Below are 42,714 nucleotides of genomic sequence, written 5' to 3'. Positions count from 1 at the left end.
GGCAGCCGCCACGCCGCCGTCGGCACCGGCAGCCGCAACGCCGCCGACGGCACCGGCTGCGGCCGTGGCGCCAACCTCGGTTCCGGTGGGCCAGAAGGCGATCTTCTATGAGGAGCGCACCAGCACCGCGCAGGGTTCAGCCGAACCCGGCAGCATCGTCTGGTCGCTGGTGCAGGAATCGCCAGGCGGCGACCTGCCGCCCGAGCCGGCGATCCGTGCCGAGGCGACTATTCCCGGCAAGGACATCCAGTTGCGCATGACCATCCGTCGCAACACCGACCAGACCCTGCCGGCCAGCCATATCATCGAGATGATCTTCCTGACCCCCGATGGGTTCGAAGGCGGCGGCGTCGACAACATATTGCGCGTTGCCATGAAGAGTTCGGAACAGGACGCCGGCAGCCCGCTGATCGGCATCCCGGCCAAGATCGCCGACGGCTTCTTCCTCGTCGCGCTCAACGACACCAAGGCCGACGAGGACGCCAACATGACCCTGTTGCGCGGCCAGGACTGGATCGACGTGCCGGTCGTCTACAAGACCGGACGGCGGGCACTGCTGACCATGGAAAAGGGCATTCCCGGCGAGAAGGTGTTCGACGAGGCTATCAAGGCCTGGCAGGCCAAGACGGCGGGCTGAGGCCAGGTCCGTCTCTGTTCAGAAGCCTTGGAACAGCATGTCGAGTGCAACAACGATCTCGTCATGATGCCGGGAAAGATTTCCTTCGACGTCCGGCAATTCGGAGGCCGTCAAGGCTGAGATGAACTGTGTGACCATCACATGGTCTTTGCCGTCGATGGCGAAGGTCGGGTTTAGTCGGCGGCCCGGAACCGGAGCCATATTGGGCGGCATCAACGGAATGACGACTCTCGTGGTCAGCCTGTCAAGAAGGTCGGACTGAACATCGAGAAGATAACCGTTGCCGTCGATATTCCGATAAAGATCGTAACGTGCCATCAAAACAGTCGATATTTGGCCAATGGCAGTCCGTTGCGCTCCACGTAGGCGTTGGAGCTTTCAATCGCTTCCGTGTTCTCTTCTTGCCAACGGCGCGTTTTTTCCGCTGCAATTGCCTGGGCGATACCTGCCTCGGCAGCACGGGAGATGTTGATGCCCAGCGCCTTGGCGTCTTTGAGCAGCTGGGAGTCTATGGACGTGTTGACGGACTTTCGTTGAGATTTCTGGGTCGAGTGCAGCATAGAAATTGCTCCCCTTATGCGCATAATATGTGCGCATGAAGGAACATGCAATCTTCACCCTTCCATCTCCTCGCGCAGCATCTCGAGTTCCAGCCATTCTTCCTCGAGCACGGCCAACGTCGCACGCTCCTTGTCGAGGGCGGCGATCGTCTTCTGGAACGAGGCCGGGTCGCGTTCGTAATAGGCCGGGTCGGCGATGTTATTCTCCAGCCGCGAGATCGACGCGGTCACTGCCTCGATCTTCTTTGGTAGGGACTCCAGCGCGAACTTCTGCTTGAACGACAATTTCTTCGCCGGCCCTTTTGGCGCCGCCGGATCGCTTTTGCCCGGTGTCGGCGCATCGCCGGCTTCCGCCTTGGCGCGCGCCTTGCGGTCGTCAAGCCTGGTGCCGCCTCGCTGCGCCAGCATGTCGGAATAGCCGCCGGCATATTCGACCCAGCGGCCGCCGCCATCCGGCGCGATCACGCTGGTCACGGTGCGGTCGAGGAAATCGCGGTCGTGGCTGACCAGTATGACGGTGCCGGCAAAGCCGGCGACCAGTTCCTGCAGCAGTTCCAGCGTCTCCATGTCGAGATCGTTGGTCGGCTCATCGAGAACCAGAAGATTTGCAGGCCGTGCCAGCACGCGTGCCAGGATCAGCCGCGCCCGTTCGCCGCCGGACAGCTCGCGCACTGGTGTGCGGGCCTGTTCCGGCTTGAACAGGAAATCCTTCATATAAGACACGACGTGGCGCTGCTCGCCATTGATGACGAGGTTCTCGCCGCGCCCGTCGGTGAGATATTGCGCCAGCGTCTCTTGCGGGTCGACCGCCTCGCGCTTCTGGTCGAGCGTGGCGATCTCCAGATTGGTGCCGAGCCGGACCGAGCCAGCGTCCGGCGCCAATTCGCCGGTCAGCATCTTCAGAAGTGTCGTTTTGCCGGCGCCGTTCGGCCCGACAAGGCCGACGCGGTCGCCGCGCTGGATGCGGGTCGAGAAGCCCTTGACGACGGTAAGGTCGCCAAAGCTCTTCTCGATGTTCTTGGCCTCGATCACCAGCTTGCCGGATTCGGCGGCGTCGCTTGCCACCATTGTCGCGGTGCCTTCGGCGCCGCGATGGCCGCGAAAACGCTGGCGCATGGTCTGCAACTCGCCGAGGCGCCGCATGTTGCGCTTGCGCCGCGCCGTCACGCCGTAGCGCAGCCAGTGTTCCTCGCGCACGATCTGGCGGCCGAGCTTGTGCTGCTCGCGCTCTTCCTCTTCCAGTACTAGGTCGCGCCATTCCTCGAAATGACCAAAGCCCTTGTCCAGCCTGCGCGTCTGGCCGCGATCGAGCCAGACTGTGGCGCGCGACACGCGCTCGAGGAAGCGGCGATCATGGGAGATGACGATGAGCGCGGAGGAAGTCCGGATGAGCTCTTCCTCCAGCCATTCAATGACAGATAAATCAAGATGGTTAGTCGGCTCATCAAGAAGCAGGATGTCGGGCTCAGGCGCCATGACGCGGGCAAGCGCGGCGCGCCTGGCCTCTCCGCCGGACAGGTCGCCAGGCCGTTCTTCGCCCGACAGGCCGAGATGCTCCATCAGATAGCTGGCGCGGTAGGGATCGTCGGCGGGCCCGAGCCCGGCCTCGACATAGGCGCGCACGGTGGCAAAGCCGTCCATGTCGGGCATTTGCGGCAGATAACGCACCGTCGCCGAAGGCTGGCGGAACACCTCGCCGTCCTGTGGCTCGATCAGGCCGGCGGCGATCTTGAGCAGCGTCGACTTGCCGGATCCGTTACGGCCGACCAGCGCAATCTTGTCGCCGGCCGAAGCGGTCAAGGCGGCGCCGTCGAGCAGTGGCGCGCCGCCAAAGGTCAGTCTTATCCCGTCGAGATTGAGAAGAGGCGGGGCCATGTCAGCTTTCGGGCAATGGATAGGGATGGGCGAGCAGCAGCGCGCGGCCATGGCCGAGCGCGATGTCGAGGCGGCCCCCGGTCTTGCCGAACTTGACCTCGTTGGAAATGGTCAGTGACGAACCGAATGCCACCTCAACCTTGTCGAGCGGCCATTTGGCGCCCGTGACGGTCAGGCCGGAGAGTTCGGAGAAGCCGAGAATCGAGAGCAGCGTGCCGTCGGCATAATCGAAGCCGGCCCTACCGGGCAGCAAGGGAACACCTTCCTGGGCGCCGCTGGTCAGACACACATCCATTCCGGCCTCGGCCAGCCGCAGGCCAAGCGCCAGATGCAGGAAGGCGTGGTCGGCGCGCTTGCCGCCGAATGCGCCCGCCAGCACAAGGCGGGTCGCCCCGCGCTCCAGTGCGGCCGCGATCGCCAGTTCTCCGTCGGTCTTGTCCTTTTCCGCCGGGAAGGTTTGCCGCGGCACGGCGGCGAGGTCGGCGGGCAGATCAGCCGGAACCGAGTCGAAATCACCCACCCACAGTTCCGGCACGAGGCCCAGCATCCGCGCATGGCCAATGCCGGCGTCGGCGGCGATGACGCGCGAGCCTTCGACCTGGCGGTCGAGCCGAGGCGTGCGGATGAGATCGCCGCCAAGCAGGATGGTGAATATGCTCATATCCCGTCGCCTTACCAGCCCGGCACCGGAAACGGAAGGCGGCAAAGTCCCACTTGCGCGGGTCATCGGCCCGGCCTATGTGTCGAAACGCTCTAACGGGGTGCCGGACGCGAATTTCGCGGGCCGGCTGAGAGGCAGTCTCGCCAACCCGCTGAACCTGATCCGGTTTGTACCGGCGGAGGGATTAGACGTTTCGGACACTCCGACGCCTCAATTCCTTTCAACGCAAACGAAGGAGGCGCCGATGCGCACGCTTTTATATTCTCTGATCGCCGCCACGGCAGTGACCCTGTCCGGGCCGGCCTTGGCCAAGGACAAGCTCACCGTCTACACCTATGAGAGCTTCACCGCCGACTGGGGTCCCGGTCCCGTGGTGAAGAAGGAATTCGAGGCAGAATGCGGCTGCGATCTCGAGTTCGTCTCGGTCGCCGATGGCGTGGCGCTGCTCAACCGCGTCAAGCTGGAAGGCGCTTCGACCAAGGCCGACATCGTGCTCGGTCTCGACACCAATCTCACCGCCGATGCCAAGGCCTCGGGCCTGTTCGCGCCACATGGCGCAGTGACGGACGTCAACGTGCCGGGTGGCTGGAGCGACGGTACTTTTGTTCCCTTCGACTATGGCTACTTCGCCGTCGTCTACGATACCCAGAAGCTGAAGTCCCCGCCGAAAAGCCTGAAGGATTTGGTGGAGGGTAGCGCCGACGACAAGATCGTCATCCAGGACCCGCGCACATCGACGCCCGGTCTCGGACTGCTGTTGTGGGTGAAGGCGGTCTATGGCGACAAGGCGCCCGAGGCCTGGGCCAAGCTCAAGACCAAGGTGCTGACCGTGACGCCGGGCTGGAGCGAGGCCTATGGCCTGTTCACCAAGGGCGAGGCGCCGATGGTGCTGTCCTACACCACCTCGCCAGCCTACCACATGGTCGCCGAGAACACCGAGCGCTATCAGGCGGCGTCGTTCGAGGAAGGCGAATATCTGCAGATCGAGGTCGCGGGCATCACCATGACCGGCGCCAAGAATCCGCTGGCGGAAAAGTTCATGGCCTTCATGACCGGACCGAAATTCCAGGAAGCCATTCCCGAGACCAACTGGATGTTCCCGGCCGGCAAGACCGACAAGCCGCTCAACCCCGCCTTCGACAAACTGGTCAAGCCGACCAAAACCTTGCTGTTCAGCCCGGAGGAGGTGGCGGCCAACCGCAAGGCTTGGGTCGATGAATGGCTGGCGGTGATGAGCAAGTAGCTTTTGTGGGCTAATCTCGTGACATGACCGCTCTACGGCGACGCTCCCTAAGCTTCACCCAATCGTTGATGGTGCGGCGTGCAAACCCGCTCTGATACCCGCATCACAGCCGGCATCATAGGGCTCGCCGCCATCGCCATTTTGATCGGCGGCGCGTTTGCGGGGCTGCTTGTGGAAGGTGCTCGCGATTTTTCCGGCGCTTGGGCCGCGTTCGATCCCTACCTGTTCCGGGTCGTGCGGTTCACGCTCTTGCAAGCGGCCCTGTCGACGCTGCTCTCGGTCGGGCCGGCCCTGTTCGTGGCGCGGGCGCTGTCGCGGCATCCACGGTTTTTCGGCCGTGCCTTCATCTTGCAGCTCTTCGCTGTGCCGCTGGCGCTGCCGGCGATAGTCGCGGCGCTCGGCATCCTGGCGCTTTATGGCCGCGCCGGCTATTTCGCGGGCCTGTTCAACTGGGTTGGCGGCCAGGGTTGGCCGGGCATCTATGGCCTGTCCGGCATTCTCGTCGCGCATGTCTTCTTCAATCTGCCGCTGGCCACACGTCTGCTCCTCGAGGCGCTGCAGACCATTCCCTCCGACCAATGGCGGCTGGCGAGCCAGCTCGGCATGGGGGCGCGGCCGGCATTCCGGCTGATCGAGTGGCCGACGCTGCGTGCTGCGCTGCCCGGTGTCGCCGGACTTGTCTTCATGCTGTGCATCACATCCTTCACCATCGTGCTGACGCTCGGCGGCGGGCCGGGCGCGACGACGCTCGAAGTCGGCATCTATCAGGCATTGCGCTTCGATTTCGATCCCGCGAGGGCTGTTGCGCTGACACTGCTGCAGATCGCCTTGACCTTCATCGTGGTGCTGACGTTGACCCGGCTCGGAGCCGACGTCGTCGGCGACGCCAACCTGCCGGTCGCGCCGCGCCGCTACCTCTCCGTCAACAGGACTGAAGCTTGGCTGAACGCGACGCTCATCGTGTTGGCCTTGCTCTTCGTCGCCGGGCCGATGGTGGCGACCGTGGCGGCCGGACTTGGCGCCGACCTCGGCCGGCTTGCCGGCGAGGCCAGTGTCCGTCAGGCGACGCTGACCAGTGCTGTACTCGCTTTCCTATCGGCATTGCTTTCGGTGATGCTTTCGCTGGCATTGACCATGGCGCGCAGGGCGCTGGCGTCGAACCGCCGCTTCGGGGCAAGGACACTGCTCGAAGAGGCCACCGATACCGGCGCTGGGTTCGTCCTGGTCGTGCCGCCGATCGTCGTCGGCGCCGGCTGGTTCCTGTTGCTGCGCCATGTCGGCGATGTCTTTGCCATCGCCCCGCTCATGGTCGTCACCGTCAACGCTGTCATGGCGATGCCTTTTGCGCTGCGCGCCATCCGTCCCGCCTATGATGCGGCAAGCGAGCGGCACGAGCGGCTCTGTGCGCAGCTCGGAATTTCCGGCTGGTCAAGACTGTGGTTGGTCGACTGGCCGACGTTGCGGCGCCCGCTGGCCACCGCTTTTGCCTTCGCCATGGCACTGTCGCTCGGCGATCTCGGCGTCATCGCCCTGTTCGGCAGTGATTCCGTGCAGACCTTGCCCTACCTTCTCCTGGCGCGCATGGGCAGCTACCGAACCGAGGACGCCGCCGGCTTGGCGCTGCTGCTCGGCCTTGTCTGCCTGGGATCGGTGCTGGCGGCGGACCGGCTGGGAAAGGAGACGGCCAGCAATGTCTGACGAGGCGGGTGGCGGCAAAGGGGTTTCGGTGCGGCTGGACAAGGTTTCGTTCAGCTATGGCGAGGCGTTGTTCGCCTTCGATGCCGAGTTCACGGCGGGGCAAATCACCGCCATCATGGGACCGAGCGGCTCCGGAAAGTCGACGTTGCTCAATCTGGTGGCCGGGTTCGAGCCGCCGCGATCCGGCCGCGTGCTGATCGGCGGGGCCGATGTCAGCACCGCGCCACCGGCGACGCGGCCGGTGTCGATGGTTTTTCAGGAAAACAACCTTTTCGCGCATCTTTCCGTCGAGCAGAATGTCGGGCTCGGCCGTTCGCCATCGTTGCGGCTAGCCGAAGCCGACCGCGCTGCGATCACCGATGCGCTTGCGCGCACCGGCCTTGCCGGCAAGGAGAAGCGGCTGCCGCGCGAACTTTCCGGCGGTGAGCGCCAGCGCGTCGCCCTGGCTCGCGTGCTGGTGCGTGACCGCCCGGTGTTGCTGCTCGACGAGCCTTTCGCTTCGCTTGGGCCCGCCTTGCGAGACGATATGCTCGACCTCGTTGCCGGCCTGCATGCCGAGCGTGGCATGACGGTACTGTTCGTCACGCATCAGCCGCAAGATGCCCGCCGCATCGCTCGGAGGCTGGTGTTTCTCGAGAACGGCGCCGTCGCCGCTATCGGCACGGCAGATGATTTCTTTGCCGGGGCTGGTCCGGAGGCATTCCGGCGCTATATCGGAGCCGGTGGCGGGGGTGCTTTATCACGAGATATTGCCCGGAAGCGGACATAATTTACGCTCAAACCGGCCCGACGCGATGTGGCGCTTGCTTGCCATGACTGGAGTAGTGTGGCTAGGTCCGCCCGATACCGGTCCGGCACAGGCCGTGATTTGCCTACAGCTTCCGCCGCATGCTTCGAGGGGCGCGTGACGGATACTGTAGCAGTTTTGTTTTGCGCATGTGGTCATGCGCAGGGACCTGAAAGGAAGCCGTTCTGGCGATCGGCGTTGACAGGCTACGAATGAACCCGCTGGCGCGCTTTATGGCGCTGGCCGGCTTTGCCGTGGCGCTGGCAAGCTGCCAGATGTTCACGCCTCCGGAAGTGCAGGAATCAGGCTTCCAGCCATCCGACAAGCCGATCACGGTCGACAATGTCGCCGCCAACAACAAGCTCGCGGAACTCGCCAAGGCGCAGCATCCGCGCATCCTGGCGACCTATGGCGGCGAATATTCAGATCCCAAGCTCGAACGCATGGTGGCCAAGGTGGTCGGCAATTTGACCGTGGTGTCGGCGAACCCGACCCAGACCTACCGCATCACCATCCTCAATTCGCCCAACGTCAACGCCTTCGCGCTGCCGGGCGGCTATCTCTACATAACGCGCGGCCTCTTGGCGCTGGCCAATGACTCGTCCGAGCTCGCCGCCGTCATCGCGCATGAGATGGGCCACGTCACCGCCAATCATGGGCTGCAGCGCCAGCAGCTGGAGGCCGAGGAAGGTCTGGCGACCAAGGTCGTTTCCGATGTGCTTGGCGACAGCCCGACCGCCAAGGCTGCACTTATCCGCGGCAAGCTCAGGCTGGCGCAGTTCTCGCGCAACCAGGAGCTTGAGGCTGACGCCATCGGTATCAAGTCGATCGGCGAAGCCGGCTACGATCCCTATGCCGCCGGCCGCTTCCTGCAGTCGATGTCGGCCTATACCGATTTCCGCTCGATCAGCGGCGCCACCGACGCCAGCCTCGACTTCCTGGCGACGCACCCCAACACGCCGCAACGCATCGATTTGGCACAGCGTCACGCCCGACAGTTCGGTGCGCCCGGCTTCGGTACACGCGACCGCGATTCCTTCCTCGCCGGCATAGACGGCCTGCTTTACGGCGACACGCCGGAAGAGGGCTATGTGCGCGGTGAAACCTTCCTGCATCCAGGCTTGGGCGTGTCGTTCACGGTGCCGGACGGTTTCATCATCGACAATTCGGCGGCGGCGGTGACGGCGACCGGCCCCGGCGATATAGCGATCCGCTTCGACGGTGTTTCGATAGACAAGAATCGCGCCCTGACCGACTATATCAGAAGCGGCTGGGTGGCCGGCCTCGACGACAGCACCGTCAAGCAGGAAACCATCAACGGCAATGAGGCGGCGACCGCGCATGCAGGCGCCGAAGGCTGGCAGTTCGATATCGCCGTGATCCGCGCCGGCGGTCAGGTCTACCGATTGCTGACGGCCGCCCCTTCGGCCAGCACCTCGCTTGAAACGGTGGCGCGCTCGGTCAGCGGCTCCTTCCGCATCCTCAGCCCCGCCGAGAAGGCGGCACTGAAACCACTGCATATTCGCGTGCTCACCGTGCAGCCGGGACAGACGATGGGGTCGCTTGCCGCGCAGATGGTTGGCGTCGACCGCAAGCTCGACCTGTTCCGCGTGCTCAATGCGCTGTCGCCGGGGGCCGCGGTTTCGGCCGGCGACAAGGTCAAGATCGTCACCGACAAATAAAAGCTCGAGCGGGAGATCAGGCGGCCGTCGCCATGAATTCCGGATTCTGCTTCACCAGGGCGACCTTGAGCTTTTCCATGGCGCGCGCCTCGATCTGGCGGACACGTTCCTTGGAGATGCCGAGCGTCTCGCCGAGCGCCTCTAGCGTGGCCCCCTCATCATTCAGCCGGCGTTCCTCGATGATCCTGAGTTCACGCGCGTTGAGCGCGTGAAGCGCTTCCTTGAGCCAGAGCGAGCGGCGCGCGACATCGATTTTGTCGCCGACAATTTCGTCGGGCAAGGGATCGTCCGAGACCAGAAAATCCATCCGCTCGGTGCCGCCCGCATCGTCGGCCAGCGGTACGTTCAGCGAAGAATCCGGAGCCGACAGCCGTGAATCCATCATCGCCACATCAGCCTCGGAGACACCAAGCGCAACCGACACCTCGCGGTAGAGATTTGTATTGGACAGCGGCTCGGCGCCGTTCGCCAGACGCGCACGCAAGCGTCTGAGATTGAAGAACAGGGCTTTTTGCGCCGAACTGGTGCCGCCGCGCACAATCGACCAGTTGCGCAGGATGTAGTCCTGCATCGAGGCGCGGATCCACCACGTCGCGTAGGTCGAGAACCGCACCTCGCGCTCCGGTTCAAAACGTGCGGCGGCCTCCAGCAGTCCGACATGGCCTTCCTGAACCAGATCGCCGAGCGGCAGCCCGTAGTGGCGGAATTTCGAGGCCATGGAAATAACCAGCCGCATGTGGGCAACCGTGATGCTGTGCAGCGCGTTCTGGTCGTTGTTTACTTTCCAGAGCAATGCCAGCCGATGCTCCTCCTCGCGCTCGAGATAGGGCGCCTTCATTGCCGCGCGGACCATGATCCGTCCTGCCGTGTCTTCCATCATAAGGCGCTCCGTGGCTCGGCGAGGCAACTTGGCAGACACCGGCTTGAAATGACGGCGGCGTGCCCTACAACAGCCAAAACTGTCATGCGCGGGAAAGGTTCCGCCGGTGCGGGCAGGGCGAGCGCTAGCGTCCGCGCAGTTGTCTGGAACTTCCGAGCTTGCGAGTAAATTCCTTCCGGAGAATTTGATTTCCGAGAGACGCTCTCTTTGAAATTTCATTCCTTATTTTTTCGATCGGCATCTGCCATTTTCCAGCCCTCACAGCATGCCGGGTTACCGGCCAAGGACGGGATCACAGAAAAATGAAATGGCTCAAATCACTCATCATCGCCGGAACGTTGCAGGCCCTGGCCATCGCATCGGCCCACGCCGGCGCCAATCTCGACCAGATCAAGCAGGCCGGAGTCATCAAGGTCGGCACGGAGGGCACCTACGCTCCGTTCACCTACCATGACGCTTCCGGTGCGCTGGTTGGCTTCGATGTCGAAATCGCCAAGGCGATCGCCGATAAGCTCGGCGTCAAGGCTGAGTTCCTCGAAGGCAAGTGGGACGGGCTGATCGCCGGCCTCGATGTCAACCGTTATGATGCCGTCATCAACGAAGTCGGCATCACCGACGCCCGCAAGGCCAAGTACGACTTTTCCGATCCCTATATCGCTTCCAAGGCAGTGCTGATCGTGCGCGGCGACAACACCGACATCAAGACCTTCGCCGACCTCAAGGGCAAGAAGGCGGCGCAGTCGCTGACATCCAATTTCGGCAAGCTGGCCGAAACCAATGGCGCCGAACTGGTCGGCACCGACGGCTTCGACCAGTCGATCCAGCTGCTTTTGACCGGCCGTGCGGACGCTACGATCAATGACAGCCTGTCGTTCCTCGACTTCAAGAAGCACAAGCCGGACGCCAACGTGAAGATCGCCGCCCAGGAAGAGAATGCCGATTACTCCGGCGTCATCGTTCGCAAGGGCGATCCGGAGCTGGTCGCTGCCATCAACAAGGCGCTGGCCGACATCAAGGCCGACGGCACCTACCAGAAGATCGCAGACACCTATTTCGGCCAGGACGTCTCGAAGTAGTTCACCAAGAAGGGCCGGCTGTCGCCCTGCCACGCATCCAGCGGCGAGCCGTCTTTGACGGCTCGCCGCTTTTGTCGTGATATGGCTGACGCATTCGCGCTTCGATGACGCCCTTCCATTCCGGAGGATATTTCGTGCCGCACTGGCTGCAACTGATGCTGGACTCGCTGCCTTCGCTGCTGTGGGCAGCGTTGATCTTTACGGTGCCGCTGACGCTGCTGTCCTTCGTGCTCGGCCTGACGGTGGGGCTGGGCGCGGCGCTAGGCCGGCTGTTCGGCCCGAAGCCGCTGGTGGCGCTCGTGCGCTTCTATGTCTGGATCTTCCGCGGCACGCCACTCCTGGTGCAGCTCTTCCTGATCTTCTACGGCCTGCCGTCGGTCGGCATCCTGCTTGACGCCTTCACCGCGGCGCTGATCGGCTTCACGCTAAACATCGGCGCCTACACGTCGGAAATCATCCGGGCAGCCATCGGCTCGGTGCCCAAGGGCCAGTGGGAGGCCGCCTATTCCATCGGGATGACCTGGGGCCAAGCGATGCGGCGCACCATTCTGCCGCAAGCCGGACGGGTGGCGGTGCCGCCGCTCTCCAACACCTTCATCTCGCTGGTCAAGGACACGTCGCTGGCCGCCGCCATCACCGTTCCGGAGATGTTCCAGGCGGCGCAACGCATCGTCGCCACCACCTACGAGCCGCTCATCCTCTATGTCGAGGCGGCGATCCTCTATCTGGCGATGAGTTCGGTGCTGTCGGCCTTGCAGACGCGGCTGGAGGAGCGGCTCAACCGCTATGGCGGCTTCCTGGAGGCACGCTCATGATCAGCCTCACCAACATCGAAAAGCGTTTCGGCGACAATCTCGTGCTGAAGGGGGTGACTGTCGCCATCGCCGAAGGCAGCGTCACCGCGCTTGTCGGCCCTTCCGGCGGGGGGAAAAGCACGCTGCTGCGCTGCATCAACCTGCTGGAGATCCCAACTTCGGGCACGGTGCGGATCGGCGACGAGACGCTTGAGTTCCGCCCGGGCGGCAAGGTCTCGGCGGCGGACATAAGGCGTCTGCGCCTGCAGACCGGCATGGTGTTCCAGAATTTCCAGTTGTTTCCGCATCGCACCGCCATCGAAAATGTCATGGAAGGCTTGGTTACGGTGCTCAAATGGTCGCCGCAGAAGGCGCATGAGCGGGCACTCGCGCTGCTGGAGAAGGTCGGCATGGTGCATAAGGCGGATGCCTGGCCGGCGACGCTGTCGGGCGGCCAGCAGCAGCGCGTGGCGATCGCCCGTGCGCTGGCGCCGTCGCCGAAGGTGCTGCTGTGCGACGAACCGACTTCGGCGCTCGACCCGGAGCTGGCGCAGGAGGTGGTCGATGTGCTGGGTCAGCTCGCCAGCGAGGGAACGACCATGGTGATGGCGACGCATGATTTGCGCCTGGCCTCCAAGATCGCCCAGGAGGCGGTGTTCCTCGACGCCGGCACCATCGTCGAGCAGGGGCCATCCGCCAAGCTGTTCGGCAATCCGGAGCGCGAACGCACCAAGCGGTTCATCGCCACGCTGAAGCAGGAGGCGGCGGAGAAGGACGGAGGCGCATAGGCGCGACAATCGCGGCCTTCCCCAAATACAAAAAACCCGGCGCGAGGCCGGGTTTTCGTCAACTTGAGTGCGAAAAAGCTCAGGCAGCTTCTTCCTGCTCGGCTTCCTCATTGTCGGCCTTGGCGCCACGCTTAGGGCCTTTGTTGAGGTTGACCTCGATCAGGCGTACGGCTTCGGTTTCCGACATGCGGTTGACGGCCGCGATCTCGCGGGCCATGCGGTCGAGTGCCGCCTCGTAGAGCTGGCGTTCGGAATAGGACTGCTCCGGCTGGTTATCGGCGCGATAGAGGTCGCGCACGACCTCCGAAATCGAGATCAGGTCGCCCGAATTGATCTTGGCATCATATTCCTGGGCACGGCGCGACCACATGGTGCGCTTGACGCGGGCGCGGCCCTGCACGACCTTCAGCGCGCGCTCGACATAATCCTCCTCCGACAGCTTGCGCATGCCGATCGAGGTCGCCTTGGCAACCGGCACCTTCAGGCGCATCTTGTCCTTCTGGAAGTCGATGACGAACAGTTCCAGCTTGTGGCCGGCCACTTCCTGCTCGTCGATCGAGACGATCTGGCCGACGCCATGCGCCGGATAGACGATGAACTCGCCGGTCTTGAAACCGTGACGTGCAGCTGTGGACTTCTTCTGCGGGGTGATCGTTGCCATTACGCCCTGAACTCCTTGTTGTGGGCCGGCGGCGGTGCCGGCTGAACTCACGTGACCGGGGTCACCGATCATTAGCCGCACAACAGATGAACCCACCGGAAAAGCCGGGACCGGCAAACCGCAAGAATTGCGACCGCCTGGCCCAGATCGCTCTGGTCCGAAATGGGATTTTCACCTTTCAGTGATTTGGGGCGTCTGCGCCATAAATCGACGTTGTGTCACCGGCATGTTTCGCTGATGTAACACAAAAAGTCGGAAGAATCAAGGTTTTGCTACGTAAGCGGAGGCCACAACCAATCGCCGCCTGTCAAGGCGGTTAATCCGGCGTGCCTGTTACGCTGCGTCATACAAGCCTTTACAGCGGCGTTGTCAATCGCCTTCGCCGGGCTCGGCGGAGAAGTATTTCTCGAATTTGCCGGCCTCGCCGTCGAAGCTCTTGGCGTCGGCGGGCGGCTCCTTCTTGGCGGTGATGTTGGGCCATTTATCGGCATATTCGGTGTTGATCTGCAGCCATTTGTCGAGGCCGGACTCGGTGTCGGGCTTGATCGCGTCGGCCGGGCATTCCGGCTCGCAGACGCCGCAGTCGATGCACTCGTCGGGATGGATGACGAGCATGTTCTCGCCTTCGTAGAAACAGTCGACCGGACAGACCTCGATGCAGTCCATATATTTGCATTTGATGCAGTTGTCGGTCACGACATAAGTCATCGGTCGGCTCCGGGATGTCCCGTTTTTGCTGGCTTTTTCCGTGAGGTAACGCCTTTATCGGCTGCTTGCAAGAGTAGCCATTCCCACTGGCGCCAGAGTTTGGGAATTGAATTTCAGATCGGCGGTGCCGGGACGGTCCCACACCCCTCACCGACGTTCGTTTGCCGGTCCAAATCTGTTTTGGTTGCCGTTGCCGCGGGAGAGCACATCCGCGTCGATCGACAGGCTCAATCTTCGTCGCGCAATCGGTCGGTCTGGCGACGCTCTTTTTTGGTCGGGCGGCCGCTGCCTGCCTCGCGCATCGCCGGGATAGCATCGGGCGGGGTGTCGCCTTTCGGTGCGGGCGGGGGCGACATGTCTTGATAAAGAGTGCGAGCTTCCTCGGACGGGCCGCGCCGCGCGCCTGCGCCGAGCACCTTCCAGACGAAGATACGCCGGTCGAGCGTGATGGTCAGCACGTCGCCTGGCTTGACCAGATCGGAGGCCTGCGCTGCTTTGTCGCGATTGATGCGAACACGGCCGGCGACCACCAATTTGGCCGCGAGCGAGCGCGATTTCACCGCGCGCGAGAAGAACAGCCATTTGTCGATGCGCTGACGGCCTTCAGCAACCATCGAAGCGAATTTACTTCTTCAATTGGTCGCGCAAGGCGGCGAGCTTGGCGAAGGGCGAGTCCGGATCGAAACGTACCGGGCGCTCCTCGCGCGGCTTGGGCTGGAAGGCGGGCTTTCCGCCGCGATCGGCACCCTTGCCTTCCGGCCTGCCGCCCTTCCAGTCTGGCCGGCCTTCGCGGCGCTCGGGACGCTCGCCCTGCGGGCGGCCGTCGTGGCGCTCAGCGCCCTCAGCTTGCGGTTTGGGCTTGTACTTCGAGCGGTCGAAGCGCGGCTTTCCGGCGCCGTCGCGGCGTCCTTCGTGTGCGGGACGGTCCGCCGGCGCGTCTGTTGCCTGTTCGCCGCCGGCCGGCGCGTTGCTTCGGCCGCGCGCCTGTCCGTTTTGCGGCCGGTTGTTGCGGCCGTCGCGATGACGCGGACGCTGGTCGAAGCGACCTTGGCGCCACAGCAGGATCGGCTTTGGCGCTTCGGCTTCCGGCACGGGTTCACCGGCGGCTTCCGCCACGGCAGCTTCCGTCGATGCGGAGGCTTCGACGGCGGGCTCCGCCGCTGCGGTTTCCTCGGTGAGTGCCGCGTCAACCTCGGCGGTTTCAGGTTCGGCCCACGGCTCAACCGGCGCCGGCTCGGCGACTTCGACAGCGGCTACAGGCTCCTCCGCAACTTCAGCGGTGGCTTCCGCCTGCTCTTGCGCGACGGTTTCCACCGTCGCGTCGGCTGCGACTTCGGCTGGAACCCGTGTCTCCACGGCGGTTGCCGCATCCGACACCAGTTCGGCTCCCTCGGCGGCCGGCGAAGCCGCCGCTTCCGCCGCCTTGGCTTGTTCCGCGCGGGCTGCTTCTTCGGCTGCCTGCCTGGCCGCGGCGGCTTCCCGCGCGGCATTGTCCTGCGCTTCCAGCCGTGCCTTGACTTCCGCGGCCGGCTTCGGCTCGGCGCGATAGCCGAGACCCTTGAGGATCTCTTCCATGTCGTCGGCGGTTGCGCCAAGGATCGACATCATCGGCGGCGTCACCATGAATGACTGGCCGTCATAGGCGCCGTCCGGACGCTGGCCAAGGCCGGGCTTCCAGTTGGTCGCCGGGCGGATCAGGTCGGCCAGCCGCTCCAGAATGTCGATGCGCACGGCGCGGCGGCCGAGATTGCGGTACCCAGCGAGCTTGTAGAAGGCTTTGTCGAAGGCCGGGTCGATGACAACAGAGGTGCGGCCCGAGGCCAGCGAGTGGACGACGTCGCCGAAGCCTGGCTTGTCCTTGCCGTCGTTCTTCAGCGCCCAAAGCAGCGTCACCAGCCCAGCGGGTGCCGGCTTGATCAACGCCGGCACGAACACGTGGTATGCGCCGAAGCGGACGCCAAGCCGGCGCAGCGCCGCGCGGCCTTCCTGGTCCAAGGATTTCATCTCTTCGGCGATGTCACGACGGTTAATGAGGCCGAAATTCTCGACCAGCTGGAAAGCGATGCCACGGCCGATGCCGGAAATCTGCTCGGCGTTTTTCAGATCGACCAGCGGCTTCAACAACGACTCGATCTGGAAATTGACGAAGCGTTCGGCGCGCGCCGCGACCTTGTCGCGCGCCGGGCCCGTCAGCTGTTCGTCAGCCAGCAACACCAGGCGCGGCTTCAGCGCGTCTTCGCCCGAGACCAGCGTGCCTATCGGCGCGCCGATCCAGCGCAGCGTGCCGTCCGAACCGAGCGCGAGATCGCCATTGGCGCAGGCGCCGAAGCGCTCCGCGCGTGCCTCGAACTCGGCGGCAAGCGCCTTTTGCGCGGCAGTGCGCACGGCCTTGGCGTCTTCGCCGCCGGCGGTCTGGTCGGCGGTGAAGCGGAACCCTTGCAACTCGCCGACATGATGGCTTTCGACAAGGACGGTTCCGGTAGGACTGATTTCGGCTTCAGGCATGGTATTTTCTCTAAGGCGCCGCATGAGGACGGAAGTCCTGCGGTCTACGAAGCGTTTCGTCAACCGCTCATGCAGCGCATCCGACAATCTGTCTTCGATTTCGCGCGTCTTTTCCTGCCAGTGTGCCTGATCGGCCAGCCAGCCGGGCCGGTTCGACACGAATGTCCAGGTGCGGATCTGGGCGATGCGGTGCGACAGCGTGTCGATGTCGCCCTCGGTGGTGTCGGCGCGGCGCACCTGTTCGGCCATGTAGTTCTCGTCGACATGGCCCTGCCGGGCGAGGTCCATGTAGATCGAGGCGATGAGGTCGGCATGCTGGGCAGGCGCGATCTTGCGATAGTCGGGCAGGGCGCAGGCTTCCCACAGCAACGCCACGCGCTTTGCATTGGTGGCGAGCGCGCGGATGTCTTCGTCGCGGGAGAGATGTTCGAGCGCTTGCGCATCGACGGCCGGCAGCGCGCGTGTCAGGCCCTCGACCGGCGCGTTGGTTTCGATCGAGCGCTTCAGCGCATCAAGGCTGGCGAAATCGAATTGGGCGGTGCGCCACTGCAGCACCTTCACCGGGTCGAAGTCATGGCCCTCGATCTTCTGGACGAGATCCTCGTCCAGCGGATCGACCTGGCCGGTGACGCCGAACGTGCCGTCGCGAAGATGCCGGCCGGCGCGGCCGGCGATCTGGCCGAGCTCGGCTGCCGTAAGATTGCGGTACTGGTAGCCGTCGAACTTGCGGTTCTGGGCGAAGGCGACATGGTCGAGGTCAAGGTTGAGGCCCATGCCGATCGCGTCGGTGGCAATGAGATAGTCGACATCGCCCGACTGGAACAGCGCCACCTGGGCATTGCGAGTGCGGGGCGACAGGGCCCCGAGAACGACGGCCGCACCACCCTGCTGGCGGCGGATGAGTTCGGCGATGGCATAGACCTCGTCGGCGGAGAAGGCGACGATCGCGGTACGCCTGGGCAAGCGGGTCAGTTTCTTGGAGCCGGCATAGGCCAGATGTGACAGCCGCGGCCGCGTCACTACGGAGATGCCTTTCAGCAGCCGCTGGAGAATGCCGTGCATGGTGGCCGCGCCAAGCAGCAGCGTCTCCTGGCGGCCGCGCAGATGCAGGATGCGGTCGGTGAAGATATGGCCGCGCTCGAGGTCGCCGGCCAGTTGCACCTCGTCGATGGCAACAAAGGCGGCGTCGGTTTCACGCGGCATGGCTTCGACGGTGCAGACCGAATATTTGGCGCCCGGCGGCTGGATCTTCTCCTCGCCGGTGATCAGCGCCACTTTGTTGGCACCGACCTTTTCGCAGACGCGCGTGTAGACCTCGCGGGCCAGCAGCCTCAGCGGCAGGCCGATGACACCGGTTTCGTGCGCGACCATGCGCTCGATGGCGAGATGGGTCTTGCCGGTATTGGTCGGCCCAAGCACGGCGGTCACGTCGCGGCCCGACAGGATCAGCGGCTCGGTGTGTTTCGGCTGGATGTTCATCGGCTCGGAAATAAGGCTTTCTGGCCTCTCGTGGTCGGGAGCGTGCCAGGGTGGCGCGTATGACAGCCGACACATAGGGTTTTCGGGCGCGAAGCGAAAGCAGAATGTTCCGGCAGGGTTCCGCAGACACCCGCCTCACTCCGCAAATCAGCCCTGCTTAACAGTTGGAACGAGTCTGGAACGAATCAGCGACGAATCGGCGACTCCGCCAGATTCAGCTTTTGTTCACGGCTAGATATGGATTTTGGGACCACGAGTCTCACCACATGCTGAATCGCCGAACTGGCCCGTTTTATGCTGGGCGGGTCCTGCCGTTAACTTCCGCCGGGAACAATGAGGGGGAGTCGGTGCGCGCTCGGATAAGCTTATGAAACTGTTAATCTTTCTAAACTCGACGTTAAAGAATAGCAGCTTATCGCGGCCATTAATCTTAACATTGGGCTCAAAGCCGGAACGAATCGGCGACAAAGCAGCGCCGGCCGTATTTTCTGCTTTTGTTCTCTCAATATCTTGTGTTGTGAACAGCTTATCCACCGAGAATCCAAAGGCTTAACCACAGGGTTCGCACAGACGCGCCTACCGGCATTAACCTTTGCGTGCCGAATTGGGGCATTGCGTAACAGCCATTTGGAAACGGACCGATTTCCGGTCCGCTTATCGCAGGTGCTTATGGATCCGCAGCCTTGGACCGCGCGAGCAGACGTCTCAGACGAAGTACTGGCCGCCATTGGCGGTGAGGGTCGAGCCGGTGATGAAGCCGGCATCTTGCGAAGCGAGGAAGACCACGCAGCGCGCGATCTCTTCCGGCTCGCCAAGACGGCCGACCGGGATTTGCGGGATGATGCGCTCGTTGAGCACCTTTTCGTCGATCGCCTTGACCATCTCGGTGGCGATGTAGCCAGGGCAGATGACGTTGACGGTGATGCCCGCGCGGGCGCCTTCCTGGGCGAGCGCCTTCGAGAAGCCGATGTCGCCGGCCTTGGCGGCGGAGTAATTGACCTGACCGGCCTGGCCCTTCTGGCCGTTGATCGAGGAGATGGTGATGACGCGGCCGAACTTGCGGTCGCGCATGCCGCCCCACAGCGGATGGGTCATGTTGAAGACACCGGACAGATTGGTATCGATCACCTCTTTCCACTGCTCGCGGGTGATCTTGTGGAACATGGCGTCGCGGGTGATGCCGGCATTGTTGACCAGCACCGAGACAGGGCCGAGGTCGGCTTCGACTTGTTTGATACCGGCCGCGCAAGCGTCATAGTCGGCGACCGACCATTTGTAGACCGGAATGCCGGTCTGCGCCTTGAACTTCGCCGCCGCCTCGTCGTTGCCGGCGTAGTTCGCGGCAACCGAATAGCCGGCGTTCTTCAAAGCGATCGAGATCGCCGCGCCGATGCCGCGCGATCCACCCGTGACGATTGCAACCTTGGTCATGCATTTCCCCTTCTTAAATCGCCCTGTTGTCGGGCTTGGCAGGCACTGGACTTACCATAGGCACCACATGTGAAACGGGCGGCTTGCGCCGCCCGTCCAAAGTCTATCAGAAAGCCTCCACGCACATGGCGACGCCCATGCCGCCGCCGATGCATAGGGTGGCCAGCCCCTTCTTGGCGCCGCGTCGGCGCATTTCGAAGACCAGCGTGTTGAAGATGCGGGCGCCCGAGGCGCCGATCGGGTGGCCGATGGCGATGGCGCCGCCATTGACGTTGACGATCGAGGGATCCCAGCCCATGTCCTTGTTGACGGCGCAGGCCTGTGCGGCGAACGCCTCATTGGCCTCGACGAGGTCGAGATCCCCTGCCGACCAACCGGCTCGTTCCAAGGCCTTGCGTGAAGCGGGAATGGGTCCGGTGCCCATGATCGCCGGATCGACGCCGGCGGTCGCCCAGGAGGCGATGCGCGCCAGCGGGGTGATGCCGCGCCTGGCGGCTTCCGTTTCGCTCATCAGCAGCGCGCCGGCGGCACCGTCATTGATGCCGGAGGCATTGGCGGCCGTCACCGTGCCATCCTTGTCGAAGGCCGGCTTCAGCTTTGTCATGGCGTCGATCGTGGCGCCGTGGCGGATGTATTCGTCCTGATCGACAACCGTGTCGCCCTTCTTGCCCTTGATGGTGAAGNCAGCGACATCGATTCCTGGCCGCCGGCAATGATCACCTTGGCGTCGCCGGTGGCGATCTGCTGCATGCCGAGCGCGATGGCGCGCAGGCCCGAACCGCAAACCTGGTTGAGGCCCCAGGCGGTGGTCTCCTTGGGCAGCCCGGCAAGCATCGAGGCCTGGCGGGCCGGGTTCTGGCCTTGCGCCGCGGTCAGCACCTGGCCAAGGATAACCTCGTCAATCTCGGCCGGTTCGACCCCGGCACGCGCCAAAAGTTCCTGGACGACGACGGCGCCGAGCTCATGCGCGGGCGTCGCGGCGAAGGCGCCGTTGAAGGAGCCTACAGCCGTGCGCGCGGCGCTGGCAATGACGATGGAAGCGGACATTTTCTTCTCCAGACTTCAAGGGTGTGGTTGTGCCGTTGAGGACTTTTCTTGCCCTTTCCCAACCCCAAGTCAAACCGGAAATCGGCATGGCGCCGATGCGCCGCAAATGGGCCGCGCATCGCGGTGCCGGCGGTCCGGTCGCTGCCGCGCAGCATATTTTGCCTGCCATGCAGCATTATATGATGCCGCAGTGCACAAACTGCTTGGAATTATGAGGCTTTTGCGCATATCCTCAAAAAGGGCGCAATCGTTACCGGCTGCTTACTGAGGCGTGCCGGTGTCCGGGGAGGATGCAGATGGCCGCAAAAGACGACCCTATCATTATCAAGAAATACGCCAATCGCCGCCTCTATAATACGGGGACGAGTACGTATGTGACGCTCGAGGATCTGGCCGAAATGGTCAAGAAGGGCGAGGAGTTCACCGTTCAGGACGCCAAGACCGGTGACGACATTACCCATCCGGTACTGACCCAGATCATTTTCGAGCTGGAGAACAAGGATGGGCAGAACATGCTGCCGATCCCGTTCCTGCGCCAGTTGATCGCTTTCTACGGCGATCAGATGCAGATGATCGTGCCGAGCTTCCTCGAGCAATCGATGATCGCCTTCTCCAAGGAACAAGAGCGGTTCCGCGAGCAGATGAAGGGCGCCATCGGCAAGTCGCCACTGGACGTGATGAAGATGGCGACGCCGATCAAGGCACTGGAAGAACAGACGCGCCGAAACATGGAAATGTTCCAGAACGCGATGCGGCTGTTCACGCCTTTTCCGCCGGCGGGCTCGGCTCCGGCAGCGGCCCCCGCCGAGCCGGCCAGGAAGGAAGCGGCTGAGAAGTCCGACGATCTGCAGCAGTTGAAGGACCAGATCGCGGCCATGCAGCGCAAGCTCGACACGATGTCGTGAGCGCATAGCGCTCACGCGATTTATGGCAGCAATCCCTCATAGCGGCCGCGCGGCCGGATGATGCTGCCGCTCACGATCTGTTCGACCAGATGTGCCACCCAGCCGACGCTGCGTCCAAGCGCGAAGAGGTGGAACGGTGCATCGCGCTTCAAGCCAAGGCCGTGCGCCAGCACGGCCAGGGCAAAATCGATATTCGGTTGGGCGCCGGTCGCCGCCATGGCGGCGGTTTCCAGCGACCGCAATGTTTCGTTGGTGTTGTCGAAGTCCGCCAGAAGCGCCGTGGCCCGGGGATCGCCCTCGGGATAGAGCTGGTGGCCGAATCCCGGCAGTGGCCGGTCGTGGCCAAGCCAGCGCCGGACCGCGGCATCGGCGCCATGCCGCATAGCGTCTTCGGCGAGTTGCATCACCGCTTCGCCGGCGCCGCCGTGGCGGGGACCGGACAGTGTCGTCAGGCCGGCCAGCAGACAAGCGGCGGGCGACGCTCCGGTCGAGGCCGCGACGCGGGCCGCGAAGGTCGACGCGTTGAGTTCGTGATCGGCAAGCAGCACAAGCGCACGCCGGATCGCATCCGCGCCATCGTCGTCCACCGACCAGCCCCGCGCCAATCGCTGGTGCACTGGTTCCGGCCCCGCCTCGGCACCGAGGGCGCTGGCCAGCACGCCGATCGCGTGCGCGGCATCGGTGCACAGCGAGGCAGCATTTCGTCCAAGCGAAGGCCGCGCCTGGCCGGCAAGCGAAGCGAGTTGCACAAACGCCTGGGCGCGGCCGGTCGGGCGCGGCGCATCTGGTGGCGATGCTTCGAAATGGACCGGGCCGGACAGAGCCCAGAGCAGTCCAGCGGTTTCTTCCAGCGTGGCATGGTCGGACAGCGCAACGGCATCCCGGCCCCGATAGATGAGGCTGCCGTGCCAGACGGTCGAAATCGCGGTGACGAGCGACGGCTCGCCCCAGGCGATCGCGCTTTCGGCGATGGCCGAGGGGCTGCGTCCGCGCGCCCTTCGGGTTGCCAGCGCCGCGATGTCGTCGGCGCGGTACTGGCTGCGGCGCGGATCTGCCCGATCCGGGCGCATGCCGATGCGCCCGCGGCTGACATAGGCATAGAGCGTCTGCGGCCTCACCCTGAGCCTTTCCAGCGCCTCTTCCCGCGACAACCATTCGGACATATCGAGCTCGGATATTGATTCTATTGATCAAGATTGATGCTTATGGCGTCCATCCTTATCTCCCACCGGGAAAAGCTTCAAGGAGACAAGGCCATGGCGAATGGGCTCGATGATGTGGTGGCGGCCGAAACCGTGCTGTCCGACGTGGATGGCCTGGGCGGCCGCCTGACGATCCGAGGCCATTCGCTTGGGGACTTGGCTGGACGATGGAGTTACGCCCGGGTCGTCCGCCTGCTGCTGGGCGGCTTCTTCGACGATCTGCCCGGTGACGCCGTACTGGCGGCACGGTTGGGCGAGGCACGCGTCGAGGTTTTCGACCGGCTCGCGCCTTCGCTGCCCCTGCTGGCGCCGCTCGAACTCTACAGCGCCATGCGCGCCGGCATGGCTTTGCTGCCGGATGGCGAAACGCTGGCCGACGCCTTGCGGCTGATCGCTGCGCCCGCGGTGCTGACGCCGGCCCTGCTGCGCCCGCGGCGCGGCGATCAGCCGATCGCACCCGACGGCAAGGCGGACCATGCCACCGACATGTTGAGGATGCTCAGGGGAACGGTCCCGTCGCCGGCATCGGCAAAGGCGCTCGACACCTATCTGGTGACCGTTTGCGATCATGGCCTCAATGCCTCGACCTTCGCCACCCGCGTCGTCGCTTCGACCCTGGCCGGCCTGACATCGTCGGTGCTGGCCGGGCTTAGCGCGCTCAAGGGGCCGCTGCATGGCGGCGCGCCCGGCCCGGTCATCGACATGCTCGACGCCATCGCCGCGCATGGCGATGCGGCCGGCTGGCTGCGCGACGAGATCGCGCATGGCGAACGCATCATGGGCTTCGGTCACCGCATCTACCGCGTGCGCGATCCGCGTGCCGATGTCCTGAAAGCGGTGGTGCGCACGCTTGGCGGTGAGGGTGACACCGGCAGGCGGCTGGCTTTCGCCGAGACGGTCGAGCAAGCCGCGCTCGACGTGCTTCGGACTGCTAAGCCGCAGCGTTCGTTGCAGACCAATGTCGAATTTTACACCGCTCTGGTGCTGGAAGCGGCAGGGTTTCCGCCCGAGGCGTTCAGCAATGTCTTCGCAGCCGGGCGTGTTGCCGGATGGGTCGCGCATGCGCGCGAGCAGCAGACCACCGGAAGGCTGATCCGTCCGCAGTCACGCTATATCGGGCCTGTGCCGGACCTCGTCGCCTAGCTCCCATTTACCGGGCTTCATGCCCGTTTCGAAAGCTGCGGTTTCTCCCATGCAGCGGATTGGCCTTTCGCATGACCGAAATTTCATGTGATCACGCGACCGTGTTCGTGTTCTTGCCTTGATCCATTCTTATATGCTGCACTGCAACATAAGCTGGCGATAGCTGCTTCCTTCGAATGACGTAGGGGCGGGCCGGCGTATCAGGATGACAGAAACGCCATGACGAAGAACGGCAAGGTGGAGGAAAAGAAGAAGATCAACATCGCTCTCCAGGGTGGCGGCTCGCATGGCGCCTTTTCCTGGGGCGTGCTCGACCGGTTGCTGGAGGATGACAGGCTGGAGATATCGGCGGTGTCCGGTACCAGTGCCGGCGCGATGAACGCGGTGGCGCTGGCTGACGGTTTTGTCAGGGGCGGGGTCGAGGGCGCGCGCAGGAAGCTGGACGATTTCTGGCACGCGGTGGCCGCGAAGGGACGGTTCAGCCCCGTGCAACGCATGCCCTGGGATGTCGCCTGGGGCAATTGGTCTATCGAGAACACGCCGGGCTATGTCTTCTTCGACACCATGTCGCGGGTATTCTCGCCCTATGTCGCCAACCCGCTCGGCCTCAATCCGCTGCGCGACGTGGTCGCGCGGGAGATCGATTTCGGGAATGTCCATGCCTGCAAGTCGATGGAACTGTTCATCTCCGCCACCAATGTCGAGACAGGGCAGTTGCGAGTGTTTTCCGATGGCGAGATCGATCTCGACGCAGTAATGGCCTCGGCCTGCCTGCCGCAACTGTTCCGTGCTGTCGAGATCAAGGGCGTGCCCTATTGGGATGGCGGCTATGGCGGCAACCCGGCGCTCTATCCGTTCTTCAAGACGGCGGCGACCGAGGACGTGCTTCTGGTGCAGATCAACCCGGTGGTGCGCGAGGGAACACCAAAAAGCGCCAACGAGATTCAGAACCGCATCGACGAGATCACCTTCAATGCCGGGCTGCTGCGCGAATTCCGCTCGATCGCCTTCGTCAAGGAACTGATCGCCGCCCGGCGTCTGCCGCATGGCGAATACCGGGACATCCGCATGCACCGCATCGATGCCGACGAGGCGTTCAAGGATCTGTCGGCTTCGTCCAAGGTCAATGCCGAATGGGCGTTCCTGACCTATCTCAGAGATCTCGGCCGCACCGCCGCCAGCGACTGGTTGGAGGAGAACTACGACGCCGTCGGCAAGCATGCCACGCTCGATCTCTCGGGCGAACTCGACGACGGTTTCAAGCCGGTCCGCGGTCCAGCACCGGGCCGCCGGGTCAAGGAGTTTCTTGCAGCGCGCAAGAACCCGGAGGCGGAGCGCCGTCGGGCCTGAGCCCGCCGGCTGGCTCCACGGCAGTGTCGCCGGCAGCATGGCGGGTCTCCGGAGCAGCGCGTGTCCAGCGCTGCTGGCGTGACAGCAACCTTGGCGTGCGGAAGAGCCGTCATCATGCTGACGCCTGCTGCCACTCACGGTCAGATGGCGCCGGCCGGGAGACGTTCGAAGGGGTCGGGTGCGATGCTCGATACAGAATTGCGATTGGGACGAAATACACCCGGTGTTCCCGCACCTGTCTCGCGCCGGGCCCTATGTCGCGCGTATCGGGACGCGATGGTCCAGGATGTGATAATGCGGCACCATTGGTATTTTCAGCATCTGGCTCGACGTCGGTGCGTTGGCGGGGGCGAGCCTGATCTGAGCGATTGCCATGCCTCTTTTCCGAGCGATTCCAGCCCTTTGGCCCGTGTTGGTGGTGTCTCGGCCATCGCCCCGTCGCCGATCGCGCTGACGCGGATCGCGGGTTCGTGCCTGCACTTCGATCAGCGACGCGATGCGGATCGCGGCTGTAGTTCGGAGACGGCCGGACGGGCCTATGGCGAGCCGGGCGGGTCCCCAGCGGTCGACATTTCAGAGCCGGATCGTGAACCGGCGGCCGGCTTCACCAAGTAGCCTGGCAAGTCACGAAGGACCGTTTCATGACGGCCCAACCTTGTTCGGCTACGCAATGCTGCTGCAACTTTGGGACTATATTGCGATGCAACTTTGATGTAGAAGCGCGCTCGCCGATCACGGCAATTTGAACACGGTCAAGCGCGCACCCATATCGGCGACGCGCCCGCGTCATCAGACGCGGTGCTGGCCGACCCGTAGTGGAAAAATGACGATGCCTAAAATCAGGTTTCACAAGCTTGCAGCCATTGTTGTGCTCATCGGTTTCGCGGCGTGGATGGCGACGGGCGAGTTCTCGTCGGTCGGCAGCGTAGCGGCGAACAAGGCCAAGGCAGCCGAAGTCGAGCAGGGCAATAGGCCGGACGCGAGCAAGCCGAAGACGGCGGAAGCCGAACCGAAGGCCCCGCTGCGTACCGTCGCCGTGGTGACGCCGCCGCGCAAGACCTATGCGCGCGCCATCCGCATTTCCGGGCTGACCGAAGCCGACAAGCGCGCGGTGCTGGCAACCCGCGTCGCCGGCGTCATCGACAAGCTGCCGGTCAAGCAGGGCGACCACGTCAAGACCGGCGACCTGGTGCTGATGCTCGCCGCCGAGGAAAAGATCTCGATGGTCGACAATGCCAAGCAGCTTGTCGCGCAGCGCAACGCCGAACTCGATGCCGCCGAGCGGCTGGCCAAGACAGGCAATTTGCCGAAGCTGCAGCTCGACACCGCCCGTTCCAACCTGACCCAGGCGCAGTCCCAGTTGGATACCGCGCAGGCCGAGCTCGACCGCAACGAAGTGAAGGCGCCGTTCGACGGCGTCATCGACCGGGTGCCGGTGGAACTCGGCAGCTCCGTCATGCAGGGCGGCGAGGTGGCGACGATCCTCAAGCTCGACCCGGTGATCGCGCGCGGCGAAATCAGCGAGCGCGACCTCGGCTATCTCAAGATCGGCGACAAGGCCAGCGTTCGGCTGGTCAGCGGCCAGACCGTCGAAGGCACCGTGCGCTATATCAGCCGAGACGCCTCGTCGGCGACCCGCACGTTCCGTGTCGAGATTGCCATCCCCAATGCCGATGGCTCGGTGCCGGCCGGCATGACGGCCGAAATCCAGCTCAGCGCGTTGCCGACCGACGCGGTGCTTTTGCCGCGCTCGGTGGTGACGCTGGGCGACAAGGGCGATCTCGGCATCCGCGCCGTCGGCAAGGACAACAAGGTGGCGTTCTTTCCGATCGATCTGGTCGACGATACGCCGACCGGTCTCGTGCTTGGCGGCATCCCGGCCGATGCGCGCATCATCGTTGCCGGCCAGGAACTGGTGAAGGAAGGCGACGAGGTCCATCCGGTCGAGGCCGATCAGGCGACCATCAAAAAGCTGATCGGCGAAGCCACCGCCGGGACGCAGTAGCGCGTGGGCGCCGGCGCCGGACCCTGTCCGGCGACAGCATGTCCGTTCGCCACTCCCGAAAGCAACAGCAGGCATAAGTCATGGATATCGTCAGACTCGCAATCAACAATGCCCGCCTGACCATCTCGGTCCTGGTCTTCCTGCTGATTGCAGGCTGGGTCGCCTATCAGTCGACACCGAAGGAAGCGGAACCCGACGTTCCGATTCCGATGATGTATGTCAGTCTGATCTATCAAGGCATTTCACCGGAGGATTCCGAGCGTCTTCTGCTGCGGCCGATGGAAAGCAAGTTGAAAAGCCTGAAGGGCCTCAAGGAGATGCGTTCGGCCGCCTTCCAGGGCGGCGGCTACGTTCTGGTCGAGTTCCAGCCGCAGACGAACCTTGCGACGGCGCTGCAGGATACGCGCTCCAAGGTGCAGGACGGCAAGGCCGACCTGCCGCAGGCGGCCGAGGAGCCTGTCGTCACCGAGGTCAACATCTCGGAATTCCCGGTGCTCGTCGTCACGCTTTCCGGCGAATTGCCGGAGCGCGTTTTGACGGCCGCGGCCCGTGAACTGCGTGATCGCATCGAGGAAGTGCCCGGCGTGCTCGAAGGCTCGTTGCAGGGCTCGCGCGACGATCTGGTCGAAGTCGTCATCGATCCGATGAAGCTGTCGTCCTATGGCCTGCAGCTCGACCAGCTGATCGGCGCTGTCGGTGCTTCCAACAGCCTGGTCGCCGCCGGCAATATCGAGGGCTCGGAAGGCAAATATGCCGTCAAGGTGCCGTCGCTGATCGAGACACCGGAGGATGTGGCGGCACTGCCCGTGGTCGCCGGGCCCAATGCCGTGGTGCAGGCCAAGGACATCGCGACGATACGCTCGACCTTCGCCGACGCGACGACAATCACGCGCCTCAACGGCAAGCCGGCCATCGCCATCGAAGTCAAGAAGCGCATCGGCGCCAATCTGATCGACACGCTGACCAAGGTCAGGGAGGTGTCCGACGCTTTCGTCAAGACGATGCCCGAGGGCATGCACGTCACCTACACGCAGGACAAGTCCGTCTTCGTCAACCAGCTGTTGGGCGACTTGCAGAACCACGTGATGATCGCCGTCATCCTGGTGTTCATCGTCATCCTCTACGCGCTGTCCGGCCGGGCCTCGCTGCTGATTGGCCTTGCCATTCCGTCGTCCTTCCTGGTCGGTATCCTGCTGCTTGCCATGATGGGCTACACGATCAACATGATCGTGTTGTTCAGCCTTATTCTGGCGGTCGGCATGCTGGTCGACGACGCCATCATCGTCACCGAGTTCGCCGAACGACGGATGAGCGAGGGCATGCCGAAGCAGGAAGCCTTCGCGCTCGCCGCCAAGCGCATGGCCGGCCCGGTCATCGCAGCGACGATGACGCGTATCGCCGCCTTCTCGCCGCTCCTGTTCTGGCCCGGGATCATCGGCGATTTCATGAAGTACATGCCGATCACGCTAATCGTCACGCTGTCGGCCTCGATGCTCTATGCGCTGGTTTTCGCGCCGACGCTGGGCGCCATATTCGCCAAGGCGCCGCAGCATCACGAGGATGGCAATCGCGACGGCTGGTACATGGCTGTCGTCAAGCAAGCGGTGCGCTTTCCCATCACCGTGATCGTGCTCACCGTCGTCTTGCTGACGGGTATTTTCGTTGGCTATTCAAAGTACGGTGCCGGCGTCGAATTCTTCCCTAGCGTCGAACCCGACTATGGCCTGCTTTACGTGCATGCCCGCGGCAACCTTTCGCTGGCCGAAATGGATACGGCGACCAAGATCGCCGAAAACCGATTGCTCGGCTGGCCCGGCGTGAAGTCGGTCTACACCCGCGTCGGCAAGACGCAGGGCGGCGGCCAGGATGTGCCCGAGGACGTCGTCGGCGTCATCCAGTACGAATTCATCGACTGGCGCGAACGCAAGTCCGCGGACCAGATACTAAGCGATCTGCGCGGCGTGATGGCCGGCATTCCCGGGGTCAACGTCGAGGTGCGCGTGCCGGAAGCCGGTCCGCCAACCGGCAAGCCAATCCAGATCAGGCTCTCGGCCGTCGATCCAGCCGGCCTCGACGACAAGGCGCGCGCCGTGGCTGCGCGTATCGCCAAGGTGCCGGGCGTCATCGATATTTCCGATGGCCTGCCGCCGCCTGGCGTCGACTGGGCTCTCGAGGTCGACCGCGCCAAGGCCGCGCAATACGGCATCAGTCCGACTTCCGTCGGCACCGTGGTGCAGCTGGTGACGAACGGACTGAAGCTTTCCGAATACCGGCCCGCTGGCGCCGACGACGCCGTCGACATCCGCCTGCGTCTTCCGGAAGACCGGCGCACGCTGTCGACGCTGGACGAGCTCAGGGTGCAGACCTCGCAAGGGTCGGTGCCGATCTCGAACTTCGTCGTGCGCAAACCCGAGCCGACGGTCGGCATCCTCAACCGCATCGACGGCGCCCGCACCGTGGTGGTGCAGGCCAACGTCACGGCCGGCAGCCAAGTCGCTGTCGTGCAGCAGGAGGTCACCCAGGCCGTCACCGATATGAATCTGGGCAGCGGAATACGCTGGAAGCTCGCCGGATCGAATGAGGACAGCGCGGAAGCCAGCGCCTTCCTCAGCAAGGCCTTCGGCGCGGCGATCTTCCTGATCTTCCTGGTGCTGCTCGCGCAGTTCAACAAATTCACCAGCGTATGGCTGGTGCTGTCCTGCGTGGTCATGGCGACAATCGGCGTGTTCCTCGGACTGCTTATCACAGGCGAGACGTTCGGCATTGTCATGTCCGGCATTGGCGTCATCGCGCTGGCCGGCGTGGTGGTGAACAACAACATCGTGTTAATCGACACCTACGACCGGCTGCGCGAGGAGGGCTGGGACAAGATGGACGCGGTGCTGCAGACCTGCCGCGAGCGTGCGCGACCGGTTGTGCTGACGGCGGTGTCGGCGATTCTCGGCGTGCTGCCGATCGCCTTCGGCCTTGGGCTCGAAATCTTCCATCACGAGACGACGATCAATGCGCCGTCGACGCAATGGTGGATTTCGCTGTCCTCGGCGATCGTCTTCGGCCTGTCCTTCGCCACCATTCTGACGCTGGTGGTGACGCCGTCGATGCTGATGGTTTTCACCCGCGCCAAGGTCAAGCCCGGCGCGCGGCGCGGCTTAATCAGCCGTCTCTTCCGGCGCGGCAAGGGCGAGATCTCGTCCCAAGGACCTTTGGCAGATGTCGGCGCCGAGCCGGCGGTCAGCTTCCCGAAGGCCGCGGAATAGAGCGTTTCGCAAGCCCGAGCAACAAAGGCCGTCCGGGAACAACCGGACGGCCTTTCGCATTGTTCCCTGGAATGCAACCAGACGGCGAGGGCTCAAAATGGCCATCAGCACACTTCTCGTTATCATCCTGATCCTGATCCTGATCGGCGCGGTGCCGGCATGGCCGCATTCCCGCTCCTGGGGCTACGGACCATCGGGCATTGTCGGCGTCATCCTGGTCGTGGTGCTGATCCTGCTTGTGCTGGGAAGGATCTGACGACAACTATCACCGCCGGACCCTTACTGAGCCCAGCCGTTCTCATCTGGCCAGCAAGCTCGATCAGGCGGCCTGGCGACGGGCGGGCGCGACGGCGATGCCGATATCCTGCAAGGCTTTGTTCACGGCCTGATCGAGCGGCGTATGCGGGATTTCGCCGATGATGCCTTCCAGCCGCGTCGAAGCCAGCTGGTGCGGTTCGAAGCGCAGGTAGGACATCGAGACGATCTCCCGCCACATCGCCACGAACGGGCTGCCGGCACGCAGCACCCACCAGGGCATCGAAGTCACTTTGAGCTGATAGCCAACCGCCTTCTCGGCGGCCGCCTTGATCTGCAGGTCGGTGACCGCGTGGCCGGGAAAGTTCAGCGCTTCATAGGAGCCGAGTTTGTCCAGGGTCCTGGCGAGCGCCACGAAACCTACGGCGAAATCGGGCAGATAGGCCCATTCATGCACGAGGTCGGCCGGGCCGGGCGCGGTGTAGATGCCCTTGTTGATCTTGGCGGCGACGACAAGGTCGAACCAGGAGCCACTGCCAGTGCCGCCGAAGAAGTCGCCGGCCCGCAGAACAACGGTGCGCACCCGACCGGCCTCGGCCTCACGGCGGAACAGATCCTCCATGGCACAGCGAATGCGACCCTTCTCGGTCGTCGGATGGAACGGCGTGTCTTCCGATATCACCGCCGGCATGGGCGAGCCGTAATTATAGACCGTGCCGGGGAAGAGATGCAGCGCGTTGTTGGCGTGGCAGGCGGCCATGACATTTTCAGCCATCGGCAGGCATTTGCCCCAGTCGGTGTAGATCGGATTGAGGCCGTTGAAGATGATATCCACCCCTTCGGTGGCCTGGATCAGCGATTGACGGTCCAGCGCATCGCCGGCAACCGTCGTGGCGCCCTTGAGTTCGGCCGGTACGTTGCCAGTGCGGGTAACGGCGCGCACATCGAAGCCGGCATCGATGAAAGCCTTGGCGACCACGCGGCCGAGCCGGCCATTGGCGCCGAGAATTGCGATCCTGGTCATTTCTGAGATCTCCTGGTTAGTGGTTGCAGTTCGTATCGCTGTTTGCAGGGGGAATATGCGTGCCTCACGCATGAATTGAAATTGACTATGGATGCAGTCTTAATATTCATTATTGAATGACTGACATCGATTGGAACCTGATCAAGAGCTTCGTCACGGTCGCGGAAACCGGCAGCTTGTCGGCCGCCGCGCGAAAGCTGTCGGCCAGCCAGCCGACGCTTGGCCGTCACATCACCGAACTGGAACATGCGCTCGGCGTTACCCTGTTCCGGCGTGGGCGAAGCGGTTATGCGCTGACGGAAGCAGGGGCCACGTTGTTCGAGCGCGGAAAAACGGTCAGCGAACAGGCCAGTGCCTTTTCACGGCTGGCGCTGGGTTCGGTCGAGGCCATCGAAGGCACCGTGCGCATCGCCGCCAGCGAAGTAGTGGCTGCCTATGTGCTGCCCGAAATGATGGCGCGGCTCGGCATCGAGGAACCCGGCATCGAGGTCGAGATCGTTGCCTCGAACCAGGTCGAAAACCTGCTGCGCCGGGATGCCGACATTGCCATCCGCATGGTCAAGCCGGCGCAGAACGAACTGGTGGCGCGCAAGGTCTGCGATATCGCACTCTGCGCCTGCGCGGCCATTGCCTATCTCGACCGGCGCGGCCGTCCGCTCGGGCCGGCCGATCTCGTCGATCATCCCTTGATCGGCTTCGATCGCAGCGACGAGATGATCCGGGGCTTTACGCAATTAGGCATTCCGGTCAGCCGAAGCAGCTTCCGCTTCAGGGCCGACAGCCAAATGGTCCTGTGGGAGGCGGTGCGGACGGGAAACGGCATTGGTCTTGGCCAGGAGCCGCTGGCCGATCGCGATCCGCTGGTGGAGAAGGTGCTGCCCGGCCTGCCGCTGCCCGAGCTGCCGGTATGGCTGGCGATGCATCGCGACGTGCGCAGCAGCGTGCGCATCCGCCGCGTGGCCGACTTTCTCCATGAGGAATTGAAACGTTATTCGGCTGGTGCGACGTCGGGAGCGAATTCGGCGCGGTGAGCGAGACCCGCCATCAGCAAGACGACGATCAGCAGCACCGACATGGCGATGAAGATCGGCCCGAAGCTGGAATGTTCGGCGACGAAGCCGATCGCCGACGGCGCCACCAGAATGCCGGAATAGCCCATGGTGGTGACGACGCTCATGCCGGTGCCCGACGACATGCCCTCCTGGTTGCCGCCGGCGGAAAAGATGATCGGCACCATGTTGGCGATGCCGAAGCCGCAAAGCGCAAAGGCTGCGATGGCGAGCCAAGGCGAGGGCGACAGGCCGGCGATCAGCATGCCGGCGGCCGCGACGATGGCCGAGCCGCGCAGTGTCATCACCGCGCCGAAGCGGTTGCGGACGCCATCCCCGAAAAAGCGCATGATCGCCATGACCCCGGAAAAGGCGGCGTAGGCAAGACCGGCGACGGCGAGGTCGGCGCCGAGTTCCTGCCGCAGGTACAGCGCCGCCCAATCGAGCACCGCGCCCTCTGAAATCATCGTCAGCAGGGCCATCAGGCCGATCAGGTAGACCAATGGATTTGCCGGCAGAGCGAATTTATGATGCTCGGTCGCCTGCGGTCTGTTTTCGGCCACGATGTGGGGCACCGCCGCCGCGATTGCCGCGAAGGCAAGCGCGGTCACCACCGCGGCATGGGCGAGGTGGCCATAAGTCTGGATGGCGTAGCCGCCAAGGGCGCCGCCGGCGAAACCGCCGAGGCTCCAGAAGCCGTGCGACGATGACATGATGGCGCGCCCTAGCCGCCGTTCCACCACCACCGCATTGGCATTCATGGCGACATCCATGCCGCCGATGGAGCCGCCGAAGATGAACATGGCGATGGCTGCCAGCGGCACGTTGGGGGCCAGCGCCACGACCAGCAGGCCGAGGCTGCCGCAGAGGCCGAACCAGCGCAGCACGGTGCGCGAGCCGTGTTTGGAGATCAGGTGGCCGCACCATGTCATGGCGGTGACCGCGCCGGCGCCGAACAATAGGATCAGCAGGCCGAGCGTGAATTTCGAGATGTCCAACCGGGTCAGGAAGACAGGAATCTGCGGCGCCCAGCTGCCGGTCAGGAAACCATTGGCGAGGAAAATGGCCGCCACGGCCCATCGCCCGCGAATGGCAGTCTGCATGGGGTTCGAAGCGTTCATGGGACGAATCCGGTCAGAAAATGGCTATGCGCGGCAAATTAGATCGATTCAATTTTCAGTCAAGCGCTGTTGATGGGAAAGCATTTGGGCCAAACGGACTCAGTGATCCTTGGGGCGCCGCGCTTCGAATTCCGCCTTCTTGGCATCCGAAGCCTCTGTCTGGTTGAGCGCCTGCCACTGCGCATAGGGCATCCCGTAGACGATCTCGCGCGATTGGTCCTTGCCGAGCTCGACGCCTTCGGCATTGGCTGCTTCGCGGTACCAGTTCGAGAGGCAGTTGCGGCAGAAGCCGGCGAGGTTCATCAGATCGATGTTCTGCACGTCGCCCCGTTCACGCAAGTGCTCGACCAGTCGCCGAAAGGCGGCGGCCTCGAAGTCGCGCTTCTGTTCGTCGCTGAGTTCGGTCATCCGAAACCTCCGTCATAGCGGCCCGGTGCGCGAGCCGAACATCTTCACCGCATGTATATCGGGACGGTGGTCGATCGCGTCAACGATCGGTGAGAGCCGCCCGGCCCAGGCGAGAATGCCCTTCTGGTCCGCTATCAGATCCTGGCGGATTTCGATCAGCGCGTGGGCATAGCCATTGACAATGGCGTGCCTGAACATGGTGTCGCCGCGCAAAGCGCCGTCATAGGGCTCATTGTCGCCGACGACGAGTTCTTTGTCCTCAGCCAGCATATCGATCAGCGGTCGCGCCACCCGATCGTCCTTGTCCCAAAGGATACCGACATGCCACGGACGTTGCTTGCCCTGCATGGCAGGGGTGAAGGAATGCACCGAGAAGATGAAAGGTGCTTGCCCGGAAGCTTGCGCGACCGACGCAATCACGGCGCCGACCGCGTCGTGATAAGGGCGGTAGAAGCGATCGAGCCGCCTTTCGCGTTCCTCCTGCGCCAGGGGATAATTTCCCGGAATGAGGGTGCCGTCGTAAAGCTGGCGAATGAGTGTTGGATCGTCCTCGCCTCGGTTGGGATCGATCAGCAGCCGCGAGAAATTGGCGAGCACCGCCGGCGCACCGAGCAGGGCGGCTAGTTCACGCGTCACCGCTTCGACGCCAATGTCATAGGCGATATGGCGGTCGAATTCGGCCGCGGGCAGCCCCAGGCTGCCATACTCTTCCGGCAGGTCGCGGCGGGCATGATCGGCCAGAAGCACGATGCCTCGCTTGCGGTCGCCCTCGACAATGTCGAAGGGCGCGAAAACTGTGGATCGGGTCATTGGCGGAAAATGGTCGTTCGCTGGCCTTCGGGGAGGATGCTATCGTCATTCCATGAAGACGACCTCTGCGCAATGCCGTTGTTTAGCCAAGGTTTCCCGGAAAATCTGGCACCGGGCGACGGTCGCGCGCCGGGAGCCTTCCTAAATCGATTGGAATTGGTCAAAACGGCGCGTTGACATGCGCCCGGACTTTTCCGAAAAGGGGCGCAGAGAGATGCTGATGTGGTTCTTGAGGGGTTTTAGGATGGCTTCCGCCGGCGGGCAGCGCGCGCGCCTTGCCTTAGCCATGCCGCTCCTGACGCTCGCCGTGGGATTGTCCGCGATGGTCACAGCTTCGCCGGCGCGCGCCGACTTCCGCGTCTGCAACGCCACGCAGAACCTGGTCGGCGTCGGAATCGGCTACCGGGCCAAGGCCGGCTGGATCACCGAGGGCTGGTGGCACATCGAGGGATCGAGCTGCAAGACGTTGATCGAAGGGCCGCTGTCATCAAGGTTTTACTATCTTTATGCAGAAGACGCCGAGCGCGGTGGACGCTGGGACGGCCCGATCAACATGTGCGTGGCTGAAAAAGAGTTCAGGATTGCCGGCGTAAGCGACTGCGTCGCCCGGGGCTTCCAGCGCGCCGGATTCCAGGAATATGACACGGGCGAGCAGGCAAGCTGGATGGTCCAGCTCACCGACGAGCCCGCAACGGGAGGCGCTCCAGCCGCCCCGGGAACGAACAGTCAATGAGACGTAGCCGCAAGGTCAAGATCCTAGCCACAATCGGTCCGGCATCTTCCTCCGAGGAGATGCTGAAGAAGCTGTTCGAAGCCGGCGCCGATGTGTTCCGCATCAATATGAGCCATACCGATCATGAGTTGATGCGCACGCTGGTCGCCCGCATCCGCGCCGTCGAGGAAAAAGTCGGCAGGCCGATCGGCATCCTTGCCGACCTGCAAGGCCCGAAGCTGCGCGTCGGCAAGTTCGCCAATGGCAAGGAAGTCTTGACGCTGGGCCAGACATTCACGCTCGACGACAATCCCGAGCCCGGCACCTCGACAAGGGTCTACCTGCCGCATCCCGAAATCCTGAGCTCGGTCGAGGCTGGCCATCGCCTCCTGATCGACGACGGCAAGCTCGAACTGAAGGCGGTAAAGAGCGACGGCAAGTCGATCGTCTGCACTGTCATTGCCGGCACTACTATTTCCGACAAGAAGGGCGTCAGCCTGCCCGATACCGACCTGCCGGTCGGCGCGCTGACCGAGAAGGATCGCAAGGATCTCGACGCGGTGCTCGCCACGGGCGTCGACTGGGTCGCGCTATCCTTCGTGCAGCGGCCGGAAGATCTGGCCGAAGCGCGCAAGATCGCCCGCGGCCGGGCGCTGATCATGGCCAAGATCGAAAAGCCGCAGGCCGTGGCCCGGCTGGCCGAGATCATCGAACTGTCCGACGCGCTGATGGTCGCCCGCGGCGATCTCGGCGTCGAAATGCCGTTGGAGGCGGTGCCCGGCATCCAGAAGCAGATCACGCGCGCCGCGCGCCGCGCCGGCAAGCCGGTGGTGGTCGCCACGCAGATGCTGGAATCGATGATAACGGCCCCTGTGCCGACCCGCGCCGAAGTGTCCGACGTTTCGATCGCCGTCTTCGAAGGCGCCGACGCGATCATGCTGTCGGCGGAATCGGCGGCGGGCGCCTATCCGGTCGAAGCGGTGGCGATGATGAACCGCATCGCCGCCAAGGTCGAAACCGATCCAACCTATGCCGGCATCATCAACGCGCAACGCTCCGAGCCGGAAGCGACGGGCGCCGATGCCATTTCGCTGGCCGCACGCGAAATCGCCGAAACGCTGAAACTTTCTGCGATCATCACCTACACGGCATCGGGCACAACCGGCCTGCGCGCCGCGCGTGAACGTCCGCAGGTGCCGATCATCGCGCTGTCGCCGATCCTCAACACGGCGCGACGGCTGTCGCTTTTGTGGGGCACGCATTGCGTCGTCTCGCCCGATGCGACCGATCTCGACGACATGGTCGACCGCGCCTGCCGCATTGCGCTGGAAGAAGACTTCGGCAAGCCGGGCGACCGGGTCATCATCACCGCCGGTGTGCCGCTGCGGACTCCGGGATCGACCAACATGCTGCGCATCGCCTATGTCGGATCGGAAACAGCCGGCCGGTAGTCGGCCGCCAACCTCGTTGCAGCCCTGAGCGCTCTTGCCGCGGCTTCCGCGTGGTTTCTTCGCTGGAGAAACTGTCGCGCGCGAGGAATGGGGTCATGCGGATACTGATCCGGGCCGAGCATCTTTCGCCGGTTGAGTTCGGTCTTATCGAGCAGATCGAAATCCACTTTCGCAATCGTGCAATGCCATCCGGCGTTGCGCGAAGCCCAGCTTCTTTCATGGTGTTCGAGCAACCGCTCTCGGGCGCAATAGCCGTGATAGTCGAAAGCGATCAGGCCGTTCGTCACATAGATATGGTTTCCTGAAAAACCTACGTCAGGAATGATCCGTTCGCCGTAAAATCCCTCCAATGGCGGATGCCTGAGGAAGGTGCCGGCGAGAATGGCGCATGCGCCGTGACCGAAGAAGATGCGATCCGGCAGCGCCCATCGCTTTTGCGGATTTCTCTTTATGCCGTGTTTCAGGACGTACATTCCGCTCTGATCCCAATGGCGGCCTGCGATGGCCGTTTTCGGACGGCACGCATCAGGTCGGCGCGAGTTCCGCTTCAGGTTCTTTGATGTCGGAGCATTTGCCCGCGCCGTACGTGTCGCCGGCAATCCGTAGCTCCACCGTCCTGGCGATTGCTTCCAGATCGATATCCTTGCCGCCGACTTTCTCGATGGCGCCGACGACGAGGTCGGATGCGATCCAGTCCGGCTTATGACCGAGATTATGCACCCAGACGAGCTCGGCGCCGGGGATGTCGCGCACCAGGCCGAGGGAGTGGATCCGGGCATAGACGACCTTGTCGCGGTCGCCGGAGATGACCACGGTCGGGGCCGTGATCTCTTTGTAGTGCGGTGCGGCGCCGAGCGCATAGCGATAGAGGCCGGCAACGTCTGTGGCGTTGGCGCGAAAAGCCGACGGCCGCAGCACCAGCGGGATCGAGGTTGCGGCGAGATAATTGTCCGGCACCTTGTTGGGTGAGAAGACGCAGATCGTGGCGTCCGCCATCCGCAGCGTCCCGGCCGGATAGGTCAGCGTCTCGGAGAACAGCCGGCCGATCACCGGAATGATCGTCAGGTCGTAGTACCAGGACGTCGCGCCGCCCGGCCAGGGATGGGTCGCCGGCGCCAGGAAGACCAGGCCGAGCGTCTTGTCCGCATGCTCGCGGCCGAAAGCCGCCGTCACCACGCCGCCGAAGGAATGGCCGACGATGATCGCCTTCGTGATGCCGAGACGGTCCATGAGGGCGGCGATGGTTGCGGCTTGCGCCGATGGGTCCTCATTGTTGCCTGGACCGCGGCCGGACCAGCCAAAACCAGGCCGGTCGAAGAACAGCATTTCGGCGCGGCCTTCAAGCAGCGGCCTGAGTGGCAGCATCTGGTCCTTCAAATTGGCGCTGGCGCCATGGATGAAGACGATCGGCGGCAGATCCGCATTGGCTGGGGCGGGGATGTGGACATAGTGGATGCGGGCACCGTTGATGTCGGCGAACGCGCCGACCGACGGACCGCGGAGCTCGATCAGCCACGAGCCGGCGCGGGTGACGCCGACAAGGGCAAGGACAAGCGCCATCAGGAAGGCGAGCGTGGCATAGATCAGGTTCATGTGGGGATATACGGGAATGCAGGGGGATAAGTTGTGAGGCAGTAGCGCTGGCTCCAGGGCCGGCGCCTAATCTATCAAATGCCTTCGCCGGCAAGCTCTTCCGACAGGGTCGCGACCTGGTTCTGGGCGCTGCGCATCATCGGGTAGATGGCCAGCACCTTCTGCCAGGCCTCGAGCGCCGATTGCTTGTGGCCGGTTTCGGCCATGATCTGGGCCAGGCCCGACAGCGCGCCGAAATGGCGAGGCTCGAGCTGCAGCGTGCGGTCGATGTCGGCCATCGACTTGCCGTAGTTCTTCATCATGAAATGAACGGTGGCGCGACGGTTCCAGCCTTCGGCGTAGCTTGGCTGCAACGTCACCACCTGGTCCAGGAAATCGAGCGCGACGTCGAACTTCTGCTCGTTTATCGCCTTTTGCGACCACTGCATCATCAGGTCGATCGAGGCGCTGCCGGACTGGAACCATTCGTTCCAGATGTTGCCGGCAATGCGCTCGGCGGCCTTTTCGTTGCGCTCGCGCTTCAGTTCGGAGAACAGTTTGTCGAGCCGGGCCTGTTTCGTCATCGGCGTGGCCGGAGTGTCCGGAGCCGCTGGCTGGGCATCGGCGGGCGCCGGCTGACCATCCGCGGCCGCCAGCGCGATCGGCCGATCACCGGCTTGGGTCGGCAGGGAGATGACGCCGGAAACCAGCAAAGTCGTCAAGAATACAAAAATAATCCGCATCGCCCGAGTTTAATCCCGGGCGGCGGAACATCAAAGTGATTTTAGCATGGGAAGGCCGGCTGGCCGACAAGCATCATGGGCGGAGGCGAAAAAAGCCTCCGGCCGAAAACTCAACCCTGGCGCGCCTTGTAGCGCGGGGCGGTCTTGTTGATGATGTAAACGCGGCCCTTGCGGCGAACCAGCTGGTTGTCGCGGTGACGCGCCTTCAACGCCTTGAGCGAATTCTTGATCTTCATGGTCTTGCCTGTCGGTCTGGACCCGGTCCGGGTCGAATTTTTAAGGCGCGCCAGAAGACGCGCCTTTTGAACGGTGGGTGGCTCATAAACGAGGAGACTTGCCCATGTCAACCGTAAGTCAACCGCAAGCGTGCTCCATGTCCTGATATCATCAAATATCCGCCATGTCCGCCCCGTGGCATTGCGCGGCCATGAGCCGGCTGGGATGATGCAGTTTATCTCAAGTGATTTGGGGACGACCATGCGCCGAATATCCCTCTCCGCCTGCCTCGTCATCCTGGCGGCGAGCTCGGCTGTCCGAGCGCAGGAATGCGACCGCTCCGACGACAGCCAGCAGATGATGAATATCTGTGCCGGCGAGGAATATCAGGCGGCCGACGCCAGGCTCAATGCGACCTATCAGGCGCTGATCGGCTCCGATGATGCCGACGGCAAGAGATTGCTTCAGGTGGCACAACGCGCCTGGATCAGCTTCCGGGATGCGGAATGCGCGCATAACACCGCCGCCAGCCAGGGCGGGTCCATCCATGCGATGGAGGTCTCGCAATGCCTGACCAGGCTGACCGATGATCGCATCAAGCAGCTCGCCGCCTCCGCCAATTGCGAGGAAGGCGATGTAAGTTGCGCCAGCCCCGACGCGGACAGCGACGAGGTGCAATAGGCGTGTCTGGTATCAGCCCCGGCGGCTGATGCGGGTGAAATGACCCATCTTGCGACCGGGCCGGGCCTCGGCCTTGCCGTAGAGATGCAGCATCAGGTCGGGCTCGGCGAGCAAGGCGGGAACGCGCAGCACGTCGTCGCCGATCAGGTTCTGCATCACGCAATCGGAATGACGGTTCGAGCTTCCCAATGGCAGGCCAGCAATGGCGCGGATATGCTGCTCGAACTGCGAAACGATGCAGGCGGCTTCGGTCCAATGGCCGGAATTGTGGACGCGGGGGGCGATCTCGTTGGCCAGCAGCGAGCCGTCGGCCAGTACGAAGAACTCGACACCGAGGACGCCGACATAGTCGAGCGCCGACAGGATTTTCGTCGCCGCGTCTTTCGCGTCCCGCCCGGTTGCCGGCGCAACGCCGGCCGGCAAGGTCGATGTGTGCAGAATGCCGTCGCGGTGCACATTCCAGGCTGGATCGTAGGCGGCGACAGTGCCGTCCAGCCCTCGCGCGGCGATGACGGAAATCTCGCGCTCGAACCGCACGAAGCTTTCCAGGATCAGCGGCACATTGCCCATCGCCTCGCAGATGCCGGCGAAACCGCCGGCTTCCATGTTGCGGAAGACGCGCTGGCCCTTGCCATCGTAGCCCATTCGCCGCGTCTTCAGGATGCCGCTGCCGCCGAATGCCTTCAGCGCCGCCGCCAACTCCTCGTCGGTGTCGACTTGATTGAACGCGGCTGTGGCGATGCCGATGCCCTTGAGGAATGTCTTTTCGCTCACCCGGTCCTGCGCCACGTCAAGCGCGCGCGGCGGCGGATAGACCGGCACTTTGGCGGCAAGCGCGGTTGCGGCGGCGACCGGCACGTTCTCGAACTCATAGGTGACGACGGCGCTTGCAGCCGCCAGTTGGGCAAGCGCGGACGGGTCGTCATAGGCGGCCGTGATCTGCCGGTTGGCGACCTGTGCCGCCGGGCAATCCGGTTGAGGCTCCAGCACGATGGTGCGGTAGCCTAGCCGGGCGGCGGCCATTGCCAGCATGCGGCCAAGCTGGCCGCCGCCAATGATGCCGATGGTCGATCCGGCGGGCAGGCTCACGGCGTATCCGTCGGTTCGGCCGCGACCTTGGCGGTCTGCGAGGCGCGCCAGGCATCGAGGCGATGGGCAAGCTTGTCGTCGTTGAGCGCCAGCACGGCGGCGGCCAGCAGGGCCGCGTTGGCCGCACCAGCCTTGCCGATGGCCAGCGTTCCCACAGGAATGCCGGCCGGCATCTGGACGATCGACAGCAGCGAATCCTGGCCCGACAGCGCCTTCGATTCCACCGGCACGCCGAACACCGGCAGTGGCGTCATCGCCGCCGTCATGCCGGGCAGATGCGCGGCACCGCCGGCGCCGGCGATGATGACCTTGTAGCCGGCGGCCTTGGCGCCCTTGGCGAACTCATAGAGCCGGTCGGGCGTGCGGTGCGCCGAAATGATCAGCCGTTTGTGGGGCACACCAAGCGCCTCCAGCGTCTCCGCTGCCTGACGCATCGTCGCCCAGTCGGATTGGCTGCCCATGATGATGGCGACGTCGGCGCGTTGATCGTCCAAGCTTCTGCTCCCCGGCGACAAAGGCGCGCCTTAGCGGAATTCGCGCGGGGCCGCAAGGATTTCAGGCCATCGGCGAGATGCCGACGGCCACATTCCGACTCATACCGCCGCCTTGCGGAAGCGAGCGACGAAGTCGTCGAGTTCGGGGCGCTCCATGTCGGAGATCGCCCAGTAGGAGAAGGCGCCGTCGCTCCAGTGCACCATCGAAAAGCCGCCGGAGGAAAGATCGTCCGGCTGGGTGGTCTTGCCGCCCTGCTGCGGCTCGGCGACCAGCGTGATCAGGTGCTCGCGGTGGCGGTAGACCAGTGCCGGCACCGGCCGGCCCGACATCACCTCGACCCGGCCGCCGATGAGGGCGAAACCGTCCTGGGCAAGGTCCGGCGCCGGCGGCGAGACACCGATGCGGGCGTCGAGCCACGGTTTGACCGTATGGCGGTCGGAGGAAACGATGTCGATCGGGCTCGCGGCGAGCAGGCTGCGACGATGGCCGCTGGCGACGGCCGCCGCCAAGCCGTCTTCGGCGCCGTTGAACATCACCCATTGCGTCGCGCCGCTGGCCAGCACCGCGCTGATCATGATCGACGCCGCCATGGCGCGCCAGTCGAACGAGCCGAAGCGGCTTGCCCTCGGCGATCTCCGCGCCAGCGAAGGACGCGTCCCGGCTTCACGCCGCTGGCCTGCGCCAGCGCCCGCAATCAAGCCCGGCAGCGCCGGC

At 63.8% G+C, this 42,714-nt stretch carries 43 protein-coding genes, 2 pseudogenes and 1 riboswitch; of the genes and pseudogenes, 20 read left to right on the top strand and 25 right to left on the bottom strand.

The genetic code is table 11. From position 1 onward, the window contains the following. A pseudogene (locus X739_RS138230) lies at positions 1–637 on the top strand (hypothetical protein); the annotation flags it as partial. 18 nt (positions 638–655) lie between these two features. Here X739_RS138230 and X739_RS138235 read toward each other — a convergent pair. Genes X739_RS138235 through X739_RS138250 form a run of 4 tightly spaced genes read right to left on the bottom strand, consistent with a single transcriptional unit; the run spans position 656 to position 3,733 of the window. Then, positions 656–955, bottom strand: a complete 300-nt coding sequence (locus tag X739_RS138235) for a CcdB family protein (protein WP_023773911.1) — start codon at positions 953–955, stop codon at positions 656–658. Beyond that, the gene (locus X739_RS138240) at positions 955–1,197 is read right to left on the bottom strand and encodes a type II toxin-antitoxin system CcdA family antitoxin (protein WP_023773912.1); all 243 of its coding nucleotides are present in this window, start codon (positions 1,195–1,197) and stop codon (positions 955–957) included. Before X739_RS138240 ends, X739_RS138235 begins: the two co-directional genes overlap by 1 nt. 54 nt (positions 1,198–1,251) lie before the next feature. Continuing rightward, entirely contained in the window at positions 1,252–3,072 is a 1,821-nt protein-coding gene (locus X739_RS138245) for an ABC-F family ATP-binding cassette domain-containing protein (protein ID WP_023773913.1), read from the bottom strand. A 1-nt stretch (position 3,073) separates the two neighbouring features. Then, positions 3,074–3,733 (bottom strand): thiamine diphosphokinase, encoded by a 660-nt coding sequence (locus X739_RS138250; protein WP_023773914.1) that lies wholly within the window; start codon positions 3,731–3,733, stop codon positions 3,074–3,076. 86 nt (positions 3,734–3,819) lie between these two features. Then, positions 3,820–3,934: riboswitch (TPP riboswitch) on the top strand. Between the two features lie 43 nt (positions 3,935–3,977). On the opposite strand from X739_RS138250, the gene thiB reads away from it, so the two are divergent. The 4 genes from thiB (at position 3,978) to X739_RS138270 (ending at position 9,143) form a co-directional block, all read left to right on the top strand. Beyond that, positions 3,978–4,976 (top strand): thiamine ABC transporter substrate binding subunit, encoded by a 999-nt coding sequence (gene thiB / locus X739_RS138255; protein ID WP_023773915.1) that lies wholly within the window; start codon positions 3,978–3,980, stop codon positions 4,974–4,976. A gap of 78 nt (positions 4,977–5,054) precedes the next feature. Then, positions 5,055–6,674: a thiamine/thiamine pyrophosphate ABC transporter permease gene (gene thiP / locus X739_RS138260; RefSeq protein ID WP_023773916.1), complete on the top strand. Its 1,620-nt coding sequence runs from the start codon at positions 5,055–5,057 to the stop codon at positions 6,672–6,674. Further along, the gene (gene thiQ, locus X739_RS138265) at positions 6,667–7,443 is read left to right on the top strand and encodes a thiamine ABC transporter ATP-binding protein (protein WP_023773917.1); all 777 of its coding nucleotides are present in this window, start codon (positions 6,667–6,669) and stop codon (positions 7,441–7,443) included. Before thiP ends, thiQ begins: the two co-directional genes overlap by 8 nt. Positions 7,444–7,673: 230 nt before the next feature. Then, positions 7,674–9,143, top strand: coding sequence for a M48 family metalloprotease (locus X739_RS138270; protein ID WP_023773918.1), 1,470 nt, complete (start codon positions 7,674–7,676; stop codon positions 9,141–9,143). A 16-nt stretch (positions 9,144–9,159) separates the two neighbouring features. Here X739_RS138270 and X739_RS138275 read toward each other — a convergent pair whose 3' ends face one another. Next, on the bottom strand, positions 9,160–10,023 hold the full coding sequence (locus tag X739_RS138275; RefSeq protein ID WP_023773919.1) for an RNA polymerase factor sigma-32: 864 nt from the start codon (positions 10,021–10,023) through the stop codon (positions 9,160–9,162). 302 nt (positions 10,024–10,325) lie between these two features. On the opposite strand from X739_RS138275, the gene X739_RS138280 reads away from it, so the two are divergent. The 3 genes from X739_RS138280 to X739_RS138290 all read left to right on the top strand — a co-directional run bounded on the left by X739_RS138280 (position 10,326) and on the right by X739_RS138290 (position 12,681). Then, positions 10,326–11,099 (top strand): amino acid ABC transporter substrate-binding protein, encoded by a 774-nt coding sequence (locus tag X739_RS138280; RefSeq protein WP_023773920.1) that lies wholly within the window; start codon positions 10,326–10,328, stop codon positions 11,097–11,099. 134 nt (positions 11,100–11,233) lie between these two features. After that, positions 11,234–11,914, top strand: coding sequence for an amino acid ABC transporter permease (locus X739_RS138285; RefSeq protein WP_023773921.1), 681 nt, complete (start codon positions 11,234–11,236; stop codon positions 11,912–11,914). Then, positions 11,911–12,681: an amino acid ABC transporter ATP-binding protein gene (locus X739_RS138290; RefSeq protein WP_023773922.1), complete on the top strand. Its 771-nt coding sequence runs from the start codon at positions 11,911–11,913 to the stop codon at positions 12,679–12,681. Before X739_RS138285 ends, X739_RS138290 begins: the two co-directional genes overlap by 4 nt. 79 nt (positions 12,682–12,760) lie before the next feature. Here X739_RS138290 and X739_RS138295 read toward each other — a convergent pair whose 3' ends face one another. The 7 genes and pseudogenes from X739_RS138295 to X739_RS01000000166780 form a co-directional block, all read right to left on the bottom strand. Then, positions 12,761–13,342 carry a CarD family transcriptional regulator gene (locus tag X739_RS138295; protein ID WP_015315301.1) on the bottom strand — a complete coding sequence of 194 codons (582 nt, stop codon included), beginning with the start codon at positions 13,340–13,342 and terminating at the stop codon, positions 12,761–12,763. 369 nt (positions 13,343–13,711) lie between these two features. Beyond that, positions 13,712–14,050 (bottom strand): ferredoxin FdxA, encoded by a 339-nt coding sequence (gene fdxA / locus X739_RS138300; protein ID WP_015315302.1) that lies wholly within the window; start codon positions 14,048–14,050, stop codon positions 13,712–13,714. A 227-nt stretch (positions 14,051–14,277) separates the two neighbouring features. Beyond that, positions 14,278–14,664 (bottom strand): RNA-binding S4 domain-containing protein, encoded by a 387-nt coding sequence (locus X739_RS138305; protein WP_023773923.1) that lies wholly within the window; start codon positions 14,662–14,664, stop codon positions 14,278–14,280. 10 nt (positions 14,665–14,674) lie between these two features. Beyond that, a complete protein-coding gene (locus X739_RS138310) occupies positions 14,675–18,034 on the bottom strand; it encodes a helicase-related protein (protein ID WP_023773924.1) in 3,360 nt (1,119 codons plus the stop codon). Between the two features lie 231 nt (positions 18,035–18,265). Continuing rightward, complete coding sequence (locus tag X739_RS1000000169705) at positions 18,266–18,568, bottom strand: hypothetical protein (RefSeq protein WP_156939419.1); 303 nt, start codon at positions 18,566–18,568, stop codon at positions 18,266–18,268. Positions 18,569–18,739: 171 nt separating this feature from the next. After that, complete coding sequence (gene phbB, locus X739_RS138315; protein ID WP_015315305.1) at positions 18,740–19,465, bottom strand: acetoacetyl-CoA reductase; 726 nt, start codon at positions 19,463–19,465, stop codon at positions 18,740–18,742. Positions 19,466–19,571: 106 nt separating this feature from the next. Then, a pseudogene (locus X739_RS01000000166780) lies at positions 19,572–20,512 on the bottom strand (acetyl-CoA C-acyltransferase). 86 nt (positions 20,513–20,598) lie between these two features. Between X739_RS01000000166780 and X739_RS1000000171270 the strand changes: the two are divergent. Both X739_RS1000000171270 and phaR read left to right on the top strand, forming a co-directional pair. Next, entirely contained in the window at positions 20,599–20,727 is a 129-nt protein-coding gene (locus X739_RS1000000171270; protein WP_023773926.1) for a hypothetical protein, read from the top strand. A gap of 81 nt (positions 20,728–20,808) precedes the next feature. Continuing rightward, a complete protein-coding gene (gene phaR, locus X739_RS138320; RefSeq protein WP_023773927.1) occupies positions 20,809–21,417 on the top strand; it encodes a polyhydroxyalkanoate synthesis repressor PhaR in 609 nt (202 codons plus the stop codon). Between the two features lie 20 nt (positions 21,418–21,437). Here the strand turns inward: phaR and X739_RS138325 are convergent, their stop codons facing one another. Continuing rightward, the gene (locus X739_RS138325) at positions 21,438–22,580 is read right to left on the bottom strand and encodes a citrate synthase (protein WP_023773928.1); all 1,143 of its coding nucleotides are present in this window, start codon (positions 22,578–22,580) and stop codon (positions 21,438–21,440) included. Positions 22,581–22,673: 93 nt separating this feature from the next. Between X739_RS138325 and X739_RS138330 the strand changes: the two genes are divergently transcribed. Together X739_RS138330 and X739_RS138335 are read left to right on the top strand one after the other, a co-directional pair. Then, positions 22,674–23,762, top strand: coding sequence for a citrate synthase/methylcitrate synthase (locus X739_RS138330; protein WP_023796329.1), 1,089 nt, complete (start codon positions 22,674–22,676; stop codon positions 23,760–23,762). A 219-nt stretch (positions 23,763–23,981) separates the two neighbouring features. Further along, entirely contained in the window at positions 23,982–25,112 is a 1,131-nt protein-coding gene (locus X739_RS138335) for a patatin-like phospholipase family protein (RefSeq protein WP_023773929.1), read from the top strand. Positions 25,113–25,364: 252 nt separating this feature from the next. Here X739_RS138335 and X739_RS1000000171265 read toward each other — a convergent pair whose 3' ends face one another. Beyond that, the gene (locus X739_RS1000000171265; protein WP_023784811.1) at positions 25,365–25,487 is read right to left on the bottom strand and encodes a hypothetical protein; all 123 of its coding nucleotides are present in this window, start codon (positions 25,485–25,487) and stop codon (positions 25,365–25,367) included. 27 nt (positions 25,488–25,514) lie between these two features. Here X739_RS1000000171265 and X739_RS138340 point away from each other — a divergent pair, with 27 nt between their 5' ends. The 4 genes from X739_RS138340 (at position 25,515) to X739_RS1000000168820 (ending at position 30,630) form a co-directional block, all read left to right on the top strand. Then, positions 25,515–25,727 (top strand): hypothetical protein, encoded by a 213-nt coding sequence (locus X739_RS138340; RefSeq protein ID WP_023773930.1) that lies wholly within the window; start codon positions 25,515–25,517, stop codon positions 25,725–25,727. A gap of 214 nt (positions 25,728–25,941) precedes the next feature. Then, positions 25,942–27,117, top strand: coding sequence for an efflux RND transporter periplasmic adaptor subunit (locus X739_RS138345; protein ID WP_023773931.1), 1,176 nt, complete (start codon positions 25,942–25,944; stop codon positions 27,115–27,117). Between the two features lie 80 nt (positions 27,118–27,197). After that, positions 27,198–30,374: an efflux RND transporter permease subunit gene (locus X739_RS138350; RefSeq protein ID WP_023796328.1), complete on the top strand. Its 3,177-nt coding sequence runs from the start codon at positions 27,198–27,200 to the stop codon at positions 30,372–30,374. A gap of 97 nt (positions 30,375–30,471) precedes the next feature. Then, positions 30,472–30,630: a DUF3309 family protein gene (locus X739_RS1000000168820; RefSeq protein WP_023773933.1), complete on the top strand. Its 159-nt coding sequence runs from the start codon at positions 30,472–30,474 to the stop codon at positions 30,628–30,630. Between the two features lie 63 nt (positions 30,631–30,693). On the opposite strand, the gene X739_RS138355 is transcribed toward X739_RS1000000168820, so the two are convergent. Continuing rightward, a complete protein-coding gene (locus X739_RS138355; protein WP_023796327.1) occupies positions 30,694–31,653 on the bottom strand; it encodes an SDR family oxidoreductase in 960 nt (319 codons plus the stop codon). A gap of 116 nt (positions 31,654–31,769) precedes the next feature. Between X739_RS138355 and X739_RS138360 the strand changes: the two genes are divergently transcribed. Next, on the top strand, positions 31,770–32,684 hold the full coding sequence (locus X739_RS138360) for a LysR family transcriptional regulator (RefSeq protein ID WP_023796326.1): 915 nt from the start codon (positions 31,770–31,772) through the stop codon (positions 32,682–32,684). Here X739_RS138360 and X739_RS138365 read toward each other — a convergent pair. From X739_RS138365 to X739_RS138375, 3 genes are all read right to left on the bottom strand, one after another. Further along, positions 32,642–33,823: an MFS transporter gene (locus tag X739_RS138365; RefSeq protein ID WP_031252561.1), complete on the bottom strand. Its 1,182-nt coding sequence runs from the start codon at positions 33,821–33,823 to the stop codon at positions 32,642–32,644. The genes X739_RS138360 and X739_RS138365 overlap by 43 nt on opposite strands. A 99-nt stretch (positions 33,824–33,922) precedes the next feature. Beyond that, a complete protein-coding gene (locus X739_RS138370) occupies positions 33,923–34,231 on the bottom strand; it encodes a DUF1244 domain-containing protein (protein WP_023773937.1) in 309 nt (102 codons plus the stop codon). 12 nt (positions 34,232–34,243) lie between these two features. Then, the gene (locus tag X739_RS138375) at positions 34,244–35,041 is read right to left on the bottom strand and encodes an N-formylglutamate amidohydrolase (protein WP_023773938.1); all 798 of its coding nucleotides are present in this window, start codon (positions 35,039–35,041) and stop codon (positions 34,244–34,246) included. 214 nt (positions 35,042–35,255) lie between these two features. Between X739_RS138375 and X739_RS138380 the strand changes: the two genes are divergently transcribed. Then, entirely contained in the window at positions 35,256–35,774 is a 519-nt protein-coding gene (locus X739_RS138380; RefSeq protein WP_198019230.1) for a DUF1036 domain-containing protein, read from the top strand. Further along, the gene (gene pyk / locus X739_RS138385; RefSeq protein ID WP_023784804.1) at positions 35,771–37,204 is read left to right on the top strand and encodes a pyruvate kinase; all 1,434 of its coding nucleotides are present in this window, start codon (positions 35,771–35,773) and stop codon (positions 37,202–37,204) included. Before X739_RS138380 ends, pyk begins: the two co-directional genes overlap by 4 nt. Here the strand turns inward: pyk and X739_RS138390 are convergent. From X739_RS138390 to ykgO, 4 genes are all read right to left on the bottom strand, one after another. Continuing rightward, a complete protein-coding gene (locus tag X739_RS138390) occupies positions 37,174–37,677 on the bottom strand; it encodes a hypothetical protein (RefSeq protein ID WP_023773941.1) in 504 nt (167 codons plus the stop codon). The genes pyk and X739_RS138390 overlap by 31 nt on opposite strands. 52 nt (positions 37,678–37,729) lie before the next feature. Then, on the bottom strand, positions 37,730–38,797 hold the full coding sequence (locus X739_RS138395) for an alpha/beta hydrolase (protein WP_023796324.1): 1,068 nt from the start codon (positions 38,795–38,797) through the stop codon (positions 37,730–37,732). Positions 38,798–38,871: 74 nt separating this feature from the next. Then, positions 38,872–39,519 (bottom strand): hypothetical protein, encoded by a 648-nt coding sequence (locus tag X739_RS138400; RefSeq protein ID WP_023796323.1) that lies wholly within the window; start codon positions 39,517–39,519, stop codon positions 38,872–38,874. A 110-nt stretch (positions 39,520–39,629) separates the two neighbouring features. Then, positions 39,630–39,755 (bottom strand): type B 50S ribosomal protein L36, encoded by a 126-nt coding sequence (ykgO, locus tag X739_RS138405; RefSeq protein ID WP_006327841.1) that lies wholly within the window; start codon positions 39,753–39,755, stop codon positions 39,630–39,632. Between the two features lie 241 nt (positions 39,756–39,996). Between ykgO and X739_RS138410 the strand changes: the two genes are divergently transcribed. Beyond that, positions 39,997–40,416, top strand: coding sequence for a lysozyme inhibitor LprI family protein (locus X739_RS138410; RefSeq protein ID WP_023773944.1), 420 nt, complete (start codon positions 39,997–39,999; stop codon positions 40,414–40,416). Positions 40,417–40,428: 12 nt separating this feature from the next. On the opposite strand, the gene X739_RS138415 is transcribed toward X739_RS138410, so the two are convergent. From X739_RS138415 to X739_RS138425, 3 genes are all read right to left on the bottom strand, one after another. Continuing rightward, positions 40,429–41,505 carry a 5-(carboxyamino)imidazole ribonucleotide synthase gene (locus X739_RS138415; protein ID WP_023796322.1) on the bottom strand — a complete coding sequence of 359 codons (1,077 nt, stop codon included), beginning with the start codon at positions 41,503–41,505 and terminating at the stop codon, positions 40,429–40,431. Beyond that, positions 41,502–41,999: a 5-(carboxyamino)imidazole ribonucleotide mutase gene (gene purE / locus X739_RS138420; protein WP_023796321.1), complete on the bottom strand. Its 498-nt coding sequence runs from the start codon at positions 41,997–41,999 to the stop codon at positions 41,502–41,504. The genes X739_RS138415 and purE overlap by 4 nt, the downstream gene beginning before the upstream one ends. Before the next feature lie 99 nt (positions 42,000–42,098). After that, a partial coding sequence (locus X739_RS138425; protein WP_023796320.1) for an anti-sigma factor occupies positions 42,099–42,714 on the bottom strand: 616 nt, incomplete at its 5' end.

The organism is Mesorhizobium sp. LNHC209A00, assembly GCF_000502915.1.
In the GTDB taxonomy this organism is placed as follows: domain Bacteria; phylum Pseudomonadota; class Alphaproteobacteria; order Rhizobiales; family Rhizobiaceae; genus Mesorhizobium.
This window is presented reverse-complemented; position numbering and strand designations above follow the sequence as displayed.

What these genes read in the sequence shown, in the direction of transcription:
- X739_RS138235 (WP_023773911.1), bottom strand. Translation starts at nt 955, where the DNA reads ATGGCACGTTACGATCTTTATCGGAATATCGACGGCAACGGTTATCTT.
- X739_RS138240 (WP_023773912.1), bottom strand. Translation starts at nt 1,197, where the DNA reads ATGCTGCACTCGACCCAGAAATCTCAACGAAAGTCCGTCAACACGTCC.
- X739_RS138245 (WP_023773913.1), bottom strand. Translation starts at nt 3,072, where the DNA reads ATGGCCCCGCCTCTTCTCAATCTCGACGGGATAAGACTGACCTTTGGC.
- X739_RS138250 (WP_023773914.1), bottom strand. Translation starts at nt 3,733, where the DNA reads ATGAGCATATTCACCATCCTGCTTGGCGGCGATCTCATCCGCACGCCT.
- thiB (WP_023773915.1), top strand. Translation starts at nt 3,978, where the DNA reads ATGCGCACGCTTTTATATTCTCTGATCGCCGCCACGGCAGTGACCCTG.
- thiQ (WP_023773917.1), top strand. Translation starts at nt 6,667, where the DNA reads ATGTCTGACGAGGCGGGTGGCGGCAAAGGGGTTTCGGTGCGGCTGGAC.
- X739_RS138270 (WP_023773918.1), top strand. Translation starts at nt 7,674, where the DNA reads ATGAACCCGCTGGCGCGCTTTATGGCGCTGGCCGGCTTTGCCGTGGCG.
- X739_RS138275 (WP_023773919.1), bottom strand. Translation starts at nt 10,023, where the DNA reads ATGATGGAAGACACGGCAGGACGGATCATGGTCCGCGCGGCAATGAAG.
- X739_RS138280 (WP_023773920.1), top strand. Translation starts at nt 10,326, where the DNA reads ATGAAATGGCTCAAATCACTCATCATCGCCGGAACGTTGCAGGCCCTG.
- X739_RS138290 (WP_023773922.1), top strand. Translation starts at nt 11,911, where the DNA reads ATGATCAGCCTCACCAACATCGAAAAGCGTTTCGGCGACAATCTCGTG.
- X739_RS138295 (WP_015315301.1), bottom strand. Translation starts at nt 13,342, where the DNA reads ATGGCAACGATCACCCCGCAGAAGAAGTCCACAGCTGCACGTCACGGT.
- fdxA (WP_015315302.1), bottom strand. Translation starts at nt 14,050, where the DNA reads ATGACTTATGTCGTGACCGACAACTGCATCAAATGCAAATATATGGAC.
- X739_RS138305 (WP_023773923.1), bottom strand. Translation starts at nt 14,664, where the DNA reads ATGGTTGCTGAAGGCCGTCAGCGCATCGACAAATGGCTGTTCTTCTCG.
- X739_RS138310 (WP_023773924.1), bottom strand. Translation starts at nt 18,034, where the DNA reads ATGAACATCCAGCCGAAACACACCGAGCCGCTGATCCTGTCGGGCCGC.
- phbB (WP_015315305.1), bottom strand. Translation starts at nt 19,465, where the DNA reads ATGACCAAGGTTGCAATCGTCACGGGTGGATCGCGCGGCATCGGCGCG.
- X739_RS1000000171270 (WP_023773926.1), top strand. Translation starts at nt 20,599, where the DNA reads ATGGCGCCGATGCGCCGCAAATGGGCCGCGCATCGCGGTGCCGGCGGT.
- phaR (WP_023773927.1), top strand. Translation starts at nt 20,809, where the DNA reads ATGGCCGCAAAAGACGACCCTATCATTATCAAGAAATACGCCAATCGC.
- X739_RS138325 (WP_023773928.1), bottom strand. Translation starts at nt 22,580, where the DNA reads ATGTCCGAATGGTTGTCGCGGGAAGAGGCGCTGGAAAGGCTCAGGGTG.
- X739_RS138330 (WP_023796329.1), top strand. Translation starts at nt 22,674, where the DNA reads ATGGCGAATGGGCTCGATGATGTGGTGGCGGCCGAAACCGTGCTGTCC.
- X739_RS138335 (WP_023773929.1), top strand. Translation starts at nt 23,982, where the DNA reads ATGACGAAGAACGGCAAGGTGGAGGAAAAGAAGAAGATCAACATCGCT.
- X739_RS1000000171265 (WP_023784811.1), bottom strand. Translation starts at nt 25,487, where the DNA reads ATGGCAATCGCTCAGATCAGGCTCGCCCCCGCCAACGCACCGACGTCG.
- X739_RS138345 (WP_023773931.1), top strand. Translation starts at nt 25,942, where the DNA reads ATGCCTAAAATCAGGTTTCACAAGCTTGCAGCCATTGTTGTGCTCATC.
- X739_RS138350 (WP_023796328.1), top strand. Translation starts at nt 27,198, where the DNA reads ATGGATATCGTCAGACTCGCAATCAACAATGCCCGCCTGACCATCTCG.
- X739_RS1000000168820 (WP_023773933.1), top strand. Translation starts at nt 30,472, where the DNA reads ATGGCCATCAGCACACTTCTCGTTATCATCCTGATCCTGATCCTGATC.
- X739_RS138355 (WP_023796327.1), bottom strand. Translation starts at nt 31,653, where the DNA reads ATGACCAGGATCGCAATTCTCGGCGCCAATGGCCGGCTCGGCCGCGTG.
- X739_RS138360 (WP_023796326.1), top strand. Translation starts at nt 31,770, where the DNA reads ATGACTGACATCGATTGGAACCTGATCAAGAGCTTCGTCACGGTCGCG.
- X739_RS138365 (WP_031252561.1), bottom strand. Translation starts at nt 33,823, where the DNA reads ATGAACGCTTCGAACCCCATGCAGACTGCCATTCGCGGGCGATGGGCC.
- X739_RS138370 (WP_023773937.1), bottom strand. Translation starts at nt 34,231, where the DNA reads ATGACCGAACTCAGCGACGAACAGAAGCGCGACTTCGAGGCCGCCGCC.
- X739_RS138375 (WP_023773938.1), bottom strand. Translation starts at nt 35,041, where the DNA reads ATGACCCGATCCACAGTTTTCGCGCCCTTCGACATTGTCGAGGGCGAC.
- X739_RS138380 (WP_198019230.1), top strand. Translation starts at nt 35,256, where the DNA reads ATGCTGATGTGGTTCTTGAGGGGTTTTAGGATGGCTTCCGCCGGCGGG.
- pyk (WP_023784804.1), top strand. Translation starts at nt 35,771, where the DNA reads ATGAGACGTAGCCGCAAGGTCAAGATCCTAGCCACAATCGGTCCGGCA.
- X739_RS138390 (WP_023773941.1), bottom strand. Translation starts at nt 37,677, where the DNA reads ATGTACGTCCTGAAACACGGCATAAAGAGAAATCCGCAAAAGCGATGG.
- X739_RS138395 (WP_023796324.1), bottom strand. Translation starts at nt 38,797, where the DNA reads ATGAACCTGATCTATGCCACGCTCGCCTTCCTGATGGCGCTTGTCCTT.
- X739_RS138400 (WP_023796323.1), bottom strand. Translation starts at nt 39,519, where the DNA reads ATGCGGATTATTTTTGTATTCTTGACGACTTTGCTGGTTTCCGGCGTC.
- ykgO (WP_006327841.1), bottom strand. Translation starts at nt 39,755, where the DNA reads ATGAAGATCAAGAATTCGCTCAAGGCGTTGAAGGCGCGTCACCGCGAC.
- X739_RS138410 (WP_023773944.1), top strand. Translation starts at nt 39,997, where the DNA reads ATGCGCCGAATATCCCTCTCCGCCTGCCTCGTCATCCTGGCGGCGAGC.